The 56,702-nt window shown below is 61.7% G+C and carries 51 protein-coding genes and 1 riboswitch (2 of these 52 only partly in view); of the genes, 24 read left to right on the top strand and 27 right to left on the bottom strand.

Annotated elements, in window-relative coordinates; genetic code table 11:
• Positions 1-15 carry the 3' portion of a DUF4136 domain-containing protein gene (locus tag ABNP46_RS04375; protein WP_349921212.1) on the top strand. Its footprint begins 516 nt before the window's first position, so only the last 15 of its 531 coding nucleotides appear in the window; its start codon lies beyond the left edge, outside the window; the stop codon is at positions 13-15.
• 61 nt (positions 16-76) lie between these two features.
• On the opposite strand, the gene ABNP46_RS04370 is transcribed toward ABNP46_RS04375, so the two are convergent.
• Both ABNP46_RS04370 and ABNP46_RS04365 read right to left on the bottom strand, forming a co-directional pair.
• Positions 77-376, bottom strand: coding sequence for a hypothetical protein (locus tag ABNP46_RS04370; protein ID WP_349921211.1), 300 nt, complete (start codon positions 374-376; stop codon positions 77-79).
• A 48-nt stretch (positions 377-424) separates the two neighbouring features.
• Positions 425-829 carry an OsmC family protein gene (locus ABNP46_RS04365; protein ID WP_349921210.1) on the bottom strand — a complete coding sequence of 135 codons (405 nt, stop codon included), beginning with the start codon at positions 827-829 and terminating at the stop codon, positions 425-427.
• Between the two features lie 313 nt (positions 830-1,142).
• On the opposite strand from ABNP46_RS04365, the gene crp reads away from it, so the two are divergent.
• Together crp and ABNP46_RS04355 are read left to right on the top strand one after the other, a co-directional pair.
• A complete protein-coding gene (crp, locus tag ABNP46_RS04360; RefSeq protein WP_010673237.1) occupies positions 1,143-1,781 on the top strand; it encodes a cAMP-activated global transcriptional regulator CRP in 639 nt (212 codons plus the stop codon).
• 122 nt (positions 1,782-1,903) lie between these two features.
• Positions 1,904-2,704 carry a putative RNA methyltransferase gene (locus tag ABNP46_RS04355; protein ID WP_349921209.1) on the top strand — a complete coding sequence of 267 codons (801 nt, stop codon included), beginning with the start codon at positions 1,904-1,906 and terminating at the stop codon, positions 2,702-2,704.
• 90 nt (positions 2,705-2,794) lie between these two features.
• Here the strand turns inward: ABNP46_RS04355 and ABNP46_RS04350 are convergent, their stop codons facing one another.
• From ABNP46_RS04350 to ABNP46_RS04330, 5 genes are all read right to left on the bottom strand, one after another.
• Positions 2,795-5,392 carry a glycosyl hydrolase family 18 protein gene (locus ABNP46_RS04350; RefSeq protein WP_349921208.1) on the bottom strand — a complete coding sequence of 866 codons (2,598 nt, stop codon included), beginning with the start codon at positions 5,390-5,392 and terminating at the stop codon, positions 2,795-2,797.
• Between the two features lie 112 nt (positions 5,393-5,504).
• A riboswitch (cyclic di-GMP riboswitch) is annotated at positions 5,505-5,591 on the bottom strand.
• A gap of 201 nt (positions 5,592-5,792) precedes the next feature.
• Positions 5,793-9,272 (bottom strand): hybrid sensor histidine kinase/response regulator, encoded by a 3,480-nt coding sequence (locus ABNP46_RS04345; protein ID WP_349921207.1) that lies wholly within the window; start codon positions 9,270-9,272, stop codon positions 5,793-5,795.
• 66 nt (positions 9,273-9,338) lie between these two features.
• Positions 9,339-10,484 (bottom strand): 3-phenylpropionate MFS transporter, encoded by a 1,146-nt coding sequence (locus tag ABNP46_RS04340; protein ID WP_349921206.1) that lies wholly within the window; start codon positions 10,482-10,484, stop codon positions 9,339-9,341.
• Positions 10,485-10,638: 154 nt separating this feature from the next.
• On the bottom strand, positions 10,639-10,824 hold the full coding sequence (locus ABNP46_RS04335; protein ID WP_349921205.1) for a hypothetical protein: 186 nt from the start codon (positions 10,822-10,824) through the stop codon (positions 10,639-10,641).
• Positions 10,825-11,219: 395 nt separating this feature from the next.
• A complete protein-coding gene (locus tag ABNP46_RS04330) occupies positions 11,220-13,313 on the bottom strand; it encodes a TonB-dependent hemoglobin/transferrin/lactoferrin family receptor (RefSeq protein ID WP_349921204.1) in 2,094 nt (697 codons plus the stop codon).
• A 190-nt stretch (positions 13,314-13,503) separates the two neighbouring features.
• On the opposite strand from ABNP46_RS04330, the gene ABNP46_RS04325 reads away from it, so the two are divergent.
• The 3 genes from ABNP46_RS04325 (at position 13,504) to ABNP46_RS04315 (ending at position 15,632) form a co-directional block, all read left to right on the top strand.
• Entirely contained in the window at positions 13,504-14,469 is a 966-nt protein-coding gene (locus tag ABNP46_RS04325) for a ChaN family lipoprotein (RefSeq protein ID WP_349921203.1), read from the top strand.
• A 166-nt stretch (positions 14,470-14,635) separates the two neighbouring features.
• Positions 14,636-15,184, top strand: a complete 549-nt coding sequence (locus ABNP46_RS04320) for a cysteine hydrolase family protein (protein ID WP_349921202.1) — start codon at positions 14,636-14,638, stop codon at positions 15,182-15,184.
• 40 nt (positions 15,185-15,224) lie between these two features.
• Positions 15,225-15,632 carry a hypothetical protein gene (locus ABNP46_RS04315; RefSeq protein ID WP_349921201.1) on the top strand — a complete coding sequence of 136 codons (408 nt, stop codon included), beginning with the start codon at positions 15,225-15,227 and terminating at the stop codon, positions 15,630-15,632.
• An 82-nt stretch (positions 15,633-15,714) separates the two neighbouring features.
• Here the strand turns inward: ABNP46_RS04315 and hutZ are convergent, their stop codons facing one another.
• Both hutZ and hutX read right to left on the bottom strand, forming a co-directional pair.
• The gene (gene hutZ / locus ABNP46_RS04310; protein WP_349921200.1) at positions 15,715-16,272 is read right to left on the bottom strand and encodes a heme utilization protein HutZ; all 558 of its coding nucleotides are present in this window, start codon (positions 16,270-16,272) and stop codon (positions 15,715-15,717) included.
• On the bottom strand, positions 16,269-16,781 hold the full coding sequence (gene hutX, locus ABNP46_RS04305) for a heme utilization cystosolic carrier protein HutX (protein ID WP_349921199.1): 513 nt from the start codon (positions 16,779-16,781) through the stop codon (positions 16,269-16,271). The genes hutZ and hutX overlap by 4 nt, the downstream gene beginning before the upstream one ends.
• A 164-nt stretch (positions 16,782-16,945) precedes the next feature.
• Here hutX and ABNP46_RS04300 point away from each other — a divergent pair, with 164 nt between their 5' ends.
• From ABNP46_RS04300 to ABNP46_RS04290, 3 genes are read left to right on the top strand one after another with little or no spacing between them, the layout of a single operon-like run.
• Positions 16,946-17,794: a heme/hemin ABC transporter substrate-binding protein gene (locus tag ABNP46_RS04300; protein ID WP_349921198.1), complete on the top strand. Its 849-nt coding sequence runs from the start codon at positions 16,946-16,948 to the stop codon at positions 17,792-17,794.
• Complete coding sequence (locus tag ABNP46_RS04295; protein WP_349921197.1) at positions 17,791-18,822, top strand: FecCD family ABC transporter permease; 1,032 nt, start codon at positions 17,791-17,793, stop codon at positions 18,820-18,822. Before ABNP46_RS04300 ends, ABNP46_RS04295 begins: the two co-directional genes overlap by 4 nt.
• Positions 18,823-18,837: 15 nt before the next feature.
• Positions 18,838-19,632, top strand: a complete 795-nt coding sequence (locus ABNP46_RS04290) for a heme ABC transporter ATP-binding protein (RefSeq protein ID WP_349921196.1) — start codon at positions 18,838-18,840, stop codon at positions 19,630-19,632.
• Positions 19,633-19,697: 65 nt separating this feature from the next.
• On the opposite strand, the gene ABNP46_RS04285 is transcribed toward ABNP46_RS04290, so the two are convergent.
• Positions 19,698-20,306 (bottom strand): YitT family protein, encoded by a 609-nt coding sequence (locus tag ABNP46_RS04285; protein ID WP_349921195.1) that lies wholly within the window; start codon positions 20,304-20,306, stop codon positions 19,698-19,700.
• 296 nt (positions 20,307-20,602) lie between these two features.
• Here ABNP46_RS04285 and ABNP46_RS04280 point away from each other — a divergent pair, with 296 nt between their 5' ends.
• From ABNP46_RS04280 to ABNP46_RS04255, 6 genes are all read left to right on the top strand, one after another.
• A complete protein-coding gene (locus ABNP46_RS04280; protein ID WP_349921193.1) occupies positions 20,603-21,991 on the top strand; it encodes a UDP-glucose dehydrogenase family protein in 1,389 nt (462 codons plus the stop codon).
• Positions 21,979-22,977: an NAD-dependent epimerase gene (locus ABNP46_RS04275; RefSeq protein WP_349921192.1), complete on the top strand. Its 999-nt coding sequence runs from the start codon at positions 21,979-21,981 to the stop codon at positions 22,975-22,977. The genes ABNP46_RS04280 and ABNP46_RS04275 overlap by 13 nt, the downstream gene beginning before the upstream one ends.
• 437 nt (positions 22,978-23,414) lie before the next feature.
• On the top strand, positions 23,415-24,263 hold the full coding sequence (locus ABNP46_RS04270) for a lytic transglycosylase domain-containing protein (RefSeq protein WP_434476175.1): 849 nt from the start codon (positions 23,415-23,417) through the stop codon (positions 24,261-24,263).
• Between the two features lie 306 nt (positions 24,264-24,569).
• Positions 24,570-26,237: an energy-dependent translational throttle protein EttA gene (gene ettA, locus ABNP46_RS04265; protein ID WP_349921191.1), complete on the top strand. Its 1,668-nt coding sequence runs from the start codon at positions 24,570-24,572 to the stop codon at positions 26,235-26,237.
• A gap of 186 nt (positions 26,238-26,423) precedes the next feature.
• The gene (locus ABNP46_RS04260; protein WP_349921190.1) at positions 26,424-26,759 is read left to right on the top strand and encodes a hypothetical protein; all 336 of its coding nucleotides are present in this window, start codon (positions 26,424-26,426) and stop codon (positions 26,757-26,759) included.
• A gap of 250 nt (positions 26,760-27,009) precedes the next feature.
• Complete coding sequence (locus ABNP46_RS04255) at positions 27,010-28,353, top strand: NCS2 family permease (protein WP_349921189.1); 1,344 nt, start codon at positions 27,010-27,012, stop codon at positions 28,351-28,353.
• Between the two features lie 98 nt (positions 28,354-28,451).
• Here ABNP46_RS04255 and djlA read toward each other — a convergent pair whose 3' ends face one another.
• The 3 genes from djlA to ABNP46_RS04240 are packed head-to-tail and all read right to left on the bottom strand — an operon-like array spanning position 28,452 to position 30,970.
• A complete protein-coding gene (gene djlA / locus ABNP46_RS04250; RefSeq protein ID WP_349921188.1) occupies positions 28,452-29,276 on the bottom strand; it encodes a co-chaperone DjlA in 825 nt (274 codons plus the stop codon).
• A 3-nt stretch (positions 29,277-29,279) separates the two neighbouring features.
• Positions 29,280-29,966, bottom strand: coding sequence for an N-acetylmuramate alpha-1-phosphate uridylyltransferase MurU (murU, locus tag ABNP46_RS04245; RefSeq protein WP_349921187.1), 687 nt, complete (start codon positions 29,964-29,966; stop codon positions 29,280-29,282).
• On the bottom strand, positions 29,963-30,970 hold the full coding sequence (locus ABNP46_RS04240) for an aminoglycoside phosphotransferase family protein (RefSeq protein ID WP_349921186.1): 1,008 nt from the start codon (positions 30,968-30,970) through the stop codon (positions 29,963-29,965). Before ABNP46_RS04240 ends, murU begins: the two co-directional genes overlap by 4 nt.
• Before the next feature lie 174 nt (positions 30,971-31,144).
• On the opposite strand from ABNP46_RS04240, the gene lptD reads away from it, so the two are divergent.
• The 6 genes from lptD to ABNP46_RS04210 are packed head-to-tail and all read left to right on the top strand — an operon-like array spanning position 31,145 to position 37,946.
• Positions 31,145-33,580 (top strand): LPS assembly protein LptD, encoded by a 2,436-nt coding sequence (gene lptD / locus ABNP46_RS04235; protein WP_349921185.1) that lies wholly within the window; start codon positions 31,145-31,147, stop codon positions 33,578-33,580.
• 30 nt (positions 33,581-33,610) lie between these two features.
• Positions 33,611-34,903, top strand: a complete 1,293-nt coding sequence (surA, locus tag ABNP46_RS04230; RefSeq protein WP_349921184.1) for a peptidylprolyl isomerase SurA — start codon at positions 33,611-33,613, stop codon at positions 34,901-34,903.
• Between the two features lie 50 nt (positions 34,904-34,953).
• A complete protein-coding gene (gene pdxA / locus ABNP46_RS04225; RefSeq protein ID WP_349922372.1) occupies positions 34,954-35,937 on the top strand; it encodes a 4-hydroxythreonine-4-phosphate dehydrogenase PdxA in 984 nt (327 codons plus the stop codon).
• Between the two features lies 1 nt (position 35,938).
• Positions 35,939-36,751 (top strand): 16S rRNA (adenine(1518)-N(6)/adenine(1519)-N(6))-dimethyltransferase RsmA, encoded by an 813-nt coding sequence (gene rsmA / locus ABNP46_RS04220; RefSeq protein WP_349921183.1) that lies wholly within the window; start codon positions 35,939-35,941, stop codon positions 36,749-36,751.
• Between the two features lie 4 nt (positions 36,752-36,755).
• The gene (apaG, locus tag ABNP46_RS04215) at positions 36,756-37,118 is read left to right on the top strand and encodes a Co2+/Mg2+ efflux protein ApaG (protein ID WP_349921182.1); all 363 of its coding nucleotides are present in this window, start codon (positions 36,756-36,758) and stop codon (positions 37,116-37,118) included.
• Between the two features lie 6 nt (positions 37,119-37,124).
• The gene (locus tag ABNP46_RS04210) at positions 37,125-37,946 is read left to right on the top strand and encodes a symmetrical bis(5'-nucleosyl)-tetraphosphatase (RefSeq protein WP_349921181.1); all 822 of its coding nucleotides are present in this window, start codon (positions 37,125-37,127) and stop codon (positions 37,944-37,946) included.
• Positions 37,947-38,010: 64 nt separating this feature from the next.
• On the opposite strand, the gene ABNP46_RS04205 is transcribed toward ABNP46_RS04210, so the two are convergent.
• Positions 38,011-38,496, bottom strand: coding sequence for a 2TM domain-containing protein (locus ABNP46_RS04205; protein WP_349921180.1), 486 nt, complete (start codon positions 38,494-38,496; stop codon positions 38,011-38,013).
• Positions 38,497-38,624: 128 nt separating this feature from the next.
• On the bottom strand, positions 38,625-39,614 hold the full coding sequence (locus ABNP46_RS04200) for a luciferase-like monooxygenase (RefSeq protein ID WP_349921179.1): 990 nt from the start codon (positions 39,612-39,614) through the stop codon (positions 38,625-38,627).
• Positions 39,615-39,926: 312 nt separating this feature from the next.
• On the opposite strand from ABNP46_RS04200, the gene ABNP46_RS04195 reads away from it, so the two are divergent.
• Together ABNP46_RS04195 and ABNP46_RS04190 are read left to right on the top strand one after the other, a co-directional pair.
• Positions 39,927-40,367 carry a DUF1842 domain-containing protein gene (locus tag ABNP46_RS04195; RefSeq protein ID WP_349921178.1) on the top strand — a complete coding sequence of 147 codons (441 nt, stop codon included), beginning with the start codon at positions 39,927-39,929 and terminating at the stop codon, positions 40,365-40,367.
• A gap of 130 nt (positions 40,368-40,497) precedes the next feature.
• Positions 40,498-43,422: an HD domain-containing phosphohydrolase gene (locus ABNP46_RS04190; RefSeq protein WP_349921177.1), complete on the top strand. Its 2,925-nt coding sequence runs from the start codon at positions 40,498-40,500 to the stop codon at positions 43,420-43,422.
• A gap of 131 nt (positions 43,423-43,553) precedes the next feature.
• Here ABNP46_RS04190 and ABNP46_RS04185 read toward each other — a convergent pair whose 3' ends face one another.
• The 4 genes from ABNP46_RS04185 to rplU all read right to left on the bottom strand — a co-directional run bounded on the left by ABNP46_RS04185 (position 43,554) and on the right by rplU (position 47,278).
• Positions 43,554-44,924, bottom strand: a complete 1,371-nt coding sequence (locus ABNP46_RS04185) for a YjiH family protein (RefSeq protein ID WP_349921176.1) — start codon at positions 44,922-44,924, stop codon at positions 43,554-43,556.
• Positions 44,925-45,296: 372 nt separating this feature from the next.
• On the bottom strand, positions 45,297-46,502 hold the full coding sequence (cgtA, locus tag ABNP46_RS04180) for an Obg family GTPase CgtA (protein WP_349921175.1): 1,206 nt from the start codon (positions 46,500-46,502) through the stop codon (positions 45,297-45,299).
• A gap of 189 nt (positions 46,503-46,691) precedes the next feature.
• A complete protein-coding gene (gene rpmA / locus ABNP46_RS04175; protein ID WP_005911261.1) occupies positions 46,692-46,949 on the bottom strand; it encodes a 50S ribosomal protein L27 in 258 nt (85 codons plus the stop codon).
• Positions 46,950-46,966: 17 nt separating this feature from the next.
• Entirely contained in the window at positions 46,967-47,278 is a 312-nt protein-coding gene (rplU, locus tag ABNP46_RS04170) for a 50S ribosomal protein L21 (protein WP_005304210.1), read from the bottom strand.
• A 242-nt stretch (positions 47,279-47,520) separates the two neighbouring features.
• Here rplU and ispB point away from each other — a divergent pair, with 242 nt between their 5' ends.
• Positions 47,521-48,492: an octaprenyl diphosphate synthase gene (gene ispB, locus ABNP46_RS04165; RefSeq protein WP_349921174.1), complete on the top strand. Its 972-nt coding sequence runs from the start codon at positions 47,521-47,523 to the stop codon at positions 48,490-48,492.
• Positions 48,493-48,576: 84 nt separating this feature from the next.
• On the opposite strand, the gene ABNP46_RS04160 is transcribed toward ispB, so the two are convergent.
• The 8 genes from ABNP46_RS04160 to ABNP46_RS04125 all read right to left on the bottom strand — a co-directional run.
• A complete protein-coding gene (locus tag ABNP46_RS04160) occupies positions 48,577-48,765 on the bottom strand; it encodes a DUF2065 domain-containing protein (protein WP_349921173.1) in 189 nt (62 codons plus the stop codon).
• Positions 48,766-48,862: 97 nt separating this feature from the next.
• Positions 48,863-49,747 (bottom strand): protease modulator HflC, encoded by an 885-nt coding sequence (gene hflC / locus ABNP46_RS04155; RefSeq protein ID WP_349921172.1) that lies wholly within the window; start codon positions 49,745-49,747, stop codon positions 48,863-48,865.
• Positions 49,748-49,750: 3 nt separating this feature from the next.
• Complete coding sequence (gene hflK / locus ABNP46_RS04150; RefSeq protein ID WP_349921171.1) at positions 49,751-50,902, bottom strand: FtsH protease activity modulator HflK; 1,152 nt, start codon at positions 50,900-50,902, stop codon at positions 49,751-49,753.
• Positions 50,903-50,993: 91 nt separating this feature from the next.
• The gene (gene hflX, locus ABNP46_RS04145) at positions 50,994-52,280 is read right to left on the bottom strand and encodes a ribosome rescue GTPase HflX (protein ID WP_349921170.1); all 1,287 of its coding nucleotides are present in this window, start codon (positions 52,278-52,280) and stop codon (positions 50,994-50,996) included.
• A 63-nt stretch (positions 52,281-52,343) separates the two neighbouring features.
• Positions 52,344-52,607, bottom strand: coding sequence for an RNA chaperone Hfq (gene hfq / locus ABNP46_RS04140; RefSeq protein ID WP_011704864.1), 264 nt, complete (start codon positions 52,605-52,607; stop codon positions 52,344-52,346).
• Between the two features lie 73 nt (positions 52,608-52,680).
• Entirely contained in the window at positions 52,681-53,613 is a 933-nt protein-coding gene (gene miaA / locus ABNP46_RS04135; protein ID WP_349921169.1) for a tRNA (adenosine(37)-N6)-dimethylallyltransferase MiaA, read from the bottom strand.
• A gap of 48 nt (positions 53,614-53,661) precedes the next feature.
• Positions 53,662-55,548 (bottom strand): DNA mismatch repair endonuclease MutL, encoded by a 1,887-nt coding sequence (gene mutL, locus ABNP46_RS04130; protein ID WP_349921168.1) that lies wholly within the window; start codon positions 55,546-55,548, stop codon positions 53,662-53,664.
• A 97-nt stretch (positions 55,549-55,645) separates the two neighbouring features.
• Positions 55,646-56,702, bottom strand: partial view of an N-acetylmuramoyl-L-alanine amidase gene (locus ABNP46_RS04125; RefSeq protein WP_349921167.1) — the 3' portion only. 467 nt of this gene lie beyond the right edge of the window; only the last 1,057 of its 1,524 coding nucleotides appear in the window; the start codon falls outside the window, past its right edge; it ends in the stop codon at positions 55,646-55,648.

Genomic DNA, 56,702 nt, shown 5'->3' with positions numbered 1-56,702 from the left:
GCCCTGCCCCGCTAACCCCCAGAAACACAAAGGCCCGCATGATGCGGGCCTTTTGACACACCAGACAGACGAGCGCTTACTTGAGCTCGCAGGTGAGCAGGGTCACACCATTCTTGACCAGGGTGGCGTTCTTGTCCTGATGGGTGAAGGTGGTCACACCGTCTGAATAACTGGCGGACTCCTTGGCAGAGTCGATACGTCCCAGCTTGTGATAGACCCCGGCATAGGGGAATTGCACCATGTCGGCCTGGGCATCATAGGTGATGGCCAGCAGCTCTTCCCCGCACTGGTACTGGCTGTACTGATACTGGGTCGGCTGCGGCATGCTGCAGGCGGCCAGCCCAAACAGGGGGAGCAACATCATTATTTTCTTCATTGTAATTTCCTTATGTCATGGTGTTATCGGCAGATCGAGCTACGCGTATCAAGCCTCAAGGATTTGATAACTATGAGTAATTTCTACGGCTTTTTCCAACATCAGGGAAACTGAACAATATTTTTCCATCGACAAGTCCACCGCGCGGGCGACCTGTTTCTCGGCCAATCCCTTGCCGGTGACGACGAAATTGAGATGGATCTTCTCGAACACCCGGGGCACGGACTCGGCACGCTCCCCTTGTAGCTCCACATGGCAGGCGGTCACGGATTGACGCGCCTTCTCCAGGATGGAGACCACGTCGATGGAACTGCAGCCACCGACCGCCAGCAGGATCATCTCCATCGGGCTGGCACCCTCGCCCGGGTTGGCGCCGTCCAGGGTCACCTGATGACCGGACTCGCTCTCGCCCACAAACTTCATGCCTTCCACCCAGCTGACCTTGGCTTTCATCTCACATTTCCTCTCAATGACGACGTTTCTGACGCCCATAGCATACCTCAAGCAGGGGCCGTGTGGCACATACCCATATTCTCGCGAACTTCCCGCCTAATAGATCGAAATCAACATTTTCTTGCCGTCTCTTGCCTAGAATGGCCGGGGCAACGCAACAGGACGAAACAAGAGGCGACTCGCAAAAGTCCCCGAAGCCTTGTCAGCACCGACAAAGGCTCTTATTCTACTGCGACCCGATACAAGGAATGGCAAGCATGGCACCTTGCCCGGACGCACGAGTCCACAAAAATGACACTACAGAGGAAGTCTCATGATCATTGGCAAACCGCAAAGCGATCCCACCCTTGAGTGGTTCTTGTCGCATTGCCACATTCATAAGTATCCCGCCAAGAGCACCCTGATCCACGCCGGCGAGAAGGCAGAAACCCTCTATTACATCGTCAAGGGTACCGTCGCCGTCCTGATCAAGGACGATGAAGGCAAGGAGATGATCCTCTCCTACCTGAACCAGGGTGACTTCCTCGGCGAGATGGGCATGTTTGAAGAGAACGAGAATCCGGAGCGTTCCGCCTGGGTTCGTGCCAAAGGCGCCTGTGAAGTCGCCGAGATCTCCTACAAGAAATTCCGCCAGCTGATCCAGGTCAACCCGGACATCCTGATGCGCCTCTCCGGCCAGATGGCCAAGCGCCTGCAGCACACCAGCCAGAAGGTCGGCAACCTCGCCTTCCTGGATGTGACCGGCCGGATCGCCCAGACCCTGCTGAACCTGGCCAAGCAGCCGGATGCCATGACCCACCCGGATGGCATGCAGATCAAGATCACCCGTCAGGAGATAGGCCAGATCGTCGGCTGCTCCCGTGAAACCGTCGGCCGCATCCTCAAGATGCTGGAAGAGCAGGAGCTCATCTCCGCCCACGGCAAGACCATAGTGGTGTTCGGCACCCGCTAAGCGGGTTCACAGGCGGCCCTGCAACGGGCTGCCGGATAAAAAGGGCTGCCACGGCAGCCTTTTTTGATCGCCTCCCCTATAATCCCGAACGCCTTTCCCTGGCTGCAACCAAGCGAGTACTTATGCATCTTCAATGCCCCCTTTGTCGCGGCGCCCTGCATCTTCATGAAGCCTCCCGTGGCGTCTATTGCGACAAGAAGCATCACTTCGATCCGGCTCCGGAAGGCTATCTCGATCTCATCCCGGGCACCAAGAACCCGAAAGACAGCGACAGCCGCACCCTGCTGCGCGCCAAACGCCGCTATCTGGAGCAGGGCCACCAGCTGCCCGTGATAGAGGCCATGGCGGCCATGCTGGCCCCTCTCGGCGCCCATGAACTCATTCACCTCGGCTGTGGCGAAGGCTATTACTGCCGTGCCCTGGCGGAGCGACTGCCGGGCTGGCGTGTCGGCGGCTTCGATCTGGCCAAGAACGCCATCTTCGCCGCCAACAAGGCCCAGCCAGACGGCCAGTTCGTCATCGCCGATCCGGCCCGTGCCCCGCTGCAGGCGGGCACGGCCCAGGTGTTGCTGGTCAACGACCTCAAGGTCAAGACCGAGCTGCTGGTCAACTGGCTGGCACCGGGCGGCTATCTGCTCTATCTGCAGCCGGGCCCACGACATCAGTGGCAGTTGAGGGTCAGCCTCAACCCGGTGAGCATGGAGCACCCCCTCAGCTGGCCAAGCCTCGCGGGCCTCGAGCCCGTGGCCAAGGAGCGCTGCCAGTTCAGCACCGGGCTGGATCAAAGCCTGCGGGAACACATCCTCGAGACCAGCCGCCTCGGCTGGCGCGCCAGCGGCGAACAGCGCCATGCCTTCACCCATCAGGGGCCGGACGAGCTGGAGCAGGACCTGCTGCTCGGCCTGTGGCAAAAACCGCGCTGATCCATTCTCTTCAGATCAAAAAAGGCCCGAAAGGGCCTTTTTTCTATCACCTGGCGAGTCCGAAGACATCGCCACATTTATGCACTGTCATCAGTTGCAGCTCGCTGCCCCCTGATCGACCCAGACGGCAGACTTGCCGGGCTCGTCGCCCTTGGTCCAGTACTGCGCCTTCCACTTGCGGCCGTTATAGGTGGTGAACTCCCCGGCGTTGTAGGCCACACCGGCATTCCAGCCAAGCTGCACCGGGCTCACCAGCTTCCACTGATCCGCAGTCTGGCTCGGTTCGTTGCCCTGGGTCCAGTACTTCGCCTGCCACACCAGTTGCTTGTGGCTCACCTTGTCATTGGTGTTGTAAACGGTGCTGGCACTCCAGGCCGGATGGTTTGCCGCATCCGGATCGGTTGCCTCACAGCCACCACCGGTGCTGACCGGTTTGACGGTCAAACGGGTAGTGGCGCTGGCATCCAGGGAGCCATCGGTCACCACCAGCGTCAGGTCATAGGCGGTGTCGCTGGTGACGCTCGGGCCCGTGACCACCAGGGTCGCACTGTTCTGACCGGTGGCGGTCAGACCCGCCGGCAGGCTCCACTGATAGGTCAGGGCATCGCCGTTGGGATCCGAGGCGGTGGCCTTGATGGTCACCTGCTTGCCGGACTCCACGGTGGCGGTGGCCGGTACTGTGACCACGGGGGCCAGGTTCGGCTGCGGCGCCTTGTTGGTCACCACCACCTGATCCTTGGCCGTGAGGTTGTGATCGTCGGTGACCGTCAGCTCGAACACCAGATTGATGTCCGCACTGACGCCGTCCAGTACCACACGAGCCTTGGCTTGCGTGGCGTCGAGCAGGGAGACCTGCGGGCCGGAGACCTGCTTCCAGGAGTAGGTCAGCACGCCGCTCTCGGGATCGTGGGAAGCAGAACCATTGAGGGTCACCTCGGTCGGGCCGGTGACGCTCAGATCGCTGCCGGCGTTGGCCACCGGTGGCTTGTTGGCGGGCGGCGTGGTGCCTTCACCGTGACCGAGCCCCTCGTGCATGGCGTTGAGGATGTCACCGTTGTCCGCATCGATTTCCCAGGCAAACAGACCGCCGAGCTGGTTAGCCAGCACATACTGCCCCTTGGCCTTGACCGAACGATCGTTGTCGAAGCTGATGAGATCGCCGGTGCTGGCCTTGAAGACGTATGGCGCTTCGGCCACCTCGTCATAGCCCTGCTCCCAGCCCGCGCCCATGCGGTTGTTGACGATGTCGCGATAATCCACCACACCGTTCTCCCAGGTGCCCTTGACGGGGCCGGTGGCGGTGCCGGTGAAGGGGTTGCCGGCCGAGTAGCCATTGACCCCAGTCCAGCCACGGCCATACATGGCCGCCCCCACCACGACCTTGCCCGGGGTGACCCCCTGGCCGAGCAGCGCCTTGACGCCCTTGTCGGTGGTGTACTTGGTGGCAGGATCCCAGTTGGAGGCAAACAGGTTGGTCTGGTGAGCCAGGTTCTTCAGATCGAAGGCGCCGCTGAAGTCGTAGCTCATCAGGAAGATGTAATCCATGTACTGCTGGGCCGCCTGATAGTCGACCTTAGCAATCTTGTCGCCGCCGGCGCTGATGGCCGAAGTCAGCTCATACTGGCGGCCGGTCTCGGCTTCCAGTTCATCCAGCATGGCGCGCAGCTCTTTCATCAGCACCACATAGGTGGCACCGTCAGCCGGGCCACCCAGGCTGGGGTTGGCGCCCTGACCGCCCGGGAACTCCCAGTCGATATCCACGCCGTCGAAGAATTTCCAGGTCTGCAGGAACTCTTTGACCGAGGCGACGAAGGTGTCACGCTTGGTCTTGTCCCCCAGGAAGTAGAAGGGGTCGGACAGGGTCCAGCCGCCCACGGAAGGGAGGATCTTGAGGTCCGGATAAGCCTGCTTGAGGGCCATCAGGTTGCCGAAGTTGCCCTTGTAAGGCTCATCCCAGGCGCTGAGGTTGCCTTGCGACATCTGGATCGCTGCCCAGGGATCATGGATGGCGACCTTGAAGTCTTCGCGACCGGCGCACGCACGCTGCAGCGCCTCGAAGCTGCCGGAGATCTCTTTCAGGCTGTCGTTGATGCCATTACCGCCGCAGATGGGGGTAAAGCCATAGAGGATATGGGTCAGGTTCTGGGCCGCGACCTTGTCCACGGTGAACTTGCGACCATAGACGCCCCACTCCACGTAGTAGGCACCCACCACCTTGCCGGACTTGTTGACGTAGGGCTTGTTGTTCTCTTGCAGCGGCGCCTTGAGAGGGACCAGATGGCTACCGTCCGTATCGGCGACCATCAATTCCTTTTTGTCGGAGAGGGTACAGCCATCGGCGTTGCACAGGGCCACCTGCATCTGGTAGCGACCACCCTTGGTGACCTTGAAATTGGCGGTACCCGCCGCGCTGGCGGTGCCGGACCACACTTCCTTGCCATCGAGCAACACCTTGGCGGTCTGGCCCACATCACCGGACCAGAGGTTCCAGGTCACGCTGACCGGGGCCCCATCCTTGTGGACGGTGACCAGCTTGTTGTAAGAGGTGGCAGCCTGATCGACTTCAACGATGGCGAACTTGGTGGGCCCCGACCCAATGGTGGGTTTACCAGGGGCGGCGGCGAAGGCGGAGGTAGAGCAGATCCCCCCGACCAGCAAGGCCAGCAGGGAATGTTTTGGACTGAACATAGTTGAACTTCCTTATTTCGTTATTGGTATGAACAACGAAAAAGGCAACGCAACCTGACAGGTAACGCAGACAACATCGCCACCATGGCTTGGCTCCATGGACGATACAACCTGTGGTGGCCCCGCTATCTTAGGTACTCGGACCCTTAGACCGGAGGCTTTGCGTCCCGGGCTTTCACCCGGTTTGCCTTTTTGCACAACTTGATTTGCGACGAAAATAATCGCCGAATGACTATAGATGAGAGAGCTGGCCCCGCCACCTAGTAAATATGACAGTGAGAGGGACTCACTATTGACAGTTGGCTGCGATCACGCAGCCAAAAGATAGCAACGTCGCCGATAGTCTGGATTGATAACCATTATCACCCCGACCAATCAAAGATGGATTCTGTGAATGCAGTCACGCAATGGGTAGCAGCAGGCTGTTCATCAGGGCCCTGAGCTTGAGGGGTTTGACCGGTTTGCTGATATAGCCATAACCGTGTTCACGGATCTGGGCCTGCAACTCGCTCTTGCGATCCGCACTGATGATGATGCCGTCGATGCCATTGCCATGGGCCAGCCGGATCATGTGCAGGGCCTGCAGCCCCGTCTTGCCGTCATCGAGGTGATAATCCGACAGCACCAGCCTGGGCAGGAAGCCACCGGCGATGAGATCCTCCGCCTGGGCCTGGCTCTGGGCACAGCGTACCTCGCAACCCCAACGCCCCAGCAGGGAGGCCATGGCGGTGAGGATATCCTCCTCGTTGTCGATGCAGAGGATCCTGACCCCCTCCAGCTGGCTGTCCCGCACCACGGGGGCTGCCACCGGTTGTGGCTGCACGGGGCGGGCCGCGAGATTGAGGGTGATGGCAAACACCGAGCCCACATCCGGCCAGCTGCGCAGCGAGAGCTGATGGCCCAGCACCAGGGAGATGCCGCGGGCGATGGCGAGCCCGAGGCCAAGCCCCTGCTCGCGGGCGGTGCGGGAGTGATCGAGGCGGGAGAACTCGTCGAAGATGGTCTCCTGCTTGTCGTAGGGGATGCCGGGACCATTGTCCCACACCTCGATGCGCACCTTGTTCCCGAGCCGGCGACAGCCGAGCAGCACCCGCCCCCCCGGGTTGTAGCGAAACGCATTGGTGAGGAAGTTTTGCAGCACCCGGCGCAGCAGGCGCACGTCGCTGTGGACCGCGAGCCCGCTCTCCACCACGGAGAACTGGATATCTCCCGCTTGCGCCAATACTCCGAACTCTGCCTTGAGGTTGTCGAACACGTCCCTCAGGGCGAAGTCCAGCTTCTTCGCCTTGAACTTGCCCGCTTCGAGCCGGGAGATATCCAGCAGATCCGTGATGAGATCCTCGGTCGCCCCCAGGGCATCGTCGATGTGGCGGGCGATCCGGATCTGCTCTGCCCTCTGCTCCACTCCCTGCTCCCCTGGCAGCATCTCCAGCAGGGAGGAGGTGAACAGCTTGGCGGCATTGAGGGGCTGGGTGAGATCGTGGCTCACCGCCGCGAGGAAGCGGCTCTTGGAGTGATTGGCCCGCTCCACCTGCTGGTTCACCAGCAGCAGCTGGCTGTTGAGCGCCGACAGCTCGCGGGTACGCTCCGCCACCCGCGCCTCCAGGTGCTCATTCGCTTCCCGCAGCACCCGCTCCGCCGCCCGAAACGGGGTGATGTCGGTGAAGGTCATGACGAAGCCTCCCGCCGGCATGGGGTTGCCCTGCATCTCGATCACCCGGCCATCCGGCCGCTCCCGGGCCGAGACGTGGGGGCTGCCCCGCTGCATGAAGGCGACACGGCGCGCCACATGGGCTTCAATTTCACCGGGGCCGCACAGCCCCTGCTCGGCGTTGTAGCGAATGATCTCCTCGATGGAGCGTCCCACCTGGATGAGGCCGTGTGGATAGTGGAACAGCTCGATATAGCGTCGGTTCCAGGCCACCAGCTTGAGCTCCCTGTCCACCACCGAGATCCCCTGCCCCATGTGTTCGATGGCCCCCTGCAGCAGACCCCGGTTGAAGCGAAACACGTCCGAGGCCTCGTCCACTATGGTGGCGATCTCCTCGAGCTGCATGTTGCGCCCCTGCAGGGCGGAGGCCAGTACCAGCCGCGCCGACGAAGTGCCGAACACCCCGGCCAGCAGCCGCTCCGTGTGGGCGATAAGTTCGGCCGAGGCCTGCATCTGGGGCGCCAGGGTGCCGCCGTGCTCGCCGGCGAAACGGCCGAAGGCCCGTTTGACCCGGCTGGATCCCACGAAACGGGCCGCCAGCATCTCCAGCTCCTTGACCGAGACCCGCGCCTGATAGAGGGTCGCCTGATCCCGGCTCGGCTTGCCGACGAAGTTCGCCGCCTGCAGCCGCTCGCTCACCGCCGCCCGCGACAGCAAGGATCCCGCCACATAGCCCGCGAGGTTGAGCAGCAGGCTGATGAAGATGCACCAGGCCCCGAGGCTCAGCTCCCGGAACGCGGGCCAGTTGGGCGGTGCCAGCAGGGCCTCCAGGGGGGAGCCCGCCAACAGGCCGCTTTCCGCCAGCAACGTCAGGAACCAGAGGCTGACCCCGAGGCCGAGACCGAGGTAGACCCCCTTGCGATTGCCATGACGCCAATAGAGGCCGAGCAGCAGCGCCGGGGCAAACTGGGCCACGGCCCCGAACGACAGATAGCCGATGCGGGAGAGGCTGGTGAGATCCCCGAGCCAGAGATAGAGGGTCCAGGCCGCCAGCAGGATCAGCAGGATGACGCCGCGGCGCACCTGCAGCAGCAGCCGCATCAGCCGCTCATCCCGCCCCTGTTGCCAGAAGCGGCGCAGCAACACCGGCAGCACCAGATCGTTGCTGACCATGATGGCCAGGGCGATGGTACAGACGATCACCATGCCGGTGGCCGCCGAGGTGCCGCCGAGGAAGGCCAGCATCGCCATGCCGTCGAATCCCAGGGACATGGGCAGACTGATGACATAGGTGTCCGACCCCAGATCCGCCCCCACCCACTGCTTGCCCGCCAGGGCCAGAGGCCAGATGAAGAGCCCCATCAGGAACAGATAGAGCGGGAAGACCCAGCGCGCCCAGTGCAGATCCTGCCCCTGGTTGTTCTCCACCACAGTCACATGGAACTGGCGCGGCAGGCAAATGACGGCGCACATGGCCACCAGCGTATAGATGGCGAGCTCCAGCAGGCTGCCCGGGGAGACATCCACCACGGCATCCATGAAGTCGCTGGCCACCAGAGAGCGGCTCTGGCTCGGCTCGCTGATGATGAGCCAGAGCGCGAAGCCCCCCACCGCCATGAAGGCGAGCAGTTTGACCAGGGACTCGAAGGCGATGGCCACCACCATGCCGCGATGGTGTTCGGTGGCATCCAGGTTGCGGGTGCCGAACAAAATGCTGAAAAGGGCGAGTATGAGAGTGACGCCCAGAGCCAATTCCCCGGTATTGCCAGTGGGCCCTGCTGGCACCGAGTTCGCCATCAGCAGATCCAGCCCTGTGACGATCGCCTTGAGCTGCAAGACCAGGTAGGGAAGTATCCCCATCACGGCGATCAGGGTGATCACCATGGCCAGTCGCTGGGACTTGCCATAGCGGGCTGCGATGAAATCGGCGATGGAGGTGATGTGCTCGCGCTTGGCCACCAGGATGAGGCGGGCCAGGAGCCGCCAGCCGAACAGGAACACCAGCATGGGGCCGAGGTAGATGGGGACGGGAGACCAGGGGGACTCGCTGGCCTGGCCCACGGTGCCGAAGAAGGTCCAGGAGGTGCAATAGACCGCGAGCGACAGGCTGTAGAGCAGGGGCTGCCCCTTGAGGCGGCGGCGCTTGCTCTTGTCCGCCACGAAGGCGATGAGGAACAGCAGGCCCAGATAGGCGAGCGACAACCCGATCAGCAACCATCCTTGGTGCATCTGCTCAGACTCCCTTGTCCAGATAGATGAGAGGCGCCGCCCAACCGCCGCGCCGCGAAACGGCAATCATGACTGGCTCCCGACAGGGGTCACATCGCGCAGGCGCAACACGAACACCGGCAGCACCACCAATATCATGAGGTAGAAGATGCCGCCACCGAGGGGCTCGAACAGCACGCCGCAGAGGGTCATCAGCGCCGCCACCACCATGCCTAGGCCGAGAGCCGCATAGAGCCCCTGGGCCGGGATCATCTGCTCGGGAGGCAGTTGGCGGGTCATGAAGCGGATGGCGCCCAGGTGGCTGACGCAGAAGGTCACCGCATGGAGCAACTGGCCGAGCACCAGTACACCGATCTCGCTGGAGGCGCCGAGCAGGGCCCAGCGCACCACGCAGCCGATGGCACCGATGAGAAACAGGCTCTGGGCACCGAAGCGCTGCAGGAAGCGTTTGTCGGCGGCGAACATGCAGATCTCCGCCACCACCCCCAGCGCCCAGAGGTAGCCGATGACGGTGCCGCTGTAGCCCTCGGCCTTCCAGTAGATGGCGCTGAAACCGTAGTAGGCGGCGTGACTGCCCTGTAGCAGGGCGGTGATGAGCAGGAAGCGCCGCACCGAGGCGGACTTCAGGGTCTCTCTCAGGGAGGCCCTGTCTCGCTCCCCCACCAACTCCTGTGGCGCGGGATGGAGGGGCAGCAGACTCAGCACCAGCATCAGCAGCAGGCCCGCCGCCATGGTGTGCAATACCCAGTCGCTACCGAAGTTGCCCACCAGGGCCCCCACCAGGGTCGAGGCGACGATGAAGGCGAAGGAGCCGCACAGCCGCACCTTGCCGTAGTCGAGGTGGGTCTGCACCACCATGCGGGTGGCCAGCGCCTCCCCCACCGGCATCAGGGTCGGATAGATGAAGTTTGCCACCAGGGTCAGCGCCACCAGCCACCAGAGATGGTGACTCAGATAGAATCCGAGGAAGGCCAGCAGACTCAAGAGGCAGAGCAGACGGATCAGCGGCAGCAGCTGCCCGGCTCCCTTGATCCGCCCCATGATCAGCAGATTGCCAGCAAAACGTATCGCCATGCCGGCACCGAGCAGCAGACCTATCTGTTCGGCGCTCACCCCTATCCCCTCCAGCCAGAGCGACCAGAACGGCAGGTAGGCGCCATAGACGAAATAGAAGGCCCCGAAGAAGAGGGCTAACCAGGAGAAGGCGGGCATAGAGACTCGGCAATGGCGCAAGGGGCATAGAGAATACCCCATCCTGGCCCAGGTATCCCCTGGGATCCGAGGGATAACCTCATCAATATCAACAAAATGGGGCCTTTGTCTCAACATGCCCACGGGACGCCCGCCCTCGATGGGACAGGCAGCCCTACTCCAGCAACGCCAACCCCTGTGCCTGCGCGGTCTCAAGTTCCCCCTGGCTCAGCAGGTGCTCCTGGCTCTCCCCGAGCCGCGCGATGCAGAGATCGATGAAGCGGCGCACCCGGGCGGGCTGCGCCGTGCGGCTGCCGTAGTAGAGATAGAAGCTCAGGCTGTCGCTCACATGTTCAAGCAACAGCGGCACCAGCCGCCCGGTCCGGATATGGGGGGCGATGTGACCGTCTTGTCTGCGTCCCAGCCTCCCCCCGTTCCCCACAGCGGCTAGCCTGCGAGCAGGAGGGGCAATGAATCAGGCCAGCGCCAGGGCATTGTCCCTCGGCGCTCGGCACATCCGTTCATTCCCACTTCATTCATGAGCCGGTGCGCCGCAAGCCCCCCTCACACCGGCAGGAGAGCATCATGAAACACCGGACGCTAGGCCAGAGGCTGCCAGTCTCTGCCATCGGCCTCGGGGCATGACGATGACGGGCACCCTGTATGGCACGGCCCGGGCCACCCATGACCCATGTCGAACGACAGGCATAAAAAAAGGGGCCATCAGGCCCCTTTTCATTGTTGCGGTGTGCGCTATCAGAACACGTACTTGACGCGGGCGCTCAGGTTGCGACCCGGCTCGCTCAGGTGCTCGGTGCTGCTGCTCGCGGCCAGACCCGTCATGCTCTCGTAGGTGGTGTACTCCTTGTCGAACAGGTTGAATACACCGACGTTGAGCTGCAAGTCCTGCAGGGGCTTGAACTGGGCGTAGAGGTCAACCACACCCCAGCCGGCGCTCTTGATGTAGTCGTTGCCACGGGCATCCTTGCGTACCTTGTCCATGTCATCGGCGAAGCGCAGGGCGGTGTTGATGTTCCAGGTCGGCTGTTCCAGACGCAGACCCAGGCTGCCGTTGAGCGGGCTCAGGCTGTTGATGTAGTTGCCATCCCCGTCCTTGCCTTCGATGTAGGCCAGGTTACCCCAGACGTTGACCAGATCGTTCAACCAGTAATCCGCCTTGGCCTCGACCCCCTTGGTGGTGGCCTTGTCCAGGTTCTGGTACTCGTAAACAGCGGTGCGGCCTTCGGTGCCGACCTGAGCCAGCTCGATGAAGTCGTCAAACTTGTTGTAGAAGGTGGCCACTTCGTAGCTGAAGCCGCCGGCGCTGCCACGCACACCCAGATCGATGCCATCACTGCTCTCGGACTTCAGATCCGGGTTCGGCTCGATGCGGTAGCCGTATGCCTGGTGGTTCAGGGTGGAGAAGGCGTTGTCATACATGGGCGCCTTGAAGCCGTGGCTGTACTGGGCGAACAGGTTGGCCGCCTCGTGTGCCTTGAACACCAGACCCAGCTTGGGTGAGAACTCCCCTTCGGAGACCTTCTGCAGCTTGTCGCCGGTGTAGGCCGGATCTTCGTCCGGGGTCATCTTGTAGTAGTCGTAACGCATGCCCGGGGTCAGCACCCAGCGCTCGCCGAACTTGATCTCGTCAAAGGCCCAGATGGCGCTGCGCTCGCTGGTGGTGGACGGGAAGCTCAGCTCGCTGTAGCCGACGAAGTCACCCGGCACGGTCGGGGCCTTGAAGCGGGTACGCTCGTTGTCGGTGTGCTCATACTCCACACCCCAGGCCAGACGCTGGTTGTCGAGGGCCTTGCTGAACTTCACCTGGGCACCCAGGCTCTCCTGCTCGAAGCCGTTGTGATCCAGGGAGTTCTTGGTCACATAGGGGTTGCGCGGGTTGACCGGGTACTTGGAGGAAGCGTACTGATCCAGGGTCTGCTTGGTACGGGCATAGTAGACCTTGCTGTCGATGCGATCGGCCCAGCCAGCGTTCAGGGCGATGCCGTGATCCAGCACCACGGAGACGTTGTCGGTGTCCTTGTCGGTGATCGGCTGGTTGAAGACGGAGCTCGTCTTGCTCAGGTCGATGGCATCCGGATCTTGGCCTTCGGTGAAATAGTCGACGGTCAGCTTCAGGAACTGATCCTCGCTGAAGTTCCACTTGCTCTTGAACAGCACTGCCTGGCTGACGATGTCGAACTCGTCCTTGTCGCCATCGTAGTTCTGGGTCACACCGCCATCGCGCCAGGTGTAGCGCAACAGGTTCTCGAAGTCGCCGGTACGCAGGGCGCCGGTGAAGCCCGCCATGTTCTGGTGGCTGCTGGAGGCGTAGCCGGTGGTCGCATCCAGATAGCTGTCACGGCCCTTGAGGAAGTCTTCCGCATCCTTGGTGGTGATGGCGATGACGCCACCCAGGGCATCGGAGCCGTAAGCGGCGGAAGCCGGCCCCTTGGCCACTTCAATCTGCTTGATCATGTCGGTGTCAAAATAGGTTTGACCGACGCCGCCGTTCTTGTAGGCATCGTTCTGGCGCACGCCATCCTGCACGACCTTGACCCGGTTTTCGCTCATGCCACGGATGGTGAAGGTCTGGGCATCGCCCGCGCCGCCCTGCACGCTCACGCCTGGCTCGTAGCGGAACAGGTCGGCCGCATTGGTGACGACCTGCTCTTCGATCTGCTCAGAGGTGATGACGGCGATGGGAGCGGAGACATCTTCCAGCTTCTGCTCCATCCGGGAGCCACTGACGACCATGACTTCATCAGCTTTCTTGTCTGCGGCGAAAGCGGGGGAAACCAGGCCAGCCGCCACGGCGAGGGCAATCAATGATGGGGTGTTGTTGTGCGCCACTGCAAAATCCTTATTGAGAATTATTATCAAGCGGAAGGCATATTACTCAGCTATCAATAAAGATCAATAATAAAGTGAATCATTCTCATTTTCTTTTGTCCAAGTTCGGTTTTACACTAGCGCTCTCTGTTTTCTCTTGCTCGCCATACGGTTATCGTCTGGTGCTGCGCCTCTGCCTCTGTGAGATACCATGATCCGACGACTGCCCCTGCTCGCCCTGCCCCTGCTGCTGGCCGCCTGTGCCACTCCCCCGCAGGCGCCCGCGCCCCACACCCTCTATCACTATCAGCTCAGCGAAGGGCAGAGCGATGCGTCCCTCAGCCTCTCCCAGGCGCTGGACAGGGTGGTCGATGCCGACATCGTGCTGGTGGGGGAATTGCACAGCCACCCGGCCGTACACCTGTTGCAGGCGCGCCTGCTGGCGGGACTGGCCGAGCGCTCCCAGGTCGATGGCCGGGGACTGGCGCTCTCCATGGAGCAGTTCACCCGGGCCGATCAGGTCACCCTTGATGCCTATCTGGCCGGCCGCATCGGCGAGTCAGCGCTGATCCGTGAGGGCCACGCCTGGCCCAACTACCCGAGCGACTATCGCCCCCTGGTGGAATTTGCCAAGGCGCAGCACCTGCCCGTCATCGCCGCCAACGCCCCCAAGCCGCTGGTGAGCTGTGTCGGCCAGGAAGGGCCCCAGTGGCTGGAGAAGCTGCCCGCCAGCCGTCGCAGCCAGCTGGCCCAGACCCTCACCCTGGGTGACGATGGCTATCGCCAGAAGTTCATGGCCTCCATGCACCACGGGGACGCCGACAGCAACGCCCGCCGCTTCGCCGCCCAGACCAGCTGGGACGACACCATGGCCGAGAGCATGGTCAACTACCTCGCCAAACACCCGGGCCAGCGCATCATGCACATCGCGGGCAACTTCCATGTGGAAGGGGGGCTCGGCATCGCCAGCCGCATCGCCAGCCGCAACCCGGCCCTCAAGGTGGCCCTGATCGTGCCGCAAACCGATGACAAGGCCCCCGCCGGACGCGCGGCCGATGTCAGGGTTCGCATAGCGCCACTGCCGGAACGCTGGCTAAATGCCGATGAAATGAAGCAAGATATGGGCGCACTGCATCAATCCCGCAGTCGTGACTGCAGCCAGTGGCTGCAACCCTGATAACCAGTCAGGAACCTGCCCGCCGCCCGGGGCGACACGCCCATGGCCAAGGGGCTGAATCGCATAAAACCTCATTTTCATGCTGATAAATGATGGTTTTATGGTGATATATGTGGCTTGTCAGCACAGTAGTGGCGCAATGGCGGGCGGGTTCTGAGGAACCCATATGGATGTGTTACTGATCATCGACATGCAGCAGGGGTTGTTCGAGCAGCCCCGTCATCAGGACGCTCAGGTCATCGCCAACGTCAACCGGTTGGCAGACCATGTGCGGGCCCAGGCGGGGCGTGTCATCTATGTGCAGCACGAGGAGCCGGGCTCCGAACTCGAACTCCACAGCCCCGGCTGGCAGCTCCATGCCGATCTGACCCCGGCCGCGGGGGAGAGCCGGGTGCGCAAGAGTGCCTGTGACAGCTTCCTCGGGACCGAACTCGGCTTCCTGCTGGCGGAACAGGCGGTGGACAGGCTGCTCATCTGCGGCTGTGCCACCGATTTTTGCGTCGATACCACCCTGCGCAGTGCCGCCGGCAAGGGCTTCGAGGTGACTGTGCTCACCGACGCCCACACCACGGCAGACAGGCCCCATCTCAGTGCGGAGCAGATCATCGAGCACCACCACTGGATGTGGCGTCACCTCAGCCTGCCAGAAGGCAGAAGCGTGACCCTGCTCACCACGGATGCGCTGCTGGCGCCCCCCCAGGCGGTGCCGGCGTGATAAGCTGCGCCCCTGTCCCCCTTCCCTGATGGAGTCTTTCGTGCGTCTATTGCCTGCCGCCCTCTGCGTGCTGCTGTTGCCGGCACTCACCGCTTGCGCCGGTCTGACGGGTTCGACCCAGGATGGCCCGCCCCCCCTGTTTCGCACCCATATCAACGAGGAGGGAAGCAAGCGCTTCACCTTCGAGGCCGCCCCCCTCGACGTTCTGCCGAGCCGCCTGCAAGACGATGATGACGGCCGTCTCAGCCGCAATAATCGCAGCCTGCTGGAGCGGCGCCAGGCCTTGCAGGATGAGCAGCTGACCCAGACACTGGACGAGCGCAAATACTGCCACAGCGGCTACATAGTGCTGAGCCAGACCTCCTGGAAGATCCGGGGCGAGTGCAACGAGACCGCCACCCAGGCCGATCGCAGCGCCTTCCCCAACCGGGCCTCCTGGCAGGACTGAGTGGACGGCAACGCCGTTGTCACAAAGCGCATAACAAAACGGGCAGCCCAGGCTGCCCGTTGTTCATCTCGGTGAGACCCCATCAGACCGGCGCGTCTGTCTCGCTGGTCAACTCGGCACCGTTGTCGATGCGCTTGTGGCCCTCGACCAAATGCACGAAGTCCACCAGCTCGTCGCCGGAGACCCGGAACGCCTGACCGAAGCCCTTGACGAACAGACCCTGCTCGGGCTTGAGACGGAACAGGACAAAGTCCTTGAGGTTGGAGAGCCCTTTGACTATCTCCCCGAAGCGCCCTTCCAGGGCGGCGACGGCTTTTTCCCAGCGCACGTCATCACGGGCGACCACTTCGGCGACCGCATCGAAAGTCAGGCGCTTGCGGGCGAACAGTTCGCGGGCACCGGTCTCGTCCTCGATCAGCATCAGGGACACCTTGGGCACCTGTTGCAGGTTGCGGGCGTGACGGGCGATCTCGGAGATCAGCACATAGTAGCCATCTTCCTGCAGCACGAAGGGAGCGTAGCTGGCGTTGGGATTGCCTTCGGCATCCACGGTCGCGAGCTGCAGGGTGCGGCAACCGTCACGAAACTCGCGGATCTCCGGTTGCAGGCGGTTCTGCAGACGTTCCTGACGTTCACTCATGCTTTCACTTCCTCTTGATACTGACGGCGCAGGGCCATGAAACGCTCTACCTGCTCGGGCAGCAGCTGACGCTGCTCGTCGCGACCCAGATAGACCTTGAAAATGCAGCGACCGCTGTGGCCGAAGAACTGGAAGGAGTGCCCTTCCTTGCCCATGAACAGCTTGCTGACCAGGGCGATGCCCACCACATTGTCGAGCTTGAGGTGACCGTGCATCTCGCCGTCACGGCCCATCAGGTTGTAGTAACCGCGGGCGCTCTTGCCTTTCGGGAAGGAAGCCTTCACCTCGAAGATGGAACCATCCGACTCGACGATGGTGGTCACCGGGCCCCAGCTGGCCAGGTCCGCCAGCAAGGCTTCCGCCTGCTCGCCCGGGACCAGCGTCATCAGTTCGGCAGGCAGATGGCGAACCACCTCCCACTCACTGACCGCCAGCTGGCTGGCGATGCTGGAAGGATGGGCGCTGGGATCCTGCTCCAGCAGCTCATGAATGCGTTGTGCGATGCTCATCGGTTCTCCTGATCTGGCTATCTCGCTCAGTCTAGCGGCGGATACTGTAATAAAGCGGCCCTCGCAACGCAATTGATAATCGCTACTATTATCAGTGCAATTTCATGGCGGGATTGCTATTCTCGGCGGCAATCCCACACCACATTCACCCTTCGGAGGTTCGCATGGGCCGTCGTTTTGCCCTCGCACTCAGCCTGCTCGGCTGCGCCACTCTTTCCCTGTCTACCCTGCCTGCGATGGCACAAGAACGCATCGTCAGCGTCGGCCCGGCCACCACCGAACTCATCCTGGCCCTGGGCGGCGAGTCCAGCATCATCGCCACCGACGTGAGCAGCCCCGAACCCAAGAGCCTGCCCAAGGTTGGCTACCACCGTGCCCTGGCCGCCGAGGGGATACTGAGCCTCTCCCCCACCCGGGTGGTGGGCAGTGACGAGATGGGCCCGAACGCCACCCTGGAACAGTTGCGCCGCGCCGGCGTCAAGGTCGACGTCATGGCCACGGCCCCGACCCTCGCCAACCTGAACGAGCGTATCGACACCCTGTCCCAGCTGCTCGGCAACCCGGCCGCAGGCACCAAGCTGAAAGCCGACATCGCCAGCCAGAGTGACAAACTGGCGGCCCAGGCCAAGCAGAACAAGCCCCTCAAGGTCGCCTTCCTGTTGCTGCACAAGGGTCAGCCCACCAGCATTGCCGGTGGCAATACCACTGCCAGCGCCCTGATCACCCTGGCTGGCGGCGTCAACCCGGTGGCCCAGCTGCACGACTACAAGCCCGTCTCCACCGAGGCCCTCATCGAGATGCAGCCGGATCTGGTACTGGTGAGTGGCCGTGACTGGCAACAATATCAGAACGTCGACAGCGTACTGAGCCAGGTGCCAGCCCTGACCGCGACCCCGGCGGGCAAGAACAAAGCCATCCATGCCATCGACGGTCACGCCCTGCAAGGGGGTCTCAGCCTGCGCTCCCTGCAACAGGCCAACCAGATAGCCCAGTGGATCCAGCAGGGTTCATGATGCGTCTGCCCCTGCCCTGGCTGCTCACCCTCACCGGCGGTGCCCTGGCACTGTTGTTGGTCGGATCCCTGGCAACCGGCCCCATGTCCCTGACTCTCGGCGAGAGCCTGCAGGCCCTGTTTGCCGGCAAGGAGAGCGGGATTGAAGACCACAAGCTACTGATAATCCAAGAGATCCGCCTGCCACGCACCCTGCTGTGCATCGCCGTGGGGGGCATACTCGGTCTCTGCGGCGCCGTCATGCAGGGGCTGTTTCGCAACCCCCTCGCCGATCCCGGCATCATAGGGGTCTCCGGCGGGGCGGCACTGGGGGCGGCGCTCGCCATCGTGCTGCTGGCCCCCCTAGGCCAGCAGTTGCAGGCCCTGCTCGGCCTCGGTCTGCTGCCCCTGCTCGCCTTCCTCGGCGGTGCCCTGACGACCACCCTGGTCTATCTGCTGGGCACCCGTGAAGGGGGTACCTCGGTCACCATCATGCTGCTGGCCGGGGTCGCCATCACGGCCCTCTCTGGCGCGGTGATCGGCCTGCTCACCTATCTGGCCGACGATCAGATGCTGCGCAACCTCAGCCTGTGGCAGATGGGGTCTCTCGCCGCCGGCAAACCCATGGATGTGGCCCTGGCCCTGGCGACGCTGGTCATACTGTTGCTGCTGTTCGTGCGCGACGCCAATCCCCTCAACGCCCTGTTGCTGGGAGAAGGTGAGGCACGTCATCTGGGGGTCAACGTGCAATCCCTCAAGCGTCGCCTCATCCTGCTCACCGCCGCCGGCGTCGGTGTCGCCGTCGCCGTCGCGGGCATGATCGGCTTCGTCGGCCTGGTGGTCCCCCATCTGGTGCGACTGCTGGCTGGCCCCAACCACGTGCGCCTGCTGCCCCTCTCCGCCCTGCTGGGGGCCGCTTTGCTGCTCGGCGCCGACATGCTGGCCCGCACCCTGCTGGCCCCTGCCGAGCTGCCAGTGGGTATCATCACGGCCCTGCTCGGCGCGCCCTTCTTCATCTGGCTCTTGGTCAAGAGTCGCCGGACGCTGTAACAGGAGATCGTCATCTTGCCCGGAGCCGCCCCTTCACCCCTGCTGGATTGTCAGAATATCTGCCTCAGCCGGGGTGGCCGCCTCATTCTCGACAGGCTCAGCCTCACCCTGCAATCGGGTACCCTGACCGCCCTGCTCGGCCCGAACGGTGCGGGCAAGAGTTCACTGCTCAAGTGCCTGACCGGGGAGCTGGAGTACGACGGCGCCATCTCCCTGTTTGGTCGGGAACGCCAGGCCTGGGGCAGCACGGCGCTGGCCCACAGGGTCGGTGTGCTGCCCCAGAGTTCGTCCCTCAACTTCCCCTTTCTCTGTGAAGAGGTGGTGGCCATGGGCCGCCTGCCTCATACCGAACCGGGCAGCCGCCGGGACGAGATAGTCAAGGCCGCCATGACCCACGCCGGGGTCGAACACCTGGCGGGTCGTCTCTACCCCGGCCTGTCGGGCGGGGAGCGCCAGCGGGTACAGTTTGCCAGGGTGCTGGCCCAGATCTGGCAAGCTCCCGACGAACCCCAGGAGCCCCGGCTCCTGTTGCTGGACGAGCCCACCTCGGCGCTCGATCTCAAGTATCAGCATCAGCTGCTGACCATGGCCCGCGCCCTCGCCGGTCGCCATACCGCCGTCCTGGTGGTGCTGCACGATCTCAACCTCGCGGCGCGCTACGCCGATCGGCTGGTGATGCTGGAACAGGGTCGGTTGATGGCGGACGGTGCCCCCGCCGAGGTACTCACGCCGGAGCTTATCGCCCGGTTGTATGGCTATCCGGCCCAGGTACTGCACCACCCCGATACCGGCCTACCCATGGTGGTGTAGCCGCCGCTGTTCATCGCAAACAAGAAGAGCGCCATCGGGCGCTCTTCTTGTTTTTGGCTATTCATTCAGGCTATCTGGTAGCGCCCCGGCTTGTGGTTGAGTGTCAACACCAGGTTACAGAGGATGGCCGCCACCACGGAGAGGGCCAGCAGCCAGGGGGAGACCACGAAGAAGGAGGCGATGACGATGGTGCAATCCAGTCCCATTTGCAGCTTGCCAGCGCGGATGCCGAACTTGTCCTGAATGAAGAGTGCCAGGATGTTGAAGCCTCCCAGGCTCGACTTGTGACGAAACATGATGAGCAGCCCCATGCCGATCAGGGTACCGCCGATGAGGGCCGCATAGACGGGCTCGATCTTGCCGATCTGCAGCACGGCGTTGAGGTGATCCGTCATGAAGGAGACGGTTGCCACTGACGCGAAGGTGTTGAGGGTGAAGCGTGGGCCCATCCTGAGCCAGGCCAGGGCGTAAAAAGGCAGGTTCATGGTGAAGAACAGCAGGCCGAAGCTCAGGCCCGTCACCTGCTGCAGCAGGAGCGCGAGGCCGGCGGTGCCACCGGTGAGCAGACCCACCTGATGAAACAGAAAGATGCCGAGGGAGATGAAGCCTGCCGCGGTCAGCAGGGCAAGCACATCCTCATAGACCGGATGCGCCGAGCGGGGTTTGTTGTCCATAACCAAAGTCCATAGCGAAGTAAAAGAGTGTGGGTTGCCCCTTGGGGGCGCGAGCCCGGTGTGCCGGGCTTCGTTATGGGAACAGTGTCCGATTTGAGTGAGCCGGATCACAATAGCGTCATCGAATGCGCCAAAATGGTGCGCGTCAGGGATGCGTTACAACCCTTGCACCAAAATATCTCACGGGGTCCTTTCCCAGGCTGCACCCTCACTGAAAAACCGGACGGTTTCCGCTGCTCGTCACGCCGAATCATTCTAAAATGCCTCCCTTTCAACTGCCTGTGGAGCAACAAAGGATGAGGGTCACCCTCTTCGGGATTGGGTATGTGGGTCTGGTGCAGGCCGCCGTGCTGGCCGAGATGGGCCATCAGGTCACCTGCGTGGACGTGGATGCCGCCAAGATAGCGCGCCTGAAAGAGGGCATCATCCCCATTTTCGAACCCGGCCTCTCACCCATGGTTCAGGCCAATCATCAGGCAGGTCGCCTGCATTTCACCACGGACGTGGTAAAAGGCGTGGACTTTGCCGAGCTCATCTTCATCGCGGTGGGCACTCCGCCCGGTGAAGACGGCAGCGCCGATCTGCAACAGGTGCTGAGGGTGGCCGGTACCATAGGCCGCCTGATGCAGGCTGGCAAGGTGGTCGTCAACAAGAGCACGGTGCCGGTCGGTACGGCCCACCGGGTGCGCCGGCACATCGAGGCCGCCCTCACCGAGCGTGGCGTTCACTTCCCCCTGGCGGTGGTGTCCAATCCGGAGTTTCTCAAAGAAGGCGCCGCCGTTGCCGACTGTCTGCGGCCGGATCGCATCATCATCGGCACGGATTCCGCCCACGCCATGTCGTTGCTGGAGGAGCTCTACGCCCCCTTCAACCGCAATCACAGGCGCATCATCCAAATGGACGCGCGCAGCGCCGAGCTGACCAAGTACGCCGCCAACGCCATGCTGGCGACAAAAATCTCCTTCATGAACGAGATGGCGGGACTGGCGGAGCGGCTCGGGGCCGACATAGAGGCGGTGCGCAAGGGCATAGGTGCGGATCCACGCATCGGCTACCACTTCATCTATCCGGGCTGCGGCTACGGCGGCTCCTGCTTCCCCAAGGATGTGAGAGCACTGATCCACACCGCAGCCGAGATGGGCTGTGACACGTCCCTGCTGCGCTCGGTGGAGCGGGTCAACGATCGTCAGAAACACAGACTCATCGAGTTGTTGCACCAGCACTTTGGTGCCGATCTGACGGGGCACACCTTCGCCCTCTGGGGGCTCGCCTTCAAGCCCAATACCGACGACATGCGAGAGGCACCGAGCCGAGTATTGATGGAGGCCATCTGGGCCGGTGGCGGCAAGGTGCAGGCGTTCGATCCCCAGGCCATGAACGAGGCGCAGCGCCTCTATGGCCTGCGGGACGATCTGATCCTGTGTGGCACCCAGGAGGCGGCCCTCAAGGGAGCCGACGCCCTGTTCATCTGTACCGAATGGCAGCAGTTCCGCGCTCCCGATTTCGAGCTGATCCAGCGCACCCTGAAACAGGCCGTCATCTTCGACGGACGCAACCTCTATGACCCGGCCCGCCTTCGCCAGCGCGGCTTTACCTACTACGCCATCGGCCGCGGCCACCATGTGCAACCAGCGGCTAGGCAGGAACCAGAGCCCCGATTGGAGGCTACGCAATGCAGTACCTGATCACCGGCGCCGCCGGTTTTATCGGCTTCCATGTGGTCAAGCGGCTTTGCGCTGACGGTCATCGGGTGGTCGGCATCGACAACCTGAATGACTACTACGCGGTGAGCCTGAAAGAGGCACGCCTCGCGCGCCTCCTTCCCCTCCCCGGATTTCGCTTCGAGCGTATCGATCTTGCGGACAGATTGGCCATCGCCGACCTCTTTGCCCGGGAGCGCTTCGATCGGGTGATCCACCTCGGTGCCCAGGCGGGGGTACGCTATTCGCTGGACAATCCCTTTGCCTACGCCGACAGCAACCTCACCGGTACCCTCACCGTGCTGGAGGGGTGCCGTCAACACGGGGTCGGCCACCTCATCTATGCCTCCTCGAGCTCCGTCTACGGCCTCAATGAGCAGATGCCGTTCAAGACCTCGGACGGGGTGGATCATCCGGTCTCCCTCTATGCGGCGAGCAAGAAGGCCAACGAGCTGATGGCCCACTCCTACTCCCACCTCTACGGCCTGCCTACCACGGGGCTGCGCTTTTTCACCGTCTACGGTCCCTGGGGGCGCCCCGACATGGCCCTGTTCAAGTTCGTGCGCGCCATCCTCAACGACGAGCCCATCGACATCTACAACCAGGGTCAGCTCAGCCGGGACTTCACCCATATCGACGACATCATCGAGGGGATAGTGCGCGTCGCCGATCGCCCTCCCCAGGCGAACCCGGCCTGGCACGGGCAGATGGCGTCCAGCTCGGCCCCTTACCGGTTGCTGAACATCGGCAACGGCAGCCCGGTGCGACTGCTGGACTTCGTGGACGCCATCGAATCGGCCCTCGGCAAACCCGCCATCCGCAATCTGCGGCCCATGCAGCCGGGGGATGTGCTCGCCACCTGGGCCGACACCGAGTCCCTGTTCGAGGTGACGGGCTATCGGCCCCGGGTCGGATTGAAGGAAGGGGTAGAGAGTTTCGTCCATTGGTACAGGGCGTACCACGGGGTATGACGCTCCACTGCCCTGTTTGTGCAAGAAGGGGGCAAATGGTCCCGCGCATCCTTGGCGGGTAGCACCACGGTTGTCGCAACGGAGGCGTTCATCCGTGTTGCCCCTTTGGATCAACGCGGGATCCAACCCGACCGGTCGCCAGGAACATGAGGGGGGAAGAGCGTTAAATCATAGAAATACAATGCGTTGGATTATATTCCCCACTGTCGGCCACCAGCGACGGGAGAGAGATAGCTGTGGCGAGTCTCAACGTCCTTCCCACCCGGCAGTCAGGCCCTGCTCTTTGACCTTCCACCCAATATTTTGCTCCACTAGCCAAAGGTTCCAGACCGTTTTCATCTTTCTCAAGCCAGCACAGAACCACATGTTCCTACACTCGGCTGGCAACCCGCCCATCCAGAACCTATATCTTGCGGATACGAAATGAGGTATCCATCATGCTGCGACTCTGCACTTGGGGCTGGGGACTCTTGCTCCTGCTGGCCAGCACATCGACTCACGCCGACACCTTTCGCCAGGCTCCCAAGGCGATGAATGCCCTGCGCCAGGGGGCGGCCATGGAGCGCAACAACCCGAGGCAGGCCATCGCCCACTACTGCACCGCCGCCAGCCTCGGCAATCCAGAAGCCTATTTTCGCATCGGCCGCCTGCTGGCTCGTGGTCCACAGGGGATCCGCAGCGCCCGTCAGGCCAATACCTATCTCGCCATGGCCATGCGCCTGGGCAACCAGCAGGCAGCCCGCTACTACAACGAACGTGTGGGCAATGCCCCGCTCGGCACCTGCGGTGTCGGCGGCGGCTCGGGCGGCGCCCCCTGGGTACGCCCCGGCGTCCCCTTCGATCAGGATGGCTATCTGGCCCGTCAGTCCATGAGCAAGCAGAAACTCGCCAGCATGATCCGGCAGGCTGCCAAGCGCCACCGGGTCGATCCCCAGCTGGCGCTGGCCATCGCCATCGCCGAGTCCAACCTCAACAGCCTCGCCGTCTCCCCCAAACAGGCGCAAGGGGTGATGCAACTCATCCCCGAGACCCAAGCCAGGTTCGGCGTGACGCGTCCGTTCGATGCGGAGCAGAACATCCGCGGTGCCATGATCTATCTGAAATGGCTGGAGAAGCAGTTCGGCCCCGACTGGATCAGGATCAGCGCCGCCTATAACGCCGGTGAGCAGGCCGTGGTCCGCTATGGAGGTGTGCCCCCCTATCAGGAAACCCAGGAATACGTGCAGCGAGTGCTCTACTACTCGGGGCAGGATCAGCCCAAGAAAACCAAGGTATCGGTACGCTGACGCTCACCACCGGTTGATGGCATCCGCTGATACGGGTGCCGAACATCCCCCATTCAACCTGGATACAGAAACCCTCAAGCCCCCAGACCGGGCAGGCGTCGGCCCATCCCAGCGGCCATCCCTCCCGGCCAAGAGGGTTTCGCAGATGGGAGGTCGCTCCCGCTGTCCGCTTTGCCGCCCCCTCCCCATTGGTTTACAATCGACGAGTTTTTTGGAACCGGGTTGGCCCGCGCCGACCTGGCCCACCACGCCATCAGTTTGTTAATGAAAAATCATTAAGTTGCTGAAAAGGAAGAGAATTAGCCAATGGCTCAATTTATTTACACCATGAACAGGGTCGGCAAGGTCGTGCCGCCCAAGCGTCATATTCTCAAGAACATCTCCCTCTCCTTCTTCCCGGGCGCCAAGATAGGCGTCTTGGGTCTGAACGGCGCCGGTAAATCCACCCTGCTGCGGATCATGGCCGGGCTGGATACCGAGATCGAAGGGGAAGCCCGCCCGCAACCCGGCATCAAGATAGGCTACCTGCCCCAGGAGCCGAAACTGGATCCCGAGCAGACGGTCCGTGATGCGGTTGAAGAGGCCGTGGGCGACGTAAAACGCGCCATGGCTCGCCTGGATGAGGTCTATGCGGCCTACGCGGATCCGGATGCCGATTTCGACAAGCTGGCCCGCGAACAGGGCGAGCTGGAGGCCATCATCGCCTCCCAGGGCGGCCACAACATGGAAAACCAGCTGGAGCGTGCGGCCGATGCCCTGCGCCTGCCGGCCTGGGATGCCCAGATCAAGCACCTCTCCGGGGGTGAGCGTCGCCGGGTTGCCCTCTGCCGCCTGCTGCTGGAAAAGCCGGACATGCTGCTGCTCGATGAGCCGACCAACCACCTGGATGCGGAATCCGTGGCCTGGCTCGAGCGCTTCCTGCACGACTACGAAGGCACCGTCGTCGCCATCACCCACGACCGCTACTTCCTCGACAACGTGGCAGGCTGGATCCTGGAGCTGGACCGTGGCGAAGGCATCCCCTGGGAGGGCAACTACTCCTCCTGGCTGGAGCAAAAAGATGCCCGTCTGGCCCAGGAGGCGAGCTCGGAAGCCGCCCGTCGCAAGTCCATCGAGAAAGAACTGGAGTGGGTTCGCCAGAACCCCAAGGGCCGTCAGGCCAAGTCCAAGGCTCGTATGGCTCGCTTCGAAGAGCTCAACACCAACGACTACCAGAAGCGCAACGAGACCAACGAGCTGTTCATTCCGCCCGGACCCCGCCTCGGCGACAAGGTGGTGGAAGTGGCGAACCTGCGCAAGTCCTACGGTGACCGGCTGCTGATCGACGATCTCTCCTTCTCCATTCCGAAGGGGGCCATTGTCGGCATCATCGGTCCTAACGGGGCCGGTAAGTCCACCCTGTTCCGCATGATGTCGGGTCAGGAGCAGCCGGATTCCGGCGCCATCACCCTGGGCGATACCGTGGTGCTGGCCTCGGTGGATCAGTTCCGCGACACCATGAACGACAAGAAGACGGTGTTCGAGGAAGTCGCGGACGGTCAGGACATCCTGCGCATCGGCAACTACGAGTTCCCGAGCCGGGCCTACATCGGCCGCTTCAACTTCAAGGGCTCGGATCAGCAAAAGCGCGTCGGCGAACTGTCCGGTGGCGAGCGTGGCCGTCTGCACCTGGCCAAGCTGCTGCAAACTGGCGGAAACGTCTTGCTGCTGGATGAACCGACCAACGATCTGGACATCGAAACCCTGCGCGCCCTCGAGAACGCCCTGCTGGAGTTCCCGGGTTGTGCCATGGTCATCTCCCACGATCGCTGGTTCCTCGACCGCATCGCCACCCACATCCTGGACTACCAGGACGAGGGCAAGATCGAATTCTTCGAAGGCAACTTCACCGAATACGAAGAGTGGAAGAAGAAGACCTATGGCGCCGAGGCCGTTCAGCCCCATCGCGCCAAGTACAAGCGGATCGCCAAGTAAAGGGAAGCGCTGGTGCGGCCAGCCATGCCGCCGCAGCGCGCCCGTAACGGCTGGCGGACCGCTGGCCAAGCGATGCCGTACCTCCCCCCATCGAGGGGATTGCACCGTGACAAGGGGAGCCCAGGCTCCCCTTTCTATTGCCTTTTGACTTACACTCTCTCCGCCTCCCCCAACCGATAGCTAGCCATGGCCCACACCACAGACACCTCGAAGCGACTTCACATCCAGATCCGCATCGAACCCGGTTGCCTCGGGCCAGACGGCAAGGCGCACATCGACAGGTTCTGCAATGCCGCCAGCCGGATCTTCGCCACTCTGGAGCCCGAGTGGATAAGCTGGGTGCTGCTCCCGCGTCATGACAAGCAGCTGCCGGAGCAGGAGTTCTTCATCGAGGGGCGCAAGCTGAGCGAGGAGCAGGCCGGTCTGTTGCTGCAGCGCATGGGCCTGACCTTGAGTCTGCTGCAGGAGCGCAGCGACGCTCTGCTGGCACAACTGGTGGAGCGTTACTTCAAGACCCTCTGAGCTTCCCAAAGAAAGTCTCTATCGACACTCATTTTTCCTGCCGCAAGAGCAAACGTTTGAATTTTTACTCTATTCATTGATCCGCCTCGCAGATCCGGGGTTTGTAAACGCGCCTGCCTGTGTAAAAATGTGCGCGCTGTCACGGTATCAGGACGAGTCTGGCGATGAAATCGCCAATGACAGGGTCAGTCTCCCTATGGATGGGTCTGCCCCCCTGCTGCTTATTTCACGTCACCCATTGGAATCCAACATGAATCAACCACATCAAGCCACCAGCCCGGCGGCCGGGCAAGGATTGCTCGATCGTCTGTTCGCCCTGAAAGGTCATGGCACCACGGCCCGCACCGAGGTCATCGCCGGGATCACCACCTTCCTGACCATGGTCTACATCGTCTTCGTCAACCCGCAGATCCTCTCCGCTGCGGGCATGGACACCCAGGCCGTGTTCGTCACCACCTGCCTCATCGCCGGCATCGGCAGCATTCTGATGGGGCTGCTGGCCAACCTGCCCATCGCCCTGGCTCCCGCCATGGGCCTCAACGCCTTCTTCGCCTTCGTGGTGGTGGCCGGCATGGGTTACTCCTGGCAGATAGGCATGGGTACCATCTTCTGGGGCGCCCTGGGTCTTCTGATCCTCACCCTGCTGCGGGTGCGCTACTGGCTCATCGCCAACATCCCCCTCACCCTGCGCGTCGGCATCACCGCCGGTATCGGCCTGCTCATCGCCCTGCTCGGCCTGCACAACGCCGGCATCGTCGTCGCGAACCCGGCCACCATGGTGACGGTGGGCAATCTCACTTCCCTGCCCTGTCTGCTGGGGCTGCTCGGCTTCTTCCTGATCTGCATCTTCTCCGCCCGTGGCGTGCACTCCGCCGTCCTCATCTCCATGGTGGTCACCACCGGACTGGGCTTTCTGTTTGGTGACGTCACCTTCAAGGGCTTCGTCTCCATGCCGCCCAGCATCACGCCGGTGTTCGGTCAGCTGGATTTGATGGGATCCCTGGATATCAGCCTCGCCGGCATCATCTTCTCCTTCATGCTGGTCAACCTGTTCGACTCCTCCGGCACCCTCATCGGGGTGACCAACCGTGCAAAACTGGCCGATGACAAGGGGCACTTCCCGCGCATGAAGCAGGCATTGGTCGTCGACAGCGTGAGCTCGGTGGGCGGCGCCTTCATGGGTACCTCCTCCGTGACGGCCTATATCGAGAGCAGCTCCGGCGTGGCCGTGGGTGGTCGCACCGGTCTGACCGCCATCGTCGTCGGCGTGCTGTTCCTGCTGGCCATCTTCTTCTCCCCCGTCGCCGCCATGGTGCCGGCTTATGCCGCCGCCGGCGCCCTCATCTACGTGGGCGTGCTGATGTGCTCCGAGCTCACCCGGGTGAAGTGGGAAGACCTGACCGAGGCAGTACCGGCCTTCATGACCGCGGTCATGATGCCGTTCAGCTTCTCCATCACCGAGGGGATCGCCGTGGGCTTCATCTCCTACTGCGTGATGAAGGCGGGCACCGGCCGCTGGCGCGAGATCAACCCCTGCGTGCTGGTCGTCGCCCTGCTGTTCATCCTCAAATTCGTCTGGGTCGACGCGCACTGAGTCGCCCCCTTCGACGGGGATTGAATCCCCCCGCCAACAAAAATGCCCGTCTCTCGACGGGCATTTTTTATGACTGCATCTAGCTTCTTTCTGGCGTGTCAGCGGATGCCGCGAGCCTCGCGGATCCACTCCCAGGCCTGCTGGATCTCCTGGGTCTTCTCCTTGGCCATCTCCATCATCTCCGGCGGCAACCCCTTGGCGGCCAGCTTGTCCGGATGGTGCTTGCTCATCTCCTTGCGGTAGGCCCGCTTGATCTCCTGATCGCTGTCGCTCTCGCTGACGCCGAGCAGCTGATAGGCATCCTTGAGCCGATCCTTGGATGGCGCCTCCTGGCGGTACTGCTGCCCCTGGCCCCCACCCTGATACTGGCCCTGACCGTGCTTGAAGAAGTTCATCTGCGCCTCGGCCATGGCCAGGATCCGCGCCAGCTCGATGCGGCTGAAGCCCAGCTCGTCGGCGATGGTCTGCAAGATGGCCCGCTCGTCGGCTTCCACGCAGCCATCGGCGAAGGCCGCCTGCAGTTGGACTTCCAGGAAGAAGCGCAGGATGTCACGCTGGCCCTGGCTCGCCTGACGGAACTCGGCCAGGGTCTCGCGCAGGGGGAAGCCGCTCTCCTTGCCCTGACGGAAGGACTCCTGGGCCCGCACCCGCTGCTCACCGGAGAGACGCATCCTGTCCATCAGGTTGGAGGCAACCCGGATCTCCTGCTCGGTGACCTGGCCGCTCGCCTTGGCGATGTGGCCCATGACGGCGAAGGTGGCGTGGAAGAAAACCGCCTGCTGTTGCTGGGTGGGGGCACGGCGGAACGACATGCCCATGCCCCGATCGAAACGATGGCCTAACCAGAGGCCAAGCAGGGCGCCAAAGATGTTGCCGAGCAGAAAACCGAAGAAGGCGCCAAGCACCTTACCCCAAATACGCATGGTTCAAGACCTCGTGATGTGTTGAGTGCTGCATCCTTGCAACTGTTCGTCCAGCTCTCGCAGCCGCGCGACGGTGCCAATGTCTCGCCACTCGCCAGGGAGCAGGCTGCCACCGACCCGACCCGCCGCCATCCACTCCCGCAGCAGGGGGGCCAGCTTGCGAGCCCCGGCGGGCAAGTGACCGAAAGCCTCGGGACGATAGAGGCCGATGCCGCTGAAAGTGAGGGACGGGCTGTCCAGCACCCGGCCGGCTTGCAGCGCGAAATCCCCGTGAGGATGCTGGGACGGATTGGGCACCAGCCAGAGGTGGGCCAGATCCTCCCCCAGCGTCTGGTTCACCAGGGTGCCGTAATCCAGATCCAGCCAGGTATCGCCGTTGATCACCAGAAAAGGCTCAGACCCCAGCAATGGCAGTGCCTGCACTATGCCACCGGCGGTCTCCAGTGCGGTTTCTTCCGCCGACCACTGGATGCTAACCCCGAAGGCGCTGCCATCCCCGAGTGCCGCCACCAGCTCGTGGCCGAGCCAGGCGTGGTTGATGACCAGATTCGTCACCCCGGCAGCCTTGAGCTTCTCGATATGATGCACGATGAGCGGCTTGCCCCCCACCGCCAGCAGCGGCTTGGGCAGGGAGTCCGTCAGCGGTCGCATCCGCTCGCCGCGACCGGCGGCCAGGATCATCGCTTTCATGCCTGGGCTCCAGCAGCAAAGCCCGGCAGCACTTTTCGCTGCAACCAGTCACCGAAACGGGACAACACAGGGTATGTGTCCCCGTGCAGATGACAAACATCCACCACATAACCCAGTGTGCGTGGAATATCCTTCAGATAACCGGATTTTCCGTCCCTGTGATAGAGGCGGGTGAAGATGCCCGCCGCCTTCAGGTGGCGCTGCATGCCGGTGAGATCGGCCTGGCGCCGGAAGCGGGCATAATCGATCCCGGCCAGCACGCCAGCCTCGCTCAAGGTGTCGAAGCCATGGCGCATCCCTTGCTCGATGACATCGTCCGGCCAGCGCACATAGCAGTCTTTGAGCAGGGAGACCAGATCGTAGCTGAGCGGCCCGATGACCATGTCCTGGAAATCGATGACGGCCAGGGTGCTGGTCGCGGGGCTGTCATCGCCACACACCATCAGGTTGCGGCTGTGGAAGTCCCGGTGCATCACCCCCTGGGGCTGAGCCAGGTTGTTCTCGGTCAGGCAGGTGAAGGTGTCATCCAGCAACAGCTGCTCATCCTCGCTCAAGGCGAGCTGCAGATGATGACCCAGCAGCCACTCGGGGAAGATGGCGTTCTCACGGGCCATGAAGGCCGCATCGAAGGGCTCGAGGGAGAGCTCGACTGCGCCAAGCTGCGGCAGCAGGGCAATGGCCTTGTCATACCAGGCCAGCACGTTATCGGCATTCAGGCAGGTGATGAGCTGGGTATCGCCGAGATCCGTCACCGCCAGCAACCCCTGCTCGTAGTCCACCCCCTTGACCTCGGGCGCCAGCAGACCATTCGCCTTCAAGGCCGCGGCGTTGCGAACAAATTCATGATTTTTTTCGGTTTTCGGATTAGCATCCACCCACACCAGACCGGCACCACGGAAATAGCGGCGAAAACTGGCGTCACCGGAGATCAGGGTCAATTGAAGGTTGGCATCACCGGAAATCCGGCGCGCCCAGTGCAATAACAGGGAATCGCGATCGTGCATGAGTCGGGGACCAAATTGGAAAGCAGCTCTTGGCTGTTAGCCCTGGCCGCAATAATGCTTTATCATTGCCGGCTAACATAAAGCAATGACATGCAATGTCAACTTGATGGATCCTGACATAAAATGCATGCCCTGATTCAACCGTCTTTACCACGGATTGTGCGAGCCTTTCACATGACAAAATGGACACTGGGCACTTCTGGTCCCATCGCCCTGACTATCAGCCTTGTTCCAGCACTGAGTCCGATCACGGTACAGGCTGCGCCAATCAACGCGCCGCCGGCGACCGGCATTCTCGACAGCCTCTGCTATGACTATGTGCCCAAGATAGAGAAGCCAGCCTCCGGTCAGGATGCCAATGCCCAACCGGTCGAGGTCGATGCGGACCGCCTGGAAGCCAAACAGGGTGGCACCGCCGTCTATGAAGGGGACGTCAAGGTCCGTCAGGGGGTGCGCAAGTTTGACTCTGACTATGCCCAGCTCGATCAGAAGAGCCGGGACGTCATCGCCATCGGCAACATCTACTACAACGATGGCCAGATCACCGTCACCAGCGACAAGACCCTGAAATCCAATCTGGATACCAAGGATTCCGAACTGGAAGAGGGCAAGTATCAGGTTCACGGTTCACCGGTGCGCGGCTTCGCCGAGAAGGTGACCATGACCAACGACAACCAGAACATAGTGCTGGAAGGGGCTCAGTACACCACCTGCCCACCGGGCCAGGAGGCCTGGACCCTGAAGGCGGGCAGCATCGACATCGATCAGGCCGAAGTGTTCGGGGAAGCCTGGAACGCCAGTCTCTGGCTCTATGACTATCCGGTCTTCTATTTCCCCTATATCAACTTCCCCATCAAGGATGAGCGCAAGACGGGCCTGCTCTACCCGGGTTATACCCAGAGCTCCAAGAACGGCATGGACATCACCCAGCCGTTCTACTGGAACATTGCCCCCAACTACGACGCCACCATCACCTCCCGCTTCATGGACAGACGGGGCCTGATGGAGCAGGTCGAGTTCCGCTACATGCCGGACCCGGCCCACGTGGGCAGCCTCTACTTCGAAAACCTGGCCAACGACAAGCAGTATGACGAGACCGACAGCCTGAACCAGCATCTGTCAGACGGTCATCGCTATCTGCTCAATGCCCGTCATACCTCCATGTTCATGGATAATTCCCTGCGGGTGTCGGTGGACTACACCAAGGTGCGGGACCGGGACTACAACTACTTCAACGACTTCTCCCCCAAGGTGGGGACCCAGGTCGACAACCAGTTGCAGCAGTCTCTGATGGCGGGTTATTTCCAGCAGAACTGGAACCTCAATGCCGAGGTGCGGACCTACCAGATCCTGCTGGCCAGCGCCCAGCAACCCCACGAGCTGATGCCCCGCATCAACCACAATTACTACCACCAGGGCAGCTGGTACGATCTGGCCTGGAACACCGAACTCACCAACTTCGGTTACAACAACGATCAGGCCATCGAGCAGAACCAGGGCGAAGCCTACACCGGCACCCGCTTCTACACGGCCCCGACCCTGACTATCCCCCTCATCGATGAGGCCGGTTACTTCCTCGACAGCCAGTACAAGCTGATGTACACCCGTTACGATCAGACGGTGCCGGACAACATGAGCAGCACCTTCACCAGCAGGTTCACGCCGCAAGACGGCGGGGGAGTCACCCTGGAGGAGGGGAACATCACCCGGGTCCTGCCCTCGTTCCGCCTCAAGGGGGGCATGACCTTCGAGCGCGAGCAACAGTGGTTCGGGAAAGAGGGGGCCAACCAGACCCTGGAGCCCGAGTTCCAGTATCTCTATGTCCCCTACAAGGATCAGGACAACATCGGGGTCTACGACTCCACGACCATGCGTCAGGACTACTACAGCCTGTTCAGCGACCGCCGCTTCGCCGGTCTGGATCGCATCAGCGACTCCAACCGCCTCTCCATCGGTCTCACTAGCCGCATTTATGATCCGGCTGGCGATGAACGAATCCGGCTGGCCGTTGCCCAAGCTTTCGACTTCGTGGCTCCCAGGGTCAAGCTCTACTCCAGCGATGTGGCGAGCACCAACAACCGCTCCCCGCTGTCGTTCGAGGGCGACGCCAAGATCAACGAGCAGTGGTTTGCCCACGCTGGCGCGCAGTATGATTTTGACCAGAGCCAAATCAGCTCGGCCAACAGCGCGCTGGAGTACCGCCACGAGAAGCTGATCAGCCAGCTGAACCACCGCTTCGTGCGCGATGCCAACTACGACCTTGAACACAAGGGAGAGGTCACCGACCTCAACCAGATCGGTCTGTTGCTGACCACGCCGCTCAATGATCAGTGGCACCTCTATGGTGGTTACTATCAGGAGCTCAACCAGAACGTGAAGTCCGACCGCAAGGTGGGCCTGAAATATGACTCCTGCTGCTGGAGCATCAACTTCAACCTGGAATGGGTCAACACCCCGGACAACGTGGATATGAGGCCGACCTCCGAGCGCAGTCTGGGCATTCAATTCGAGATGAAGGGATTGGGTAGCGTAGGGACAGGTCCGAAGGGAACCTCCCTGGATACCGAAGCACTGCCTTACATTCGTCCGTTTAACCTGCGAGACCAATAACCGGTCTGGCAAACGCCTTGAGAGATGGATATGAAGAAGACGTTGATTTCCCTGCTGACCGCAGGCCTGTTTGGAGTCATGAGCCAGGGCGCCATCGCCGCCCCCGAGCTGGTGGACAAGGTGCTTGCCGTGGTCAACAAGGACGTGGTGCTGGCCAGCCAGCAGGAAGCCCTGGTCCAGAAGGTCAAGGCCTCCGCCCAGGAGAGCGGCCAGTCCCTGCCCGATGACGCCACCCTGCGCAAGCAGGCACTGGATCGCCTGATCCAGGAGAGCCTGCAGTTGCAGCTGGCGGATCGCCAGGGGCTCAAGATCAGCGACACCCAGCTGGAGCAGGCCATCCAGAGCATCGCCGCCGACAACAAGATGACCCTCGAGCAATTGCGCGCCCAGCTGGAGCGTGAGGGCCTGACCTATGCCCAGTACCGGGAAGAGGTACGCCGCGAGATCCTGATGAACGAAGTGCGCCGCAATCAGGTTCGCCGTCGCATCAATATCTCCGAGCAGGAGGTCAAGCAGGTGGTCGAGGCCCTGAGCAAGCAAGGCCAGCAGCAGACCGAGTACCACATCGGCCATATCCAGGTCGCCCTGCCCGACAATCCCAATGCCGAGCAGCTCAATGCCGCCAAGGCCAAGATTGAGCGCATTCTGGCCTCCCTGAAAGAGGGGGCGGATTTCCGCAAACTCGCCATCGCCGAGAGCAACGGTCCCAAGGCCCTGGAAGGGGGAGACTGGGGCTGGATGAGCCCGCAAGAGATGCCGACCCTGATGGCCGAAGCGGTGCAAGGGGCCAGCAAGGGTGACATCGTCGGCCCGCTGCGCTCAGGCGCCGGCCTGCATATCGTCAAGATCTTCGACACCAAGGGTCAGCAGCAAGTCATGCAGACCGAGGTGAAGGCTCGCCACATCCTGATCAAGCCCTCCATCATCCTGAGTGAGGAGAAGGCCAAGGGGACCCTGGACGGTATCTTGCACGACATCAAGAGCGGCAAGGCCAGCTTCGCCAGCATGGCGGAGAAATACTCCGAGGATCCGGGCTCTGCGGTGCAGGGCGGTGAACTGGGCTGGTCCGATCCCAACGTCTATGTGCCGGAATTCCGCGACATGGTCAATCGCCTGCAGCCTGGCCAGATCAGCGAACCCTTCCGTACCAGCCACGGCTGGCACATCGTCCAGCTGGAAGATCGCCGCAGTCAGGACGCCACCAGCAAGGCTCAGGAGCAGCGCGCCTATCAGCTCATCTTCAATCGCCGCTTCACCGAAGAGTCCCAGTCCTGGCTGGACGAGCTGCGCGACGAAGCCTACATCCAGATCGAACCCAATTAATGGGTGATGAGCAGATGAACAGCCGCCATCTAGGGCGAGGCCAGACGCAGATGCCCTGCCGTCGCCTCGCCATCACACCGGGTGAACCGGCGGGGATAGGCCCGGATCTGGTGTTGCAGATAGCCCAGCAGGATTGGCCCCACCAGTTGGTGGTGATCGCCGATCCCGCCCTGCTGCACGCCCGTGCCACCCTGCTCGGGCTGCCTGTCGTGCTCGAACCCTATGATGCCTGCGCTCCTGCCCGTCCCCAGCGGGCGGGGACGCTCACCGTCTGCCCCCTGCCCCTCGGCGCTCCCGTGGTACCGGGCGAGCTCGACGAGGGCAATGGCGCTTATGTGTTGAACACCCTGCAGCGGGCCTGTGACGGCAATCTGAACGGCGAATTCGACGCCGTGGTGACCGGGCCAGTCCACAAGGGGATCATCAACCAGGCCGGGGTCTCCTTCAGCGGTCATACCGAATTCTTCGCCCAGCAGTCGGACACCGCCGACGTGGTGATGCTGCTGGCCACCGAAGGGCTCAGGGTGGCTCTCGCCACCACCCATATTCCGCTGGCCTACGTGGCCAAGGCCATCACCGAGGATCGGCTCGGCAAGGTGATCCGCATCCTGGATGCGGACCTCAAATGCAAATTCGGCATCGCCCAGCCCAGGATCTACGTCTGTGGCCTCAATCCCCATGCCGGGGAAGGGGGGCATCTGGGCCGGGAAGAAATAGACGTGATCGAGCCCGCCCTGGACGCCTTGCGCCAGGAAGGGATCGATCTGGTCGGCCCCTTGCCCGCCGACACCCTGTTCCAGGACAAATACCTCAAGGATGCGGATGCGGTACTCGCCATGTACCACGACCAGGGACTGCCCGTGCTCAAATACAAGGGCTTTGGCAACTCGGTCAATATCACGCTGGGACTCCCATTCATCCGCACTTCGGTGGATCACGGCACCGCGCTGGATCTGGCAGGCAAGAGCCTGGCCGATCCCGGCAGCCTGATCACCGCGATTAACCACGCCATTCAGATGGTAGAGAAAAAATAATATGAGCAGTAAGGTGCACATGGGCCACACGGCCCGTAAGCGATTCGGTCAGAACTTCTTGCATGACAGCTACGTGATCGACCAGATCGTGGCCGCCATCAACCCGCAACCGGGTCAGAACCTGGTGGAGATCGGGCCGGGTCTGGCCGCGCTGACCGAGCCGGTCGCCGCCCAGATGGACAAGATGACGGTAGTCGAGCTGGACCGCGACTTGGCCGCCCGCCTGCGCGAGCATCCCACGCTGAAAGACAAGCTGACCGTCATCGAAGCCGATGCCATGCGCTTTGACTTCGGCACCCTGATGGGGGAAGGCCGTGGGCCGCTTCGCATCTTCGGCAACCTGCCCTACAACATCTCCACTCCGCTCATCTTCCACCTCTGCGAATTCGCCGATCGGGTGGAAGACATGCACTTCATGCTGCAAAAGGAAGTGGTGCTGCGTCTGGCCGCCGGCCCGGGCAGCAAGGCCTATGGTCGCCTGAGCGTGATGACCCAGTACTACTGCCAGGTCGTCCCCGTGCTGGAAGTGGGCCCGGGTGCCTTCAAGCCCGCCCCCAAGGTGGACTCCGCCGTGGTGCGCCTCATCCCCCACAAGAATCCCGTCCATGTGGCCAAGGACATCCGCTGCCTGAATCGCGTCTGCACCGAGGGCTTCGGCCAGCGCCGCAAGACCATTCGCAACAGCTTCTCCAACTTCATCACCGACGCCCAGCTGACCGAGCTTGGGATCGATGGCAACCTGCGCCCGGAGAACCTCTCCCTCGAGCAGTTCGTCATGATCGCCAACTGGCTGGCCGATCAGCAGCAGGCCTGATCCCATGGCAAAGCCCCGGATAGCGGTTCACCCGCACCCCAGCTATGTGGCGGGCACCCAGGATCCTTACCACTTTCTCTATCTCATCGAGATAGAGAATCTGGGACCGGGCACCGTGCAGCTGCTGCACCGGCGCTGGCTCATCACCGATGCCAATGGCAAGATGCAGGAAGTGGAAGGCCCCGGGGTGGTCGGTGAGCAACCCTTCATCGCCCCCGGTGAGACCTTCAGTTACCAGAGTGGCGTCCCCCTCGCCACTCCGTTTGGCGTAATGGAGGGCAGCTACCTGCTGCAAGACGAGTCAGGACAACAGTTCGAGGCTCCCATCCCTCCCTTCACCCTGGCCGTTCCCCACATCATTAACTGAGGTTTCATGGCGAACTGTTTTGTCGGCGACATTCAAGGCTGCTACGACGATCTGCGCCGTCTGCTGGATCTTGCCGAATTCGACTCCGATAACGACACCCTCTGGCTGTGCGGTGATCTGGTCGCCCGCGGCCCGGACTCGCTCAACACACTGCGCTTCGTCAAGTCACTGGGGAACCGGGCCGTCACCGTGCTCGGCAACCACGACCTGCACCTGTTGGCGGTGGCCAACGGGGTGGCGCCGCTCAAGAAGAAAGACAAGCTGCAATCCCTGATGGAGGCACCGGATCGGGACGAACTGCTGGAGTGGCTGCGCCAGCGCCCCCTGCTGGCGGAACATCCCGATCTTCCCATCATGATGATCCACGCCGGCCTTTCCCCCGCCTGGGATGCCCGTACCGCCCGCAACTGCGCCCGTGAGGTCGAGAGTCTGCTGCGCGGGGATCAATATCAGTGGCTGCTGCACAACATGTACGGGGATCAGCCGGATAGCTGGGATGACAACCTGCTGGGGATAGAGCGCTACCGCTACATCATCAACAGCTTCACCCGCATGCGTTTCTGCTACTTCGACGGACGACTCGACTTCAAGTGCAAGAAGGGCCCGACGGAATCCACCCCAGGCCTGCGCCCCTGGTTCGAGCAGCGGGAGCACCATGTGGACGATCCCATACTGGTGTTCGGCCACTGGGCGGCCCTGATGGGTGCCACCGGCAAGGATGACATCAAGGGGCTGGACACCGGCTGCGTCTGGGGCAACAGCCTCACGATGTGGCGTTATGAAGATGACGCCCTGATAGCGACCCCCTGCCCCGCTTACGCCAAGTGAAGCGCTCCCAATAAGACGGGCCCGGCATCGCTGCCGGGCCCGTTTTTTATAGCAACGGCAGAGGCTAGAGTTTACGACCCAGCCGCTTCTCGATCTGGCGCCGCTCCCACTCGGGGCCGAACAGCTTGAACGGCTGGAACAGGTTGATGGCATGGGACATCAGCCCCAGTCCCCAGCCCAGCATGGGCCACCAGGCCCAGATGTAATCCGGGTTGCTCAGGTAGTTGATAATGAACAGTCCCCCTATCACCAGCACGTAGCTGATGAGGTGACCATAGAAACCCTTGAGCCCCTCGACAAACTTCATCGCCTCACGCTCATCTCGCGCCACATGCACCGAACCTTGACCGTCTAACTCATGCCCTTTCATCTCGCACTCCTGTAGTTGAGTCACGTCGAGCTCAAAGACGGAGGCCAGGGCCTTGAGGGATTCCAGTCCGGGTTGCTGCCCCTGCTCGATCCGCTGGATGGTGCGCACACTCAGACCAGACAGGGTGGCCAACTGCTCCTGTGACCAGCCCCGCTGCAATCTCAATTTCCTGACTATCATCATCGGCTCCTCGTGATATTGGACAGGGCCAGCATAGGGACAGGGGCAAGGCAGCGACACGACAAAGCCCTGACATCAACCTGACTGTCGTGTTAAATCAATATCTTACAGTTAATCACGTCCACGACTCAGAGGCTCTGCATCAGCTCGGCCGCAATCTCGAACGAGTGCAATCTGGCCTCGTGGGAGACGATGGGACCGTTGAACATCAACTCGTCTGCCCGGGTCTCTGCCAACAGCGCCTGCAAACCGTGGCGCACCTTGTCTCTGTCACCCACCAGGGAGCGGGCCAGAGTCTGCTCCATCGCCATCAACTCTCGCGGTGACCACTCCTCCCCCAGATCCTGTACTGGCAGGGGCAGCTTGCCCGCATCGCCGCGATAGAGCCGCAGGAACTGCTGCTGCAAGGTGGTGAACAGGAAGCGGGCCTCCCGCTCGGTATCCGCCGCGATCACATTGATGCAGACCACGGCGTGGGGCTTGGGCCAACGGGCAGAGGGGCGGTACTGGGTACGATAGAGCTCCAGGGCCTGCAACAGCAACCCGGGCGCGAAGTGGGAGGCGAAGCCGAACGGCAGCCCCATGGCCGCCGCCAGCTGGGCGCTGTAGAGGCTGGATCCCAGCAGCCAGATGGGGACATGCAGCCCCTGACCGGGGACGGCCTGCACGGCCCCCACCTCGTCACCGAAGTAATGCATCAGCTCGCGCACATCGGCGGGGAAATCATCCACCTCGCCGCTCTTCTGGCGACGCAGGGCCTGCATGGTGCGCTGATCGGTACCGGGCGCGCGCCCGAGCCCCAAATCGATACGATCCGGATAGAGGGAAGCCAGCGTGCCAAATTGCTCGGCAATCACCAGGGGGGAGTGGTTCGGCAGCATGATGCCACCCGCCCCCAGCCGCAGTGTACGGGTGCCAGTGGCCAGATGGCCGATCAACACCGAGGTGGCGGCACTGGCAATGCCCGGCATGTTGTGGTGCTCCGCCAGCCAATAGCGATGATAGCCCCACTGCTCCGCATGGCGGGCCAGATCGAGGGAGTGGCGAAACGCGTCGGCAGGGACCGTGCCTTCGGGGACGGGAACGAGATCGAGGACGGAATAAGGGATGGCGGACATGGGACACTCCATTGCGTCGGGTTCAACAGGCTGTGGGCAATGTAGCATGAGATATCTCAATGCCCCATGCCTGACCACCCTGGAGCTGGGATCGGAGTTACCTGATACGCAGCCCTGACAGCATTGCGGGATGAATGTAACTAATTGTTATTATTTAACTTTAAAACAATTCACATTGCTTTATGTCAGTCTCTGGCCGTCGTCAAGTGGCACTTTATACACTAACGGCCAGCTTCGCACGGCACTACCCTCAGTGGGCTCGTCATCTGTTGTGGGCAGGACTCTCAACACGACCAACCGGAGAACACAGGCATGAATGCGACAACTGATACCAAGACCGGCCTCTTCCTCGCCACCTTCGACATCGGGAAATCCATACCGGGCGCCCCTCTGCTGCGTCTCAACCTCAGCGTCTATACCCCGGGCGAGACCCTGAACGGCGTCGCCCACCTGACCCAGGCCACCAACCCGCCACTGGATCAGGCCTCGGAGGTCAAGGGCCAATACACCTACATGTGTGTCATGCCCAAACAGTGCCACATCCTGGTGACGGCCCAGGGCTACCCCATCATCAAGTGGCCGCAACATGCGGGCATTGGCCCCGTGATCCTGCCCAACTTCGAGCTGCGCATGGTGCTGAGCGAGGACTGGAAGTCCGGCACCGCCAACTACAAATATCTGGATAACCAGCAGAAGTGGCACGAGGTGAAAGACGCCCCCGTCACCCTGGTGCCCGCCGCCGTACTGGCCTGATCCCGGCGGCCCCAGCGGGCCGCTTTTTCCCCTCGAATATTCTTCTGTCAGCTACTGTATTTTTTGTCATCCTTCGAACACACTGAATAGTCGCCAAGGCGATGGATGAGAGTGGGACAAGGATGCGTCCATGACAAAATCAAAGCTCAACTGCCGGCCCTTCTATGTGCATATCGCCACCCTGTTCATTCTGCTGTTCAGCCTGCTGGGGGGACTCCTCATTGTGCTGCAGTATCAGCAAGGCATGCAGCAGGGACAGGAACACGAGCGCCAGAGCTTTCTGCAATATCGCGAACAGCTGGCGCTGACCCTCAAGCTGAACGAACGACCGGCCCGCATGTCCCTGAGTCTGCTGCGCAGCGGGCAACTGGCAGCCATGCCCGATCTGGAGGCGCGCCTCACTTATCTGCCGCAGCTCGCCGAGGTACTGGGCAACAGCAGTAGCTATGGCGCCATCTATGCGGGTTACCAGAACGGCGACTTTTTCCTGGTACGCAAGCTGACCAAACGTGCCAGGGAGCGGCTGGATCAGGCACCGCCCGCCAGCACCCTGCTGGTACAGAGCCTGAGTCAGGGCCAGGGGGAGTTCCTCTACTTCGACAAACGGCTGCATCTGCTCGAACGCAGGCTCATGCCGGACTACAGCTTCGATCCTCGCAGTCGTGACTGGTACAAGGAGGCCCGCTGGCAAAACGGCATCATTGCGACGCACCCCTATCTCTTCTTCACTACCCGGGAACCCGGCATGACGCTGGCGGTGGAAAGCGACGATCGTCAGGCGGTGATCGGGCTGGACATGGGGGTAGAGGGACTCTCCGCCCAGATAGGCAGCCTCTCCCTGCCCAGCCACTGCCAGCTGGTGCTGTTCGATGAAATGGGCACCCTGCTGGCCGCCGATCCCAAGCGGCTGCCGAGTTTCGACCAATTGAGCCGTCTGCCGACGCTGTCGGCGCTCGCTCCCCCCGTGCTGACCTTGCTACAGCAGCAGATAGCGACCCATCCCACTCTGCTGCACGGCCCGGACGAGCAGACCCTCACCCTGACCACAGCGGACAAGAATGATTGGCTGGTGAATCTCTCCCCTCTCGGGGAGGGTTCTCCCTTCTATATCGCCTTGCTGGCACCGATGGAGGCGTTGACGGCGCAAGCCCGTCACGAGGCGCTGCAGAACCTCATCTTGACCCTGGTCGGCTTACTGCTCCTGCTGCCCATCATCTGGCTGGTGGCCAGACAGACCGCCGCCCCGCTGCTGGCATTGACCCAGGAGGCGAAGCTTATCCAGCACTTCGACTTCAGCGAACGCAAGGTACCCGACACCCCCATACAGGAGATCGACGATCTGGCCCGAACCATGTCAGGCATGCGGTTGACCCTCGGCAACTTCATGAACATGGGACGGGCGCTCTCCGCCGAACGCCGCTTCGACTCCCTGCTCAGCCGCATCCTGCACGAGACGGTGGCGGCGGCACAGGTCGAAGGGGGTTGTCTCTATCTTGCCCAAGACAAGCAGATGACGGCGGTACAGGCCCTCTGGCAGCAGCAGCCGATCCCTTGCGAGCGGGTACGCTGGCAGGAGGCGCTGCTCGGCGGGCTCTATCATACGGAGCGGCTCAGCCTGCCTCTGGATGAAGAGCACTGGCAGCAATATCTGGCGGACTGGGGCCCCTTTCCCGGCCCCCATCAGCTGCTGGCCGAGCCTCTCTACAACCACCGTCAGGAGCTGATCGGCTGCCTGCTACTGATCCTGCCCCGATGCTCGGCCGCCGAGCTGGCGTCACGCATCAGCCTTATCGAGGCATTGGCTGGCATGTCCGCCTCCGCCATCGAAAACCAGCGTCTGCTGGAAGAGCAGAAGCAACTGCTGGAGGCGTTCATCGAGCTCATCGCCGGTGCCATCGATGCCAAGAGCCCCTATACCGGTGGTCACTGCCAGCGCGTGCCCGAGCTCACCCGCATGCTGACACAGGCGGCCTGCAGCCAGCAGCAGGGTCCGTTTGCCGACTTTCGGCTCAATGAAGAGGAGTGGGAAGCCATCCATATCGCGAGCTGGCTGCACGACTGTGGCAAGGTCACCACCCCCGAGTTCGTGGTCGACAAGGCCACCAAGCTCGAGACCATCTACGATCGCATCCACGAGATCCGCACCCGCTTCGAAGTGCTCAAACGTGACGCCTACATCGAGGAGCTGGCATCCCGCCTGCCAGCGCAAGAGCGGCAGGCGAGCCAAGAGGCGGTGGCCCCGCTCTGGTCCACTCTGGATGAGGAGTTTGCCTTCGTCGCCGAGTGCAACCTCGGGGGAGAATGGATGGCGCCAGAGAAGCTGGCGCGGCTGGATGCCATTGCCGGCCGAACCTGGCTGCGCACCCTGGATGACCGACTGGGGGTAAGCCGGGAGGAGCTGAAACGCCATCCGGATGGTGCAGCCCCCACCCAGCCCCGCCTCGAGTCCCTGTTGGCAGACAAACCGGAGCATCTCATCCCCAGGCCCAAACAAGACAAACTCACCGAGCACAATCCCTGGGGCTTCAAGGTCAAGGTACCTCCCCAGCTCTATAACCGGGGGGAACGCTACAACCTCGCCATCTCCCGCGGCACCCTCACGGAGGAAGAGCGCTACAAGATCAACGACCACATCGTCCAGACCATCCGCATGCTGGAGCGCCTCCCCTTCCCCCAACACCTTCGCAAGGTGCCGGAGATCGCCGGCGGTCATCACGAGCGGATGGATGGCAAGGGCTATCCGCGCCAGTTGCAGGGATCACAAATGAGCATTCCCGCCCGCATCATGGCCATCGCCGACGTCTTCGAGGCACTGACCGCCAGCGATCGCCCCTACAAGTCCGGCAAGACAGTCTCCGAGGCGCTCACCATCATGCTGCGCATGGTGGAGGAGCATCACATCGATCCGGCGCTGTTCACCCTCTTCATCGAGAGCGGCGTCTGGCGCGACTATGCGAAACGCTTCCTCTCCCCCGCCCAGCTGGACGAGTCGCAGTGCCAAGCTCTGCTCGCGGGCAGTGTCAGTTCCGCAAAGGTATCCAACCTGTCGCCATAAGGAAGAACCTTGGGAGCCAGAAGCGCCTTGTGGTCAAGACTGAACCGCAGGTTCAAACGGGTGAGAAGCCCAATCTTGCCCATAAAAAACGGCCAACCCGAGTTGACCGTTTTGAGTTGCCAGAGCGCCGCTTAGAACAGCAGGTGAGCCACACCGGCGATAACCGGCAGGGTTACCAGGGTGCGCAACAGGAAGATGACGAACAGCTCCCACAGCTTGACCGGAATCTTGCTGCCAAGCAGCAGGGCGCCCACTTCCGACATGTAGATGAGCTGGGTGACCGACATGGCGGCAATGACGAAGCGGGTGATGTCGCTCTCTATGGTCGAGGCCAGCACCGCCGGGATGAACATGTCCGCAAAGCCGACCATGATGGTCTTGGAGGCCGCCTCGGCCTCCGGCAGTTGCAGCAGTTCCAGCAAGGGTACGAAGGGGGCTCCCAGCCAGTTGAACACGGGGGTATGCTCCGCCAGCATCAGGGCACAGGTACCGATGGCCATCACCACCGGCAGCACGCCAAACACCATGTCCAGGGCATTCTTCACCCCTTCCCGCGCCACGGCGCCGAGATCCGTCATGCTGTCGGCCTTGGTCAGCGCACGCTGGTAGCCATAGCTCAGCACGCTGTGCTGATGGGGAATGGCCTCCTGCTTGCGGCACAAGGGGGTACCATCGCTATAGACATCCTTCTTCCAGGAGAGCGGCGGCAGACGCGGCACGACGATGGCGGCCACCACACCGGCCAGACAGACCGTCAGGTAGAAGGGCACGAACATGTGCTCCAGTTTCACCTGGGAGATCACCACCAGACAGAAGGTGATGGAGACCGCCGAGAAGGTGGTGCCGATGACGGCGGCTTCCCGCTGGGTGTAGAACTTGCCTTCATACTGCTTGCTGGTAAGCAGAATGCCGACGCTGCCATCGCCGAGCCAGGAGGCGAAACAGTCCACCGCCGAGCGACCCGGCAGACGGAATACCGGCCGCATGATGCGGGTCATCATGGTACCGACGAACTCCAGCAGACCGAAGTCCAGCAGCAGCGGCAACAGCAAGCCCGCAAAGATGAACACCGAGAACAGCACCGGCAGCAGATCGTGCAGCACCAGGCCGCCGGTCGCACCGGAGCGCAGCACCTCGGGCCCCGCCTCGAAGAAGGTCAGCAGCACGAAGATGCCACCCAACACCCGCACGCAGGCCCAGAATGGGGAGACGTTGAACAGGCTGTTGAGGAAGGGGCGACGCACCAGGATGGCCGGCTTGAACAGCCAGGCGACCAGGGTCATCAACATGGTGGTGGTGATGATGGCACTGACCATGGCCACCAGATGATCGGCGAACACGACCTGCACCAGTTTCGCCAGCACGGCGACGGGGATGGTAACGTTGCCGTCATAGATGACCGGGGTCATAAACAGCAGGATCCCGATGAGAGACGGGATGAGGAACATCAGCAGGTTGCGGCGAGTATGAACCGCCGGCGCCTGCAGGGTCTTTTCCAACATGATTTACAGCCTTCTTGTGACTTTTCCTTCAGCCAGGCCGCCTGCATATTCATGCCCTCGCCCGACAAACGGGCGCAAGAATAACCCAAATAAATGCACAAACAAGCTTTTAACGGATCATTTCAAGCATAAATATTTTTACAGACAAACCATCCATAAGAACAAACCAAAACAGTCATGCATATTGATTCAACATAAAATAGTTAGCATATTGTTTCAACAAGGTTAAGTTCAGCTGCGCAGTATAAATTGTCACGAACAACAGGCAAGAAGCTGCATGGCAAATATATCTATAAGGTGATCCCGTCGAGCTTCCCATAAAAAAACCGGAGCCTGTTGCCAGGCTCCGGTCTCGTCGCGACAAGGTGATGATCAGTCGCGTACGTAGATGACTTCGACGCCGTCGTCGTCTTCGTCATCCCAGTCATCGTCGTCATCCAGGGCGTCGTCGAAGGCCTTGGAGGCCGCCAGTGCTTCCGCCTCGGCCTGGGCCAGCTGGTTCTTGTGGTAATCGTCCCACTTGAACTCCACCTTCTCGATGGCAGCCTTGGCATCGGCCTCCAGCTGACGGGGCATGGTATCCAGCAGATCCAGGATGTCGTAGCAGACTTTCTTGGTCCCTTCCTTGGTGATGGCGGTGATGGCGTAGACCGGCCCTTCGTGGTTGAGGGCGGCCTTGACTCTGTCCATCACTTCCTGGGCTTCTTCTTCCAGGATCAGGTCCATCTTGTTGAATACCAGCCAGCGCGGCTTGCTCGCCAGCTCCGGGCTGTATTTCTCCAGCTCGCGGACGATGGTCACTGCATTGTCGGCAGGATCCGAGCCATCCACCGGGCAGATGTCCACCAGGTGCAGCAGCACGCGGCAACGTTCCAGGTGCTTGAGGAAGCGGATGCCAAGGCCTGCGCCTTCTGCGGCCCCTTCGATCAGGCCCGGGATGTCGGCGATGACGAAGGAGCGGGAGTTTTCACCCCGTACCACGCCGAGGTTCGGTACCAGGGTGGTGAAGGGATAATCGGCCACCTTGGGACGAGCGGCGGAAACGGCGCGAATGAAGGTGGACTTGCCGGCGTTGGGCAGGCCCAGCATGCCGACGTCCGCCAGCAGCAGCAGCTCCAGTTTCAGGGTCCGCACTTCGCCCGGGGTGCCGTTGCTCTTCTGGTACGGAGCACGGTTGACCGAGCTCTTGAAGCGGGTGTTGCCAAGGCCGTGGAAACCGCCCTTGGCGACCAGCAGCTTCTGGCCGTGGGCCGTCAGATCCCCCAGCAGTTCGCCGGTGTCTTCATCGCTGGCACGGGTACCAACCGGCACGCGCAGGGTACGATCCTTGCCGCGGCGACCGGTACAGTTGGCGCTCTGGCCATTCTCGCCGCGTTCGGCGGCGTGGAAGCGCTCGAAGCGATAGTCGATCAGGGTATTCAGGTTCTCGTCGGCGATCAGATAGACATCGCCACCGTCGCCACCGTCACCGCCGTCCGGGCCGCCGTTCGGGATGTACTTCTCGCGGCGAAAGCTCACACAACCGTTACCACCGTCACCGGCATCGACTCGAATCTGGACTTCATCAACAAACTTCATAGGTAACCGTCACCTTCAATTCGAAAAACCGATACGCAATTATAGTGGTACAGACCCCCGCGGGCGAGACACATCTGGCCGATGGGGCCCGTCTTCGCCAGCACTGCCGCGTGCCGTTTTTTCGTCAAACTCATCAGAAAAACAAAAGCCCCGCCTGTTGGCGGGGCTTTGGATCCTTGCGGTCCGTAATTACTCAGCAACGATGCTGACGTACTTACGGTTTTGCGGACCTTTAACTTCGAACAGCACTTTACCGGTCGCAGTTGCGAACAGAGTGTGGTCGGTGCCCAGGCCAACGTTGGTGCCAGGGTGGAACTTGGTGCCACGCTGACGAACGATGATGCTGCCTGCCAGAACTGTTTCGCCGCCGAAACGCTTAACGCCCAGGCGTTTAGCTTCAGAATCGCGACCGTTGCGGGATGAACCGCCAGCTTTTTTGTGTGCCATCTATCGGACTCCTCTAATTAAGCGCTGATGCCAGTGATTTTGACTTCAGTGAACCACTGACGGTGGCCCGCTTGCTTACGGTGGTGCTTACGACGACGGAACTTGACGATAGTCACTTTCTCGCCACGGCCGTGAGCCACAACTTCAGCTACAACCTTGCCACCTTCAACGAAAGGAGCACCTACTTTAAAAGTGTCGCCTGCAGCAACCATCAGTACTTCGTTGAAGTCGATGGTAGCGCCAGTCTCTACGTTCAGCTTTTCCAGACGAACGATTTGACCTTCGGCCACACGGTGTTGTTTTCCGCCGCTTTGGAATACCGCGTACATTTGATTAACTCCGTAAAGGCGTGTCTTTTGCTCAAGGCCAGACACGCGCAAAAACCTATAACAATGGGCGGGCATTCTACGCAGAACGATTTGCCGAGGCAAGGCCATTTTAGCAAAAAGTTTATTTTGTGCGCATATCCCTCGCCGTGAATAAACGCTTAACTGTAACCCATTGTGAAATCGTGTAGAATCCCCGCCATTGCTAAAAACGCAGTAAATGCTGCCGTCACGTTACGAGACTTATGGACCAACAGACTATCCGTGCGCTCTGTGCCGCCGACATGACGGCGGTCAATGAACTGATCCTGGCCAGGCTCCAATCCGATGTCAGCCTGATCAACCAGCTGGGTTTTTACATTGTCAGTGCAGGCGGAAAACGGATGCGCCCCATGCTGACCGTCATGGCCGCCCGTGCACTGGGTTATGAGGGTGAGGATCACCTGAAACTGGCCGCCATCATCGAATTCATTCACACCTCCACCCTGCTGCACGATGACGTGGTCGACGAGTCCGATCTGCGCCGCGGCCGGGAGACCGCCAACGCCCTGTATGGCAATGCCGCCAGCGTGCTGGTGGGCGATTATCTCTACAGCCGCTCCTTCCAGATGATGAGCGAGCTCTCCAACCTCAAGGTGATGGAGATCTTGTCGGATGCCACCAACACCATCGCCGAGGGGGAAGTGTTGCAGTTGATGAACTGCAACGATCCGGATACCACGGAAGAGAGCTACATGACGGTCATCTACTGTAAGACCGCCAAGCTGTTCGAGGCCGCCACCCGCCTCGCCGCCGTGCTGACCCATCAGCCCGCCGCCATCGAGCAGGCCATGACGGATTACGGCAAATACCTCGGCACCGCCTTCCAGATCATCGACGATGTGATGGACTACTGCTCCCAGAGCGACGAGATGGGCAAGAATGTCGGCGACGACCTGGCCGAGGGCAAGCCCACCCTGCCGCTGCTGCGAGCCATGGCCGCAGGCACGCCTGAGGAGCGCCAGCTGGTACGCGATGCCATCGAGCACCGCAATGGCATGGAGCATCTGGACCAGATCCTGGCCATTCTGGATCGTACCGGGGCACTGGAGTATTCCCGCCAGCGGGCCCGGGAAGAGGCCGACAAGGCCATCGCAGCCCTTGCCATACTGCCGGACTCCGAGCACAAGCAGGCCCTGGCCACCCTGGCCGAGATGGCCGTCCAGCGCAGCGCCTAAAAAGCTCTCATCCAATAAAAAAGAGGCCATGGGCCTCTTTTTTATTGTCTGTTACCTGAGCATCGACCAGCCGGTTCACGGCATTCAGTGGCTCAGTGCCCAGAGGATCACGGCTCCCGCCACCACCAGACAGCCGCCGATGCGGCGCAACTGTTCCGGAGGCTGATCGCTCATCAACCTCAGCATCTGCTGCCAGGCCTTTGGCATCAGCAGGGGACCCAGGCCCTCGAACAGCAGGAGCAGCCCCAGTCCCATCAGCATGGATGTCAGCATTCTCTCTCCTCCTATGGACGAGCCTGCCACGGCGAGCTCATCCCGCTGAAATAAAAAGGGCCTGAATCATCAGGCCCTTGTATCGATTGTTCGTCTCTTACTGGTTGCCAGCGTGCGGCGACTTGAGGTAGCGGAAGAACTCGCTGTCCGGTTTCAGGACCATGAGGTCGTTGCCACCGGCGAAGCTCTTGCGGTAAGCCTCCATGCTGCGCACGAAGTTGAAGAATTCGGGATCCTTCTTGTAGCTGTCCGCATAGATCTTGGCGGCCTCGGCATCCCCTTCACCTCGCAACTGACGCGCATTACTCTCGGCGTCGGCGATCATGACGGTCACCTTGCGGTCGATGTCGGCACGCAGGATCTCGGCCTGCTCGCGACCCTGTGAACGGTGTTCACGGGCAACGGCGGTCCGTTCGGCACGCATCCGCTGGTAGATGGAGTTGGACACTTCCACCGGTAGGTTGATCTGCTTGATCCGCACATCCACCACCTTGATGCCGAGCTCGGAGGAACGCGCCATCTTCATCAGTGCATCTTCCATCACGGTACTACGCTCACCGGAGACGATGTCCTTGATGGTGCGATTACCGATCTCGGAACGCAGACCGTTGTTGATCTTGCGCTTGAGCAGGTCTTCGGCCTGGATCTTGTTGCCACCACCGGTCGCCAGATAGTACTTGGAGAAGTCCTCGATCTTCCACTTCACGTAGGAGTCGATGATGAGGTCTTTCTTCTCGGAAGTGACGAAACGATCCGCCTGGCCTTCCAGAGTCTGGATACGGGCATCCATCTTGCGCACCTGGTCGATGAGCGGCACCTTGAAGTGCAGGCCCGGCTCATAGAGACGGGGCTCGCCGGAATCGACGCGCTTCACCTTGCCGAACTGCACGACAATGCCTTTCTGCCCTTCATCGACGATGAAGACGGAAGAGAAGCAGACCATGGCGGCCACAGCGATGACACCAATAGCTATTTTCTTCATCTATTAGTTTCTCCCTGTGCTGAAACGATCACCGCCACGCAGCGGGGTCGGAGTGGAGTTGGCGCCTTCGTTGGACGGCTGGGCCGGCTCCACCGCAGGAGTGCCAGCCGGACGAGCCGGTTGCACCGCATTCGCCTTGCCAGACAACTTGTCCAGCGGCAGGTAGATCATGCTGTTGTTGCCAGCCGGCATGTCGACCACCACCTTGTTGGTTTGCTGGTAGAGCTCTTCCATGGTTTCCAGGTAGATACGATCACGGGTCAGCTCGGGCGCGGCCTGATACTGGGGCAGCAACTCGTTGAAACGGGCGACCTCACCCTTGGCCTTCAGCACGATCTGGGACTTGTAACCTTCGGCTTCCTGTTCCAGGCGCTTGACCTGACCACGGGCCTTTGGCTCCACTTCACGGGCATAGGCTTCCGCTTCACGAATGAAGCGCTGCTCATCTTCCTGGGCGGAGATGGCATCATCGAAGGCGTCTTTCACCTCTTCCGGCGGACGCGCCGGCAGGAAGTTGACGTCGACGATCTGCAGACCCATGTGGTAGGGCTCGATGATGCCATCGATCACCTGCCAGGTCTCCTGACGCACCTTCTCACGACCGGTGGTCAGCACGTCGTCCATCTTGGTGTGACCCACCACGTAGCGCAGGGCGCTGTCGGTGGCCTGGCTCAGGCTTTCGTCCGCATTGGTCACGCTGAACAGGTACTGCTCAGGGTCAACCACGCGATACTGCACGTCCATCTCGACCCGAACCACGTTCTCGTCCTGGGTCAACATGAAGCCGGAGGCGGGCAGGGAGCGCACGGACTCCACATCCACCGGGATCACCTTGTCGATGAAGGTCGGTTTCCAGCGCAGGCCGGGATCCACATTGTGGGAGTACTCCCCGAAGCGCAGCACCACGCCACGCTCGGCCTCGCGAACGGTGTAGAAGCCGCTGACGACCCACACCACCACGGCGACCACCAGGGCGATGGAGAGGCCAAACTTGCCCACATCACCGCCACCCGACTTGCCGCCACCCAGCAGGCCACCGAAACGGCGACTCACCTTGCGCAGCATCTCATCCAAATCAGGAGGTCCCTGATTCTTGCCGTTATTCCCCCAAGGGTCACGGTCTTTGCCGTTGTTACCAGGCTCATTCCAAGCCATCAGCGTCTCCATTAATACATGCGGATGGATATCATCTCTATCGAACATCAAGGGATGACGAGGCGGCTAGGCACTCATCATCATGAACTCATCAATGTCTGATAAAGCGTTGTAAACTCTCACCTTCTTGCTTCATGAGGCGGTTCCAGTCGGCCACTTGCAAGCGCACCTCCAGGACAAAATCCCCCTCCTCGCTGAAACCTTCCTGCTCGATGCCCTTGAGCCGATAGAGCGCACTGCGCAATCTGGCGGCCGAAGGGGGTAATTGCAGGGTGTGATGGACCATGGATCCGGCCAGCAACTCGGTCAGGGCCTGGAACAGGTATTCACTGCCCTCCCCGGTCTGGGCGGATAGCCAGACCCGTACCGGGCGCCCTTCTTCATCCCGTTCCAGACCGGCGGGTCTGTCGGCCAGCTTGTCGATCTTGTTGCAGATCATCAGCTGGGGACGGTCATCCGCCTCGATCTCGGCCAGAACGGTCTGTACCGAATCGACATTCTCCTGCATCTGCTCGTCGGCACAGTCCACCACGTGCAGCAGCAGATCCGCTTCGCGGGTCTCCTGCAGCGTCGCCTTGAAGGCCGCGACCAGATCATGGGGCAAGTGTCGAATAAATCCAACTGTATCCGCCAAAATCACATCACCCACATCCTGGATCACCAATTTACGCAGGGTAGGGTCCAGAGTTGCGAACAGTTGGTCGGCAGCATACACGCTGGCATCTGTAAGTTGGTTGAACAAAGTGGATTTTCCGGCGTTGGTGTAGCCAACCAGAGAAACCGTCGGCACTTCGTTGCGGTTGCGGGCACGACGCCCCTGCTCCCGCTGCTTCGCCACCTTGTCGAGTCGACGCAAAATCGCCTTGATGCGTTCCCGCAGCAGGCGTCGGTCGGTTTCAAGCTGGGTTTCGCCCGGGCCGCGCAGGCCTATCCCCCCCTTCTGACGTTCAAGGTGGGTCCAGCCGCGGACCAGACGAGTAGAAAGATGGCGCAATTGGGCCAGTTCGACCTGCAACTTGCCTTCGTGAGTACGGGCACGCTGGGCGAAGATATCCAGGATCAGGCCGGTTCTGTCCACCACCCGGCACTGGAACAGACGCTCCAGGTTTCGCTCCTGGGCGGGGGTCAGGGCATGGTTGAAGATGACCACGTCAGCATCCAGCATCTGCACCTGGTCCGCGATCTCTTCCGCCTTGCCACTACCGACAAAAAACTTGGCACTGGGCGCACTGCGACTGGTGGTGATCACCCCCAGCGCATTGACACCAGCCGAGCTCACCAACATCTTGAGCTCTTCCAGATCTTCCCGCTCACCCTCATCACTGAAGTTGACATGTACCAGAACGGCCTGTTCACCAGCTTCATAACGGTCAAACAAGCGCTTGCTCCTTAACAGTTTTCACGATGAATCCGAGTTGGCGAGTCTGCTCGCCGCCAGCTATCACGCCTCGGCTTCACCCTGCTCTTCACCGGCAGCGCCCGGGGCGTGCTGATGATGGTTGACGGCACGGGCCGGCACCACGGTAGAAATGGCGTGCTTGTAAACCATCTGGCTCACGGTGTTTTTCAGCAAAATGACAAACTGGTCAAACGATTCGATCTGACCCTGCAGTTTGATGCCGTTAACCAAATAGATAGAAACAGGAATCCGCTCACGGCGCAGCGCATTCAAAAACGGGTCTTGGAGAGATTGCCCCTTAGCCATCTTTCTTTTCCTTATAGTTTGTTGTTTTTTAAACACCGGAGATCAATATAACAACCTGATTATACAGGGAGTGTCAAGCCGCACCAGCACGGGTGACGACCCTTGCCAGATTGCCAGACTCACCAGATTCCAACCAGGTCAAATCAGACCAGCCGCGCAACCAGGTCATCTGACGCTTGGCCAATTGGCGGGTGGCCACGATGCCACGATAACGCATCTCATCATATCCGACTTCCCCCATCAGGTAGTCCCACATTTGGCGGTAGCCAACACAGCGGATGGAAGGCAGATCCGGGGTGAGATCCCCCCTCTCATAAAGTCCCCTGACCTCTTGCTCGAAGCCGTTCTGCAGCATCAGATCGAAGCGCTGCTCGATGCGCTGGTGCAGCAAGGCGCGATCGGAGGGCGCGATGGCAAACTGGTGCACCCGATAGGGCAACCCTTCCCCCTGAACCTGGGTCAGCTCGGTGAGCGTCTTGCCGCTGATGCGATAGACCTCCAACGCCCGACTGAGCCGCTGCGGATCGTTGGGGTGAATGCGGGCCCCCGCCACCGGGTCGATGCGCACCAGTTCGTCGTGCAGCGCCTGCCAGCCGAGGCTGGCGGCCTGTGCCTCGATGTCGGCCCGGATGGCCGGATCCGCGGGCGGCAGGGGGGAAAGCCCTTCCAGCAGCGCCTTGAAATAGAGCATGGTGCCCCCCACCAGCAGCGGGATGCGACCCCGTTCGGCGATGTCGCCCATCTCCCGCAAGGCATCACGACAAAAATCCGCCGCCGAATAACTCAACGCGGGATCGAGAATGTCGATCAGGCGGTGCGGCGACAGCGCCAGTTCGGCGGCCGTCGGCTTGGCAGTGCCGATATCCATGCCGCGATAGATGAGCGCGGAGTCCACGCTGATGATGTCGCAGGGCAGGGCCTTGCACAGTTCGATGGCGAGATCCGTCTTGCCGGAGGCCGTCGGCCCCATCAAAAAAATTGCAGTCGGCAACTCAGCCACGTTCATCTTCCTCTGGCACCGGCCAGTTGCGACAAGAAACAACCTCGGGGTCGTTCACTGTCCTTGGCCGCCGTCCGGTGCGAATTCTGCCAGCACGGTCGCCAGCGAAAGCGGGCGCACCATGCGAATGTCTGCCAGTTGGTCACTGAAATCGGCAACGAGTTCCGTCAGCAATCGACTAGCCGTTGAAAAATCATATATTTTTTCGGCGCTGATGCCCTGCTCCACCAGCCATTGGCATACTACCTGAGCCAATTGCTCCCCATCACTGTCAGATCCACTGTCGATCAACTGCAGTAATTCGGGCAAGAGCCGCACCAGATCGGTCTGGCGCAACAGGGCCGGCACCCGAGTCAGGATCATGGTGTCGCGCCCACCGCTTTTCAACTCCAGCCCTACCCGTTTGAGCAGACGTTCTTGCTGCTCCACCAGGGCTATCAGGTTTTTCGGCAGCTTGAAGGAGACCGGCAGCAGCAACGGCTGGGCCGCCAGCCCCTGACCCCAGGCATCCAGCAGCCAGTGACGCAGCAGCAAACGCTCCGCTCTCACCAAGGACAGCAGGAACAACTGCCCCTGACGCTCCAGCAGCAGATAGGCCTGCTCCACCAGGGTCAGGGCACGATAACCTCCGGCGTCGAGGAGCTTGCCCACCGGTGGCTGGGCAGGAGCCGGACCGTCCGTCGCGACGGGCAGGGTCGTGAGCAGGGCCCCCATGCCCCGCATGGCCTCAGCACTAGGTAATTCGGGCGGCTGATAACCACCGCCACTCGTCACTCCCCCTTCACTCACCGACCTTGGCGCTGTGGAGGCAGGAGCCCGGTAGCTGTGCTCGGCACCATACCACTCCGGGCGGGGCGCCTGACCGGGATATTCTATTTTTGGCGCGGATGGCAATTCGATTTCACTGCCTGCAAGCGGCGCATCAACAGGATCTGCCGCTGCGGCCTCACGATGCAGCGCACTGAACAGGGCCTGGAAGATGAAGTCGTGGATGAGGCGGGCCTGATGGAAGCGCACCTCATGCTTGGCGGGGTGCACGTTGACGTCCACCTGGCGCGGGTCCAGCTCGATATAGAGCACGTAGGCGGCGAAGCGATCCGGGGGCAGCAGCTCGTCATAGGCCTGGCGGATGGCGTGATTGATGAGCTTGTCGCGCATCATGCGGCCGTTGACGTAGGTGTATTGCAGATCGTTCTGCGGCCTGGCACCAGACGGGGTCGCCAGCCAGCCCCAGAGTCGTACGTCACTGTGCTCGCTCTCCACCGCCAGGGCGTGGTGCATGAAGGGGGTACCGCAGACGGCGGCGAGGCGCCGCTCCTGCTCTTGCACCGTGTTGGCACACTTGTACTGGCGCACCACCTTGCCGTTGTGGCGCAGGATCAGGGTGGTATCGAAGCGGGAGAGGGCGATACGGCGCACCAGCTCATCGATGTGGGCAAACTCGGTCTTCTCGCTGCGCATGAACTTGCGCCGGGCCGGGGTGTTGAAGAAGAGATCCACCACCTCCACCGTCGTGCCCACCGGATGGGCCGCCGGCTTGATGGTGACGTTCATTTCCCGTCCCTCGGCCGCCGCCTGCCAGGCTTCGCTCTGCTCCGCAGTGCGGGAGGTCAGGGTGAGACGGGAAACGGAGCTGATGGAGGCGAGCGCCTCCCCGCGAAAGCCGAGGCTGTTGATCCCTTCCAGATCGTCCAGGGTCGCCACCTTGGAGGTGGCGTGGCGGGAGAGTGCCAGCACCAGCTCGTCCTTCGGCACACCGCCGCCGTTGTCACGGATGCGGATGAGCTTGGCGCCCCCCTTGTCGATGTCTATTTCGATCCGGTCCGCTCCTGCATCCAGGCTGTTCTCCACCAGCTCCTTCACCACAGAGGAGGGGCGTTCCACCACCTCGCCTGCGGCAATCTGGTTGGCCAGGATGGGGGGCAATATACGGATCGGCATCGGTGACTCCTGAGAGTGGATCTGGGGGATGCCAATGCGGTCATCCCCACGACAAAGGCGTCAGCAGGCAGGCATCACGCCCCCCCCCGGATGGGTATCATCGGGGGATGTAGAGCACCTGACCTATCTGGATATCCCGTGACTTCAACTTGTTGATCTCCACCAGCCGTGCCTGACTCACCCCGTGCTTCTCGGCGAGGCGGGAGAGGCTCTGGCCACGGGTGACCACGTGGCGGATCATCTTCGACTTGTCGATGCTCTGGGCGCTGCTGGCCGATACACTCGACTCCTTGGCCGCGACTTTATAAGGCTTGATCACCCCGGCTCCCGAGGCGCTGCCCACGCTGCTGACCGGGGCACCGTCATCACTGCTGCGGCTGGTCGCCGGCATGCGGTTGACCACCTGCTGCTGGGGCGCGGCCACGGCTTTTTGCTGCACTGGCTGGCTGGCCACTACGGCCTTCTGTCCCTTGCCGGTCAGCATGGGGCCCTTGGTCGGGTGGCTGCGGTAATAAGAGCGGATCCCCTCGAAGATGGCGCGGGCCAGCTGATCCTGATAGCTGGCGGTGGCCAGCAGCTTCTCTTCCGCGTGGTTGGAGATGAAACCCGTCTCTACCAGCACTGAGGGGATGTCGGGGGCCTTCAGCACCGCCAGACTGGCGTGCTCCGGGGCCTTCTTGTGCAGTCGGGCTACCTTGCCCATGGAGCGCAGGATCTGGCGGCTCACCTCATACCCCTCGGCCCTGGACTTGTCCATGGAGAGGTCGAGGAAGGTCTGTGCCAGATAGGGATTGGGATCGGACTCGGCCAATACCTTGCCGACGCCTCCCAGCAGTTCCCCCTGCTTCTCCTGCTTCTCCAGCCAGCTGCCCATCTCGCGGTTGGCGCGATTGGTCGACAGCACCCAGACGGAGGCACCACGCGGAGTCGAGTTGTGGAAACTGTCCGCATGCACCGACACCAGCAGATCGGCCTTGGCCTTGCGAGCGATCTCGGAGCGCTTGTTCAGATCGACGAAGTAGTCGCCACGACGGGTCATCACGGAACGCATGCCGGGCTCCCGATCGATCAGGGCCGCCAGCTTCTGGGAGACCGAGAGAGTCACCCGCTTCTCATAGGTGCGGCGCGGGCCGATGGAGCCCGGATCCTCCCCG

Source organism: Aeromonas veronii, from assembly GCF_040215105.1.
Lineage (GTDB): Bacteria > Pseudomonadota > Gammaproteobacteria > Enterobacterales > Aeromonadaceae > Aeromonas > Aeromonas veronii_G.
Note: the sequence above shows the minus strand (reverse complement) of the source record. Positions and strands in the feature narration are given on the sequence as shown.

Excerpts from the sequence above, each read along its gene's own strand:
- surA (WP_349921184.1), top strand. The coding sequence starts at position 33,611 with ATGAAGAAGACGTTGATTTCCCTGCTGACCGCAGGCCTGTTTGGAGTC.
- ABNP46_RS04240 (WP_349921186.1), bottom strand. The coding sequence starts at position 30,970 with ATGCACGATCGCGATTCCCTGTTATTGCACTGGGCGCGCCGGATTTCC.
- lptD (WP_349921185.1), top strand. The coding sequence starts at position 31,145 with ATGACAAAATGGACACTGGGCACTTCTGGTCCCATCGCCCTGACTATC.
- rplU (WP_005304210.1), bottom strand. The coding sequence starts at position 47,278 with ATGTACGCGGTATTCCAAAGCGGCGGAAAACAACACCGTGTGGCCGAA.
- mutL (WP_349921168.1), bottom strand. The coding sequence starts at position 55,548 with ATGCCGATCCGTATATTGCCCCCCATCCTGGCCAACCAGATTGCCGCA.
- ettA (WP_349921191.1), top strand. The coding sequence starts at position 24,570 with ATGGCTCAATTTATTTACACCATGAACAGGGTCGGCAAGGTCGTGCCG.
- apaG (WP_349921182.1), top strand. The coding sequence starts at position 36,756 with ATGGCAAAGCCCCGGATAGCGGTTCACCCGCACCCCAGCTATGTGGCG.
- ABNP46_RS04160 (WP_349921173.1), bottom strand. The coding sequence starts at position 48,765 with ATGCTGACATCCATGCTGATGGGACTGGGGCTGCTCCTGCTGTTCGAG.
- ABNP46_RS04185 (WP_349921176.1), bottom strand. The coding sequence starts at position 44,924 with ATGTTGGAAAAGACCCTGCAGGCGCCGGCGGTTCATACTCGCCGCAAC.
- ABNP46_RS04355 (WP_349921209.1), top strand. The coding sequence starts at position 1,904 with ATGCATCTTCAATGCCCCCTTTGTCGCGGCGCCCTGCATCTTCATGAA.
- ABNP46_RS04205 (WP_349921180.1), bottom strand. The coding sequence starts at position 38,496 with ATGATAGTCAGGAAATTGAGATTGCAGCGGGGCTGGTCACAGGAGCAG.
- ABNP46_RS04270 (WP_434476175.1), top strand. The coding sequence starts at position 23,415 with ATGCTGCGACTCTGCACTTGGGGCTGGGGACTCTTGCTCCTGCTGGCC.
- ABNP46_RS04300 (WP_349921198.1), top strand. The coding sequence starts at position 16,946 with ATGGGCCGTCGTTTTGCCCTCGCACTCAGCCTGCTCGGCTGCGCCACT.
- rsmA (WP_349921183.1), top strand. The coding sequence starts at position 35,939 with ATGAGCAGTAAGGTGCACATGGGCCACACGGCCCGTAAGCGATTCGGT.
- ABNP46_RS04325 (WP_349921203.1), top strand. The coding sequence starts at position 13,504 with ATGATCCGACGACTGCCCCTGCTCGCCCTGCCCCTGCTGCTGGCCGCC.
- ABNP46_RS04320 (WP_349921202.1), top strand. The coding sequence starts at position 14,636 with ATGGATGTGTTACTGATCATCGACATGCAGCAGGGGTTGTTCGAGCAG.
- hflC (WP_349921172.1), bottom strand. The coding sequence starts at position 49,747 with ATGAAGAAAATAGCTATTGGTGTCATCGCTGTGGCCGCCATGGTCTGC.
- pdxA (WP_349922372.1), top strand. The coding sequence starts at position 34,954 with ATGCCCTGCCGTCGCCTCGCCATCACACCGGGTGAACCGGCGGGGATA.
- ABNP46_RS04280 (WP_349921193.1), top strand. The coding sequence starts at position 20,603 with ATGAGGGTCACCCTCTTCGGGATTGGGTATGTGGGTCTGGTGCAGGCC.
- ispB (WP_349921174.1), top strand. The coding sequence starts at position 47,521 with ATGGACCAACAGACTATCCGTGCGCTCTGTGCCGCCGACATGACGGCG.
- miaA (WP_349921169.1), bottom strand. The coding sequence starts at position 53,613 with ATGAACGTGGCTGAGTTGCCGACTGCAATTTTTTTGATGGGGCCGACG.
- hfq (WP_011704864.1), bottom strand. The coding sequence starts at position 52,607 with ATGGCTAAGGGGCAATCTCTCCAAGACCCGTTTTTGAATGCGCTGCGC.
- ABNP46_RS04190 (WP_349921177.1), top strand. The coding sequence starts at position 40,498 with ATGACAAAATCAAAGCTCAACTGCCGGCCCTTCTATGTGCATATCGCC.
- crp (WP_010673237.1), top strand. The coding sequence starts at position 1,143 with ATGATCATTGGCAAACCGCAAAGCGATCCCACCCTTGAGTGGTTCTTG.
- ABNP46_RS04350 (WP_349921208.1), bottom strand. The coding sequence starts at position 5,392 with ATGTTCAGTCCAAAACATTCCCTGCTGGCCTTGCTGGTCGGGGGGATC.
- djlA (WP_349921188.1), bottom strand. The coding sequence starts at position 29,276 with ATGCGTATTTGGGGTAAGGTGCTTGGCGCCTTCTTCGGTTTTCTGCTC.
- hutX (WP_349921199.1), bottom strand. The coding sequence starts at position 16,781 with ATGAGCATCGCACAACGCATTCATGAGCTGCTGGAGCAGGATCCCAGC.
- ABNP46_RS04260 (WP_349921190.1), top strand. The coding sequence starts at position 26,424 with ATGGCCCACACCACAGACACCTCGAAGCGACTTCACATCCAGATCCGC.
- ABNP46_RS04210 (WP_349921181.1), top strand. The coding sequence starts at position 37,125 with ATGGCGAACTGTTTTGTCGGCGACATTCAAGGCTGCTACGACGATCTG.
- ABNP46_RS04295 (WP_349921197.1), top strand. The coding sequence starts at position 17,791 with ATGATGCGTCTGCCCCTGCCCTGGCTGCTCACCCTCACCGGCGGTGCC.
- ABNP46_RS04365 (WP_349921210.1), bottom strand. The coding sequence starts at position 829 with ATGAAAGCCAAGGTCAGCTGGGTGGAAGGCATGAAGTTTGTGGGCGAG.
- ABNP46_RS04285 (WP_349921195.1), bottom strand. The coding sequence starts at position 20,306 with ATGGACAACAAACCCCGCTCGGCGCATCCGGTCTATGAGGATGTGCTT.
- ABNP46_RS04275 (WP_349921192.1), top strand. The coding sequence starts at position 21,979 with ATGCAGTACCTGATCACCGGCGCCGCCGGTTTTATCGGCTTCCATGTG.
- cgtA (WP_349921175.1), bottom strand. The coding sequence starts at position 46,502 with ATGAAGTTTGTTGATGAAGTCCAGATTCGAGTCGATGCCGGTGACGGT.
- ABNP46_RS04345 (WP_349921207.1), bottom strand. The coding sequence starts at position 9,272 with ATGCACCAAGGATGGTTGCTGATCGGGTTGTCGCTCGCCTATCTGGGC.
- ABNP46_RS04255 (WP_349921189.1), top strand. The coding sequence starts at position 27,010 with ATGAATCAACCACATCAAGCCACCAGCCCGGCGGCCGGGCAAGGATTG.
- rpmA (WP_005911261.1), bottom strand. The coding sequence starts at position 46,949 with ATGGCACACAAAAAAGCTGGCGGTTCATCCCGCAACGGTCGCGATTCT.
- ABNP46_RS04340 (WP_349921206.1), bottom strand. The coding sequence starts at position 10,484 with ATGCCCGCCTTCTCCTGGTTAGCCCTCTTCTTCGGGGCCTTCTATTTC.
- ABNP46_RS04370 (WP_349921211.1), bottom strand. The coding sequence starts at position 376 with ATGAAGAAAATAATGATGTTGCTCCCCCTGTTTGGGCTGGCCGCCTGC.
- murU (WP_349921187.1), bottom strand. The coding sequence starts at position 29,966 with ATGAAAGCGATGATCCTGGCCGCCGGTCGCGGCGAGCGGATGCGACCG.
- hflK (WP_349921171.1), bottom strand. The coding sequence starts at position 50,902 with ATGGCTTGGAATGAGCCTGGTAACAACGGCAAAGACCGTGACCCTTGG.
- ABNP46_RS04200 (WP_349921179.1), bottom strand. The coding sequence starts at position 39,614 with ATGTCCGCCATCCCTTATTCCGTCCTCGATCTCGTTCCCGTCCCCGAA.
- hutZ (WP_349921200.1), bottom strand. The coding sequence starts at position 16,272 with ATGAGTGAACGTCAGGAACGTCTGCAGAACCGCCTGCAACCGGAGATC.
- ABNP46_RS04195 (WP_349921178.1), top strand. The coding sequence starts at position 39,927 with ATGAATGCGACAACTGATACCAAGACCGGCCTCTTCCTCGCCACCTTC.